A 57,671-nucleotide genomic window follows, 5' to 3' on the forward strand; every position below is an offset into this window, starting at 1 on the left:
GTTAGGTGACATCTTGGATGGAGACATCATTGTGCCCAACGCAGTCGAGCCTAACAGATTTAAAGCTTTCACGAGGTTCCGTCACGTCTCGTTGGGCGGCATCCGGGCAGGTCGAAATGCGGATGGTTGATCCGCGTCGAGTCACGAGTTGGAGCGACATGAAATGTCAGTACACATCGGGTGGGTGTCACCAAGTTGCCCCGAGCGCGCGCGGAATTCGCTCCGCGTCACCAGCGACCCATTTCGGTCCGGCCGATACCCGAGTAACCGGGCGAAACGCTACAAGGAGGAAAGGGTGAACACAGATGATCGACGAGAGCTGAAGAGGAGCCCCCATGAACAGGCCGCCCACTGAATATCCTGCGGTTTCTGCGCCGACCAAGCATTAGAGACCACACCCAGGGGGCGGCCCCTGGACGAACCCGCACCCGCGGGTTCGGTACAACTTTCAGAGTGACCTCTCTCGGCGCACCCCGCAACCCCGAGCGACCGAATCGGGTCAGCGGGTGCGGCGAGAGGCGGCGAGGAACCGCGCCGCGAGACTCGGCTCCCCTGCCCAATGCACATGAAGGTAGGAAGCGTGCAGCGAACGCGTGGTGAACCCCTCCGGGCCGTGTGTGTCCCACTGCCACGCCGCGCGAACACCGTGAGCGGGCGTGACCGTCGTCCGATGGAACTCGTGACCATGGACCCGAGTCCCGGTGACGGCGACGGGAGAGTCCCCCACCGCGACCGCCGCCCGGTAGCCCAGCGTCAGCCCGGACGTCATCGTCGCGGTCGCGTCGAGCACGCCACACATGGGCACGTCGTCCAGCGAGCGGCACAGGTACAGCAGCCCCGCGCACTCCGCTGACGTGGGCAGACCGTTGCCCACCGCGTCCGCGACGGAGCGCCGCATGGGCTCGTTGGCCGACAACGCCTCAGCGTGCATCTCGGGGAACCCGCCACCGATCACGAGCCCATCGATCTCCTCGGGGAGGGCCTCGTCGCGGAGTGGGTCCACGGAGACGACCTCGGCGCCGCCCGCCCGAAGCAACTCCACCTGTTCGGTGTAGCCGAAGGTGAACGCCGCCCCGCCGGCGACCGCGACCCGCACGGGCGCGTCGTCCGCGGGGGCCCCGGGGCGAACCCGCTCCAGCTCGCTCACGGGATCCCAGGCGTCGTCATCGACCGGCGGCGCGGAGCGAGCGAGGTCCACGATGGCCTCCAGGTCGCAGGACTCGGCCACCACCCCCGCCAGGTCCGCCACCGCCTGACGTGCCGGTGTCTCACGCTCCGCCGCCGGGATCAGCCCAAGGTGCCGGGACGGTGTGGCGAGTTCCGCGCGGCGGCGGATCGCCCCGAGGACCGGTAGCCCCACGTCCTCCAGCGCCGACCGCAGCAACTCCTCGTGCCGCTCCGAACCGACCTGGTTGAGGACCACCCCACCGAGCCGAACGCGCGGGTCGAAACCGCGGAACCCGTGAACCAGCGCGGCGATGGACCGACTCGTCCGCGCCGCGTCCACGACCAGCAGGACCGGTGCCGACAACAGGGTCGCGACGTGCGCCGTCGAAGCGAAATCCCCGGGACCGTCGAACTCACGCGGCTGCGACGCGCCGTCGAACAGGCCCATGACCCCCTCGATCACCGACACGTCGGCCCCCCGCGCCCCATGCGCGAACAGCCCCGGTACACGCTGTTCCCCCACGAGCACCGGGTCGAGGTTCCTGGGAGGACGCCCGGTCGCCACGGAGTGATAGCCAGGGTCGATGTAGTCGGGCCCCACCTTGTGCCCGGACACCGTCCACCCGCGCGCCGTCAACGCCGCCATCAGTCCGGTCGCGACCGTGGTCTTGCCACTACCCGACGCCGGCGCCGCCACCACCAACCGAGGACGCTCGATCACCGCCACGGCCGCCCGTCAGGATCCACAAACCACCCGGTCTCGGTACGCACACTGCTCCAAAGAAGAACGACAACACGGGAACCCCCTCATTACAGCAGCCTCCGCCCCCCGGAATCCCGACGCCCCCACGCGGCCTCCGACCCGTGGGGTATCTACGTGATCCATCGAAGCGTCCGGAGCGGATCGTTCGCGTGGGGCGACCGCCACCACCCGCCATCCGCAGGACACTCCCCGTAGTGCGGGCCGTGCGCCCGACCGGAACACTGAGCAGAGCCCCGATCCACCGACTCCGCCGACCGGAGGGTCCCCCCGGCCCGGCAAACGCCACCGTGGGTTCGGGCACCCGCCGCGGCCCAGCGCCCCCGTTGTGCGTGGAGGCCGGACGCGGCACGCATCGCCCATTACCCGGACATCCCACGCCCACGCAACCTCCGTCGGCGAGAAACCCGGTGGGCGGGCCACGTTGGGGCAGGGGGCGGCCCGTATAGTGTGGCGGGCCGCCCCCACGGTTCGTGTCCGTGACCCCTGCCCATGGAATGTGGATGACAGACGTCGACCTGCACCACCATGGGGATGCGGAGATCGGCCCCGGCCTGGTGGACTTCGCCGTCAACGTGCGACCGGGAACACCGCCTCCCTGGCTGACCGATCGCCTCGCCGTGTCCCTCTCTGGCCTCTCCGCCTACCCCGATCCCGGACGGTCACGAGCCCGAGTCGCCGCTCGACACGGGCGCGACCCAGCGGAGCTCCTGTTGACCGCCGGCGCGGCGGAAGCGTTCGTCCTGATCGCACGTACGCTTCGTCCACGCCGCCCTGTCGTGGTGCACCCACAGTTCACCGAACCCGAGGCGGCGCTGGCCGCTGCCGGCCACACCGTGGAGCGCGTGGTCCTCGACGGCGACTTCCGGCTGGATCCGGCCCGGGTCCCCGCCGACGCGGACCTCGTCGTCGTGGGAAATCCGACCAACCCCACCTCGGTGCTGCATCCGGCCGCCACGTTGGCATCGTTGGCCAGGCCCGGTCGGGTTCTCGTCGTCGACGAGGCGTTCGCCGACTGTGTGCCCGGCGAGCCGGAGTCCCTGGCGGGAAGGGATGACCTACCCGGCCTCGTCGTGCTGCGCAGCCTGACTAAGACCTGGGGACTCGCGGGTCTGCGCGTCGGCTACCTCCTGGCGCCCCCGCCCCTGGTCGCGAGCTTCGCCCAGGCGCAACCCCTGTGGTCGGTGTCCACCCCGGCCCTGGTCGCCGCGGAGGCGTGCACCGAGCCACGCGCCCTCGCCGAGGCGGACCAGTGGGCCCGAGAACTGCGCGAGGAACGGGAGCGTTGGGAGAAAGAACTCACCGCGCTCGGTCTGGACGTCACCCCCGACGCGCGGGCATCCTTCCTGCTGCTGCGCGTACCAGCCGGGGACCAGGTTCGTGCCAGCCTCCGGGAACGCGGCATCGCCGTCCGGCGCGGGGACACGTTCCCTGGCCTGGGCCGGGACTGGCTACGGGTCGCGGTACGAGATCGAGACACCAACGCCGTGCTGACCGCGGCTCTGGCAGAGTTGGTGTGCTGAGTCCGAGCGGACGTGTCCGGAGGAAGCCGGACGCGCGATGCGGAGAGAGGCGTAATGTCCACTGCTGAAAACGGCTATCTGCGTGAGCCGAACAAGGGCCCCGACGGGGCCGGTCTCGGCGGGCGCGATGCTGCCCAGACACCTGGTGCCGCCGGAGGCTTCGGACAGGGCGGCCTTCTTGACGACCTGCCGGAGCAGGGGCGCGGGCTGGGGCCGGCCGAGGGGAAGAACGACACCGGGACGGTGATCCCCTTCCGTGGCCCGACGCAGCCCCGCCCCGCGTCGCCCGCACCGGCCAACGAAGCCCCCGGTGGTGACGCGCTCGCGCCCACACCGCCTCCCCCCGCGCCTGAGGCTCCCGCCGCCCCGGCCGCCTCCGCCCCGGCCGCCTCCGCCCAGGCACCGCCGGCGCCGGCGGCGACGCCGGTCCCGGCCACCGAGCCGACGACCACACCCCCCGCAACACCCGGGGAGCCGACCCAACAGTCGGTCGGCCGCCACGCCTACCCAGACGCCCAGCGGGACGCCGTCTACCAGGCGATCCGGGACCGACGCGACATCCGCAGCGGTTTCCGCGCGGACCCGGTCCCCGCCGAGGTCCTCACCCGCGTGTTGGAGGCCGCACACCTCGCTCCGTCCGTCGGGTTCTCACAGCCGTGGGACTTCCTGGTCCTCGACGACCCCGAGACGCGTGCGCGGATCCAGGGCCTGGCCGAGCACCAGCGCGACGACTACGCCCGTGCCCTGCCGGGAACCCGGGCGAAGGCGTTCTCCGGGCTCAAGGTCGAGGCGATCCTCGACACCCCCCTGAACATCGCCGTGACGGTCGACCCGACCCGTGGTGGACGCCACACGCTGGGGCGCCACAGTCAGCCCGAGACGGCGAGCTACTCCGCCGCGCTGGCCGTGGAGAACCTGTGGCTGGCGGCACGCGCCGAGGGGTTGGGCGTCGGCTGGGTCAGCTTCTTCGATGAGCGGGAACTCGCCGCCGAACTCAACCTGCCGGCACACCTGACCGTCGTCGCCTACCTCTGCGTGGGCTACGTGGAGGAGTTCCCGCCCGAGCCCGAACTCGCCCTCGGCGGGTGGGCGCGGCGTCGTCCCCTCGCCTGGGCGATCCACCACCAGCGCTACGGGCGTCGCGGGCTGCCTGGCCACGAGGCCACCAGTCTGCTGCGTGAGACCGTTGGTGTCGTGGAAGGTCCCGCGGCCGGAGCCGCCGATCAAGCGCGTCAACGCCTCGCACAGATGACGAAACCTCCGGGGTCGCTCGGCGTGCTGGAGGAGATCTCGGTGCAGTTGGCCGGGCTCGCCGAGGAATGCCCGCCACCTCTGCCCGAGCCCGCGGCCGTCGCGGTCTTCGCCGCCGACCACGGCGTGCACGCTCAGGGCGTCACCCCGTGGCCCCAAGCGGTCACCGCCCAGATGGTGGGCAACTTCCTCGACGGTGGCGCGGTCGTCAACGCGTTCGCAGCCCAGCTCGGCGCCGAGGTCGCGGTGGTGGACGTCGGTGTCGCCGGCGATCTCCCGCGCGTGCCGGGCCTCCTCCCACGGAAGATCGCCCACGGCACGGCCGACATCACCCAGGGCCCGGCGATGACCATCGCCCAGGCGGAGCAGGCCATCGAGACCGGGATCGAGATCGCCCGCGACCTCGTCGCCGCGGGAAACCGGTGCCTGATCACCGGCGACATGGGCATCGCGAACACCACCGCCTCGGCGGCGTTGGTGTGTGCCTTCACCGGCGCCGAGCCGGCCGCCGCGACGGGACGGGGAACCGGTATCGATGACGCGACCCACGCGCAGAAAGTGGACGTCGTGCGCCGGGCCCTCGCCCAGAACGCGGTCGACCCGGCCGACCCGGTGACCACACTGGCCGCTCTCGGCGGGTTCGAGCACGCCGCGTTGACCGGCTTCATCCTCGGTGGGGCCGCGCTGCGTGTCCCGGTGATCCTCGACGGCGTGATCGCCGGCGCCGCCGCCTTGGCGGCCAAGGCGATCGTCCCGGACATGGTGCACGCCTGCTTCGCGGGCCACCGCTCCAGCGAACCGGGCCACGACCTCGCCCTGCGCAGCCTCGGCCTCCGCCCCCTGACCGACCTGGAACTCCGCCTCGGCGAAGGAACGGGAGCCCTCCTCGGTCTCCCCATCCTCCAAGCCGCGGCGAGAGCCCTCCGCGACGTCGCCACCTTCGACTCCGCCGGAGTCACCTCCCGCAACTGACACACCACCGAGGGGCCCAGGCACTCTGTTCCTGGGCCCCTCGGCACGTCAACAGCCACGGCCGCGACTCCCCGCCACAGCGACATCGCGCCGAGACCGACCACCACCCCGCGTGTGTGCGGGGCTTACGTCCGTGTGATCGAGAACGCCGAGATTGATCTCCGGTCCATCCACGCGTGTGCGGGGCTCACATAACTCTCGCCCTCATGCACCACAAAACGCGGCGGTCCATCCCCGCGTGTGCGGGGCTCACCTGGACGCGGCGCAGGAGCAGATGGCCGCCGACAGGTCCATCCCCGCGTGTGCGGGGCTCACCGCTCGGCGACGGGGAGAGAGCAGTGACCACACGGTCCATCCCCGCGTTTGCGGGGCTTACGGGCGCGACGTGCGCTTCTGGCGCGCCGTTATCGTTCCGCGATGTTCGGGGTGCGATCCAGCGTCTCACAAGGCCCCCTCGGTAGGGGAAGTGGACGCATGACGTCCACATTGTCTGTCGGTGTTCTTGCCGGGTTGATGAATCGCGGACAGATCGTGTCCGCGATTGTTTTGGTGTTACGAGGTTATGGGCCCACGGTCCGACTCCCAGTGGGGGGCGGGTGCGATGTACCTCCGCGTGAGGGGGTCGAACTCGACCTCCTCCGCACCGATTTGTTGGGGCTCGGGCGCGCGCCGGTTTGACAGGCAAGTGGGTGCTTGCGTATACCTGGTCGCATGGATGATCATGCGGACCTCTTCAAGGCGCTTGGGGACGGGACGCGGCGGCTCATCCTGGACGGGTTGGCCGAGAAGGATGGGCAGACGCTCTTCGAGATCTGCGGTCGGCTGACGATGCGGCACAACCTGGCGTCGTCGCGGCAGGCCATCTCGCAGCACCTCGCGGTGTTGGAGCAGGCCGGGTTGGTGCGGAGTCGGCGGCAGGGCAGGTACAAGTTCCACCACATCGACACGAGTCGGCTGCGGTCGATCGTCGAGCGGTGGCCCATCGACCGAGAGGAACCGGAACTGTGATCCGGATCAACATCACCAGTGTGTACGTGGACGACCAGGCCATGGCGCTCGCGTTCTACACCGACAAATTGGGGTTCACCAAGAAGACGGACGAGCCGGCCGGTGGGGCGCGGTGGCTCACCGTGGTCTCGCCGGCCGAACCGGACGGCACCGAGCTGCTGCTGGAGCCGGAGGGGCACCCGGCCGCGCGGACGTACAAGGAGGCGTTGGTCGCCGACGGGATTCCGTTCACCCAGTTCGCCGTGGACGACGTCCACGCGGAGGTCGAGCGGCTCAAGGGGCTCGGGGTGGAGTTCACCCAGGACGCCACCGACTTCGGGCCGGTGGTCACCGCGGTCCTGGACGACACCTGCGGCAACCTCATCCAGTTGGCGACGATGAAGTAGGCGGGGGCCGTGGTGGCTGTGCGGCGGGTCGGGGTGTGGCCTCGGCCCGCCGTAGGCGTTTTCCGCCGTGATGAGACGGTGGTGTTGTTCGCATCCGCGCACGTGCTGTCGCGGGAGACGGTAGTTTGGTGATCGTATGTGGTGGTCTGCCACACCTGCGCGGAAGGGTGTCCAGTGACGTATCTGCTCGGCCTTCGCCTGGAGGGGCGCGACGTCCTCGTCGTGGGTGGGGGCCGTGTCGCCGGGCGCCGGGTCCCCGTCCTCATCGACGCGGGGGCGAACGTCACCGTGGTCAGTCCAGAGGTGACGCCCGCCCTGGAGGGTTACGCGGCGGCGGGGCGGATCACCTGGCACCGCCGCACCTACGAGGCCCAGGACGTCGCCGCGCGCCCGTGGCTGGTGCACGCCGCGACCGACTCCACCGAGACCAACGCCGCCGTCGCGGCTGACGCCGAGAACGCCCACGTGTGGTGTGTTCGTGCCGACGACCGGCACGCCTCCGCCGCGTGGACGCCCGCGAGCGGCGGGAGCGCCGGGGTGACGGTGGGAGTCGTCACCGACGGGGATCCGCGCCGGGCCGCGGGTCTGCGGGACGCCATCAGCGACGCGTTGAGTGAGGGGTCGCTCGACGCACGACGCACCCGGGACCGCCAGCGCGGGGTCGCCATCGTGGGGGGAGGCCCGGGTGACCCCGGTCTGATCACGGTGCGCGGCCGTCAGTTGCTGTCCCAGGCCGACGTGGTGGTCACCGACCGTCTCGCTCCCACCTCCTTGCTGGACTCTCTCCCCGCCGAGGTCGAGGTCATCGACGCCGCCAAGATCCCCTACGGGCGGGCTATGGCACAGTCGGAGATCAACCGGATCCTGGTGGAACGCGGAGCGGAGTCGTTCGTCGTCCGTCTCAAGGGCGGGGACCCGTTCGTGTTCGGTCGGGGCGGGGAGGAGGCCGCGGCGTGCGCGCGCGCCGGGATCCCCGTCACCATCGTGCCGGGGGTCACCAGCGCCTTGGCCGCGCCCGCCGCCGCGGGGATTCCGGCCACCCACCGGGGTACCGTGCAGGATCTCCACATCGTGACCGCCCATGTCGCTCCGGACGACCCCCGCAGTACGGTCGACTGGCGCGGGCTGGGGCGTGGGAGTGGCACCATTGTCGTGCTGATGGGTGTCGAGCGGATCGACGCCGTCACTCGGACGCTGATCGACTCCGGCCGCGCCGGCGACACCGCCGCGGCGATCATCCAGGAGGGCACGCTGCCCACCCAGCGCACCGTGGTGGCGACGCTGGAGACGGTGGCGCGGCGTGCGGCGGAGGAGGAGATCCGCCCACCGGCGGTGCTCGTCGTGGGTGACGTCGTCCGCACGGCACACGACCTTGACATCCTGCGGGCGCTGCGGTCGACTGGCCTACCGCCTGCCTCGGGCGGCGCAGCGCATGCCGGGGCGGAGCGGGCCACCACCGCTGACCGAGGCCCGTGACCGCGATGACCGAAGAGGAGGGCAGGGCCGAGATGACCCGGCCGCCGACAGTGCCGGATTCCGGTGACACCCCCGGAGAGGACGCGCCCCGCCCCCAGCAAGGGGCCGTCCATCACGCGCAGCCCTCTCCGCCTGACGTGGCTCCCGCTCGCCGTTCGGGGCCGACGTTCTACCGCGACATGTCCACCGTCAGCGAGCTGGAACGCGCGCTGGTGACCCTGCGGGAGCAGGCGCGCGGCCTGCGGTTCGCCGATGGCCTGCCCGGCGCGGAGGCCGGGGAGACGGCCCGGCTGGACGTCCTGGACCAGGTGGAGAACTACGTCCTGCCCCGCGTCCGTAACCAGGACAACCCGCTGCTGATCGCGGTCGCCGGATCTACCGGGGCGGGCAAGTCAACGCTCGTCAACAGTCTCGTCGGAGAACAGGTCACCACGACCGGGGTGCGCCGTCCCACCACCAACAGTCCGGTGTTGGCGTGCAACCCGGCCGACGTCGACTGGTTCTCCGAGGCGCACTTCCTGCCGTCGCTGCCCCGGGTACGGCAGGAAGGTCTGGCGATGCCGGGCAAGGACGGCATGCTGGTGCTCGCCGCCAGTGAGTGCATGCCGGCTGGGGTCGCGCTGCTGGACACCCCGGACGTCGACTCCGTGGTGGCCGAACACCACGAGTTCGCCGCCAAGTTCCTGGACGCCGCCGACCTCTGGCTGTTCGTGACCACCGCCGTGCGCTACGCGGACGCGCGTATCTGGGAGTTCCTCCAGGTCGCGCGGGACCGCAACACGTCGTTGGGAGTGGTGTTGTCCCGGGTCCCGCGCCGGGGTCGTGGCCAACTGATGGATCACTTCGGCGCGATGCTGGACGCCAACGGGCTGGGCGACGCCGAGCGGTTCATGATCCCCGAGACGGACCAGATCGGTGGCGGCCGGTTCACCTCCCACACCGCCGACCCGGTGCGCAACTTCCTGGTCGACGTGGCCGCGGACCTCAGACGTCGGGAGTCGGTGACGCACCGGACCTTCGCCGGGGTCCTCAACAGTTTCCGCACTCGGGTGCCGGAGCTGGCCAAGCAGGTGGAGACCCAGATCGGCGTCCGGCGTCAGCTCACCACCGCCGCCACCACCACCTACGACGAGGCCTTGGAGCGGGTCGAGGAGTCGATCCAGGACGCGTCGCTGCTTCGGGGGACCGTGCTCGCACGCTGGCACGACGTCGCCACCAGCGGCGAACTGTCCCTCTCCCTGCGGGCCCGCGCCAAGCGGCAGCGCAAACACCAGACCGACCACGCCCGGGTGCGCGCCCTGGACAAGGCGCTGCGCGACGGTATGGAGACCATGCTCGTGTCGAGTGCCCAGCGGGCCGCGGAGGCGCTGACCCGGCGGTGGGCCGAGACCGAGGGCGGGAAGGAACTCGCCGTCGCCAACGGTCTGGACCAGGTTCCCGACGACTTCGCGCGCCGGGCCCGCGCCGCGGTGGGGGAGTGGCAGCGCTACGTGGTGAGCCTGGTGGCCTCCGACGGGGTGACCAAGCGCAGTGTCGCGAAGTTCCTTGCCTATGATGAGGAAGCCTTCGGGCTCGTCCTGATCGTCGGGCTTCTCGGCTACGGAAACGCCGCGGAACCGGCCAACGGTGCCGTTCCACAGCGCTTGCTGAAGTCACTCTTCGGCGCCGAATCGCTGCGTAGTATTAGCGACCAGGCATACCAGGACCTTCGGGCGCGGTTGCGTTCCCTGTTCGGCCAGGAGCGGCAGCGTTCGGTCGACGTGCTCGCTGAGGCGCGGCTGCCGGAGGACACCGCGGCCGTTCAGCTCTACCAAGCGACATACAACATCGAGATTGCGCGATGACGACTCACCGACCTGCCGCACACCCGTTCCCGGCTCCGGAAGGACAGTCGCGGGAACCGGAGGGCGTCGAGCCGGAGTGGGGCCAGAACGACGACGGGCCACGACACGCGGCTGAGCCCTCCCCGCCCGACGACGAGCGCCCCGCCGATTCCACCGTCGAGGACGCATCGGACACCGGGGACCCGGACGATCCCGACAACCTCGCCGAGTGGGTCGACAGTCTGACCGAGGAGGAACCCTTCCCGGAGCTTCCACGCCGGGTTCCCCGCCATGCCGCGACCTCCGACGAGGACGTCGAGGAGGCCAACCCGGCGGCGGTCAGTCGCGCCGAGCTCATCCAGCGGCTGGACGCGTTGGCGACGCTGGTGCGTATCGGGGGCGACAGCGTCGAGCCCGACCTGATGAGTCGCTCCCAACGGCTGCTCGACCACGCCGGTAACCGGCTACGGCTGTCGACGGACCACACCGTGGTCGCTCTCGCGGGCGGTACCGGCAGTGGGAAGTCGTCACTGTTCAACGCCCTGTCGGGGCTGGACCTGTCCGAGGTCGGCATCACCCGTCCCGTCACCTCCATGCCACACGCGTGTGTGTGGGGCACGCGCGGAACGGCGGCACTGTTGGACTGGCTGGAGATCCCCCACCACTTCCGCCACACCCGCGCCAGCGAGCTCGACCCCGGTGAGGGGGACCTCGTGGGGCTCGTGCTCGTGGATCTCCCCGACCACGACTCGGTACGCACTGCCCACTCCGCGCACGCCGAACGTATCCTCGGCGCCGTCGACCTGATGGTGTGGGTACTGGACCCGCAGAAGTACGCCGACGCGGCCGTCCACCACCGGTATCTCGCCGACCTGGGCGGCCACGGAGCGGTGATGGTCGCCGTCGTCAACCAGGTGGACAAGCTCTCGGACCGGGAGGCCGAGGACTGTGTCTTCGACCTGGAGCGTCTCCTGGAACGGCAGGGCAACTCCTCCCCACAGATCCTGTTGACCTCGACCGTCACCGGGCAGGGGGTCGCCGAACTGCGCGACCTGCTGGCCACCACGGTGCGGGACCGCCGCGCCTCCACCGACCGTCTCGTCGCTGACCTCGACCAGGTGGTCGGGGAGTTCGGGCGCTACGCCGAGCCCGGGGAGCACGACCGCCCGAGCTGGGAGACCGTCGGTGGCGGGGTTCCCGACCACGTGCAGGAAACCCTGAGCGGCTACGTCGCCGCCGCCAGCGGGGTCACCGCGGTGGCCGCGGCGGTGGAGACCGACTACGAGCAGCGCGGCACCCAGAACGTCGCCTGGCCTGTCGGGCGCATCGTCGGCCGACTACGCCGGGACCCACTGCGGGGTATCCGCTCGGACTTCGAACACATCCGGGGCGGGGTCGAGGGTTCGGTCGGCGTTCAGTGGGCGGAGGTGGAGTCCGCCATCGACGAGGCGGCGGACAGCGCCGCCGAGGGACTGCCGGACGGGTGGCCCGCCCGGGTGCGCAACGCGGCCAAGTCCCGCTCGGCGGAGCTTCCCGAGCTGCTGGGCTCCGCGGTCGCGGCCGCCGCCACCCCGCCATCTCGACGGTCACCGAACTGGTGGGGATGGATCCGGGGGCTGCAGTACGTGTTCCTGGCCCTCGCCGTGGTGGCGCTGGTGTGGGTGGCCGGCGCGACGGTCGCGGTGCTGGGCGGTGTGGAACTGATCGCCGGGATGAGCGACCTGCGCGTCACCGCCTTCGTGCTCGTCGTCCTGGCGTCCGTCCTGCTGTTGGGCCTGTTCTTGAACCTGGGCAGCCGCAACCTGATCAGTGTGACGGCCGGGCGGCTGCGGGAGTCGGTCGAGGAACACGGGCGCCGGCAGGTGCGTGACGTGGTGCAGCAGCACGTCCTGGGGCCGCTCCACCAAGAACTGGTGGAGTACCAGCGATTCACGGTGGCGCTCAGCGCGGCGCGCGGCAACCCCCCGGCCTGACGCTCGGGCGGTTGTCCACAGGACGGCGGCTCGCGCTGGAACGGGACTGACCATTCACGCACAGTCGGGTCATGCCACGACCTCGCGCGGGAGCAACGTCCACACTTCGGCTGACCAACCCCACCGACCTCATCGCCAGCATCCCCTACCTGCTGGGCTTCCATCCGCACGACAGCCTGGTGGCCGTCGGGCTGAACGGCAAGGAGGTCGTCTTCACCGGGCGGGGCGCTCTCGCCACCCGTGACCACGGCCCCGGCGCGGTCGCCACCGACCTGCTCACCGCCTTCCGCAACTCCGGCTGCACCGGCGCGATCCTGGTGGGCTTCGGAACGGCGGACCGGGTGACCCCGTGCGTGGACGCGGCGCGGGAGCTCTTCACCATCCGATCCATCCAGGTCCGCGAGGCCCTCCGGGTGACGGACGGTCGATACTGGAGCTACGTCTGTGACAACCCCCGTTGCTGCCCACCGGAAGGGACGCCCTTCGACGGCGCCACCTCCAGCGTCCCCGCCACCCTCACCGTCGCCGGCCTCGTCGCCCAACCGGACCGCTCGGTGCTGGCGGCCTCCATGGCCCCCGTCGAGGGACCACCCCGCGTCGCCATGGCGCGGGCGACCAGCGCGGTCGAGAACCGGCTCGACCAGCGCTGGCCACACCGTCGGCGGGGCGACGTCGCCGGCGAAACGCTCGTGGGGGACCTGGCCCGCGCCGAGCCCGCGTTCACCGCGGAGGGGGTGGAGTTGGTGCGTCGGGTCGTCGCGGAGGCGGAGAAGGGCGCGGAGCCGCCAGGCGTCGACGTGATGGCGGAACTGTGCGTCGCGCTGTGCTCCGTCCGCGTCCGGGACGAGGCCTGGGCGCGCGTCGTCAGCCACTCCCTGGAGGAGCAGCTCGCCCTGTGGCTGCGGGTGATGCGCCACGCGGAGCCGTCGTATCGGGCGGCTCCCGGCAGCCTGGCCGCCTTCACCGCCTGGCGCCTGGGCCGCGGCAGCCTCGCCAACCTCGCCCTGGACCGTGTCGCCGAGGTCGCACCGGAGTACTCCATGGCCCGGATGCTCCGCGGCCTCCTCGAACGCGGAATCCCACCCAGTGAGTGGAAGGACCTCAACCCAGACCGGCTGCCGGACCCGGGAGGGGGGTAAGCAGGCATCCCCTCCCGGGTGAAGTCGCAGCGGGTCACGAGGGAGCCAGGGGAGCCGCGTGGTTTCCGATGGCGGTCACCGTCCTCGAACAGGAGCGGTCCGAGAGCAGGCGCCAGCGGTGGGCGGGACGAGGTCGTTGTCGGTGAGGTGGGGGGAAACCGAACTCGGGGGTGTTGGTCTGGCCCAGGAACACCGCTCCCGCTTCCCGCGGGGCCGCGACGAACTCCTCGTCGACTGGGGGACCGCTGGTCGGCGTACTCGCTGCGGAAGGCCCTCCGGTCGTTGTGTCCTCGGGTGGCTGAGGCGGGGGCGGGTTCGCTGGGCGGCCGCGCTTTGTACCGCGCTGACCTGTGATCACACCTGATCGGTCGTCGAACCGGCCGCCCGATCGCTCGCGGCACTCACCTTGTTCTGGACGGGTCGCCGATCTGCCTCGGAGCGGTGGTGTTTCCCGTGGTCCGCCAGGGGAGTCGAGCGGTGGCGCCACACGCTCTCGGCGGGAGGATCGGTTGGCTGTGGCGGTCTGGGCACGGTGGCGAACGTCTTAGGCTGAGGGGCATGCCCGAGTTCATCTTCACCATGCGAAACGTGCGCTTGGCGCACGGTGACAAGGTCGTTCTCGACGACGTATCAGGTTCCTTCTATCCGGGCGCCAAGATCGGTGTCCTGGGCCCGAACGGCGCCGGCAAGTCGACCTTGCTGCGCGTGTTGGCGGGTGAGCAACAAGTGTCCAACGGTGACGCGCGGCTGATGCCCGGCTTCACGGTCGGGCTGCTCGCCCAGGAGCCGCAGCTCGACCCCGCGAAGACGGTCCTGGAGAACGTCGAGGACGGGGTCGCCGAGACCAAGGCGATGTTGACGCAGTTCAACGAGATCGCCGAAAAGATGGCCACCGACTACTCCGACGAGCTGCTCGCCGAGATGGGCACGCTGCAGGAGAAGCTGGACCACCGGAACGCCTGGGATCTGGACAGTCAGCTCGAGCAGGCGATGGACGCCCTGCGGTGCCCGCCGGGGGACGCCGACGTCACCACGTTGTCCGGTGGCGAGCGGCGCCGGGTGGCGCTGTGCCGTCTGCTGCTGGAGCAGCCCGACCTGCTGCTCCTCGACGAGCCCACCAACCACCTGGACGCCGAGAGTGTGCAGTGGCTGGAGACGCACCTCGAGAAGTACCCGGGAACGGTGATCGCGATCACCCACGACCGGTACTTTCTGGACAACGTGGCGACGTGGATCCTCGAGCTGGACCGCGGCAAGCTCTACCCCTACGAGGGCAACTACACCACCTACCTCGAGACCAAGGCCGCGCGGCTGAAGGTCGAGGGGCAGAAGGACGCCAAGCGGGAGAAGCGCCTGCAGGACGAGTTGGAGTGGGTCCGCTCCAACCCGAAGGCGCGCCAGACCAAGAGCAAGGCCCGTCTGAACCGGTACGAGGAGATGGCGGCCGAGGCGGCGCAGTCCCGCAAGATGGACTTCGAGGAGATCCAGATTCCGCCGGGGCCGCGGCTGGGCAACACCGTCGTGGAGGCGGACAAGCTCACCAAGGGCTTCGGCGACCGGGTCCTGATGGAGAACCTGAGCTTCTCCCTGCCGCCCAACGGCATCGTGGGTGTCATCGGCCCCAACGGTGTCGGTAAGACCACCCTGTTCAAGATGATCGTGGGTGAGGAGAAGGCCGACTCTGGCAGCATCAACGTCGGAGACACGGTGAGCGTCTCCTACGTCGACCAGTCCCGCGAGAAGATCGACGGCAACAAGAACGTGTGGGAGACGATCTCCGACGGGGAGACCTTCATCCACGTCGGTAATGTCGAGATCCCCAGCCGCGCCTACGTCGCCGCCTTCGGTTTCAAGGGGTCAGACCAGCAGAAGCCCGCGGGCGTGCTCTCCGGTGGGGAACGAAACCGGGTGAACCTGGCGTTGACCCTGAAGCAGGGCGGAAACCTCCTCCTCCTGGACGAGCCCACGAACGACCTGGACGTGGAGACCCTGGCGTCGCTGGAGAACGCGCTTCTGGACTTCCCGGGCTGCGCCGTGATCACCAGCCACGACCGGTGGTTCCTGGACCGGGTCGCCACCCACATCCTGGCGTGGGAGGGGGGCTCGGACTGGTTCTGGTTCGAGGGCAACTTCGAGTCCTACGAGAAGAACAAGGTGGAGCGCCTCGGCCCCGAGGCCGCCCGTCCGCACGCCGTCACGCACCGTCGTCTGACGCGCGGCTAGGCAGTCGAGGTCGACCGGTCGAAGGGGAACCGATGAGCGAAGCCGAGCAGATCACCTTCTACGAGGCGGTCGGCGGTGAGGACACGTTCGTCCGTTTGGTGCGCCGCTTCTACGAGGGCGTCGCCGAGGACCCCGTGCTGCGTCCGATGTACCCGGAGGAGGACCTCGGTCCCGCCGAGGACCGCCTCCGGCTCTTCCTGATGCAGTACTGGGGTGGCCCCAAGACCTACGGCGAGCAGCGGGGGCATCCGCGTCTGCGGCTGCGCCACAACCCGTTCCGTATCGGTGAGCACGAGCGGGACCGCTGGCTCGCCCACATGCGGGTCGCCGTGGAGGAGCTGCAACTGCCCCCGGAACTCCACCAACCCCTGTGGGACTACCTCGTCTACGCGGCGAACACCATGGTCAACGTACCGACGGAGCAGCCGGCGCGCGTCGACGGGCCCACACTGCCCGTCACACCCGCCGACTAGCAGGCCAGACACGACGCAGGCGCCCGGAGACCTCATGGTCTCCGGGCGCCTGCGTCGTGTCTGGTGAGGTTCCCGGCCTCAGTCCACCGTGTGGCGGCCCAGAAGCTCGTGTTCCGCGTCGGTGAGACGCCGGATCCGCTGGGTGTCCGGGTCGAACCCCACCAGGACCGTGCGCGCCCGCAGGTACACATGGTCGTCGTCGCGCACCTCGTAGTTCAGGTCCACGCTGGCCCGGCGCAGCCGCGTCGCCCACACCTCGACCCGCACCGGTTCGGGGCGAAGCTGGAGTGGCCGCACGTACTCCGCCTCCTGGTAGCTGATCACCATCGGGCCCGCCGCCGGTGATCCCTGCGGGGAGGACCACCGCAGCAACGACAACCGGGCTTCCTCCAGGTAGGTCAGCATCCGCACGTTGTTGACGTGGTTCTGCGGATCCAGGTCGGCGTAGCGGACCTGGCACCCGTGGACGTGCCGGCGATCGCTCGGTGCCTCCGGCGAGGACGAGACCCGGGTATGGACCGCGGTCCGAGGCGCGGACGCCGTGGACTCGGCGGTGTCCTCCTCAGCGGACACGTCCAGTCCCGTGTGGTGCGCCAGGAACGCCAGACTGTCCGCCTGGAGCGCCGCGGTGCGCCCCACGGAGCGGACACTGTGGCCCACCTCGGCCTCGCGCCGCAGCAGCACCGGGCGTTGGGACACCGGGGCGGAGGTGGCGTGCTGCATCGCCGCGCACATCTTGCGGGCGTGCAGCGGGTCGACCCGACTGTCGTTGTCGAACACGGTGAACAACGTCGCCGGGTAGCGGACGCCCTCGGTGACGCGGTGGTAGGGCGAGTAGGCGTGGAGCCACTCGAACTGTTCGGGGTCGGACGCGCTACCGAACTCGCCCGTCCAGAGTCGTCCCAGTCCGAACCGTTCGTAGCGCAGCATGTCGAGGAGGGGCGCCGAGCAGACCGCGGCCGCGAACCGGTCCGGGGCCTGGGTGACCGCCGCGCCCACCAGCAGCCCACCGTTGCTCCCGCCCATGGCGGCGAGTCCGTCGGGCGCGGCCACACCGGTCGCGACGAGGTAGTTCGCGGCCTCGAGGTAGTCGTCGAAGACACGCTGCTTGTTGGCGAGCATGCCCGCGCGGTGCCACTCCTCTCCCTCCTCACCTCCACCCCGCAGGTTGGCCACGACGTAGGTGCCGCCCGCCTCCACCCAGGCCAGCGCGGTGGCGGAGAAGCTCGGGGTCAGGGAGATCTGGAATCCGCCGTAGCCGTAGAGGATGGTGGGGCGCGGCCCGGTGGCGTCAGCGGGGGAGAGCACGATCATGTGCACCGTCGCACCGTCGGACGCCGTGTAGTTGACCTGGTCGGCCCGCACCTCGGGGACACGCGGCGGTTTCGGGGGAGCGGCCCACACCTCGAGAGAGCCGTCACGCCCGTCGAAGCGGTACACCGTGGTGGGTGTGGCGTGGTCGGTGTAGGACAGCCACGCCTCGTGGCCGCCGTCGTGCGGGGAACGCAGGCCCCCGACCGACCCCGGACCCGGCAGGGTGAGGGTGTCCCGGTAGCGTCCGTCGGCGAGGTCGTGCACGGTGACCTCACTGATCGCGTGGCGCTGGCGTAGGCCCAGCAGCAGCGGGGCGTCGCCCAGCGCCGCCCCGTCCAGGACTGTGAACCCGGTGAGTACAGCGGACGTGTCCTCCGCCAACAGCGTGGTCCAGTGCTCGTACTCGGGCTGTGCGGGGTCGGCGACACAGAGCCTCGCCCTGGGCGCGTCCCGGTCGGTGAAGAGGTAGAGCCGACCGTCCCGTCCCACGTGGGGGTAAACCTCGGCGTCGACACCCTCCTGGATCGGCACCAGCTTCGGCGTGCGGGGGCCGGTGGCGTCCAGGTCCGCGATCCACGCGTCGTTGTGCGCGGCGGTGCCCGGTGCGGCCGTGAGGGTCAACCAGCGGCCGTCGTGACTCACGTGCAGGCCATAGAACTCGGTCATGTCCCGACCGAAACCGAAGATCTCGGCGTCCTCATCGGGGTCACTGCCCACGACATGCAGGTACACGCGCCGGTGGTACTGCGTCTCGTCCGCCGGGACCCGCGACGGAGGGAGACGCCGCACATAGTAGAACGCCGACCCATCCGCCAGCCACGCGATGGGGGTCGACCGACACCGGTCGACCGGCCCGTCCACCGACTCCCCGGTCGCCACGTCCATCACGTAGAGCAGGGACTCCTCGTCCCCACCGTGCGAGAGCTGGTAGGCGAGCAGTCGGCCGGCCGGGTCGGGAGTCCAGGAGTCCAGCGTGGTGGTGCCGGTGGGGTCCAAGACCATCGGATCGACGAGGACGTGTTCGGGCCCGTCCCCGTCCACCGTGAACAGCGCGGCGTGCTCCTGGCCTGGACCGCGCCGCATGAAGAACCGCCGCCGCCCCCGCCAACGCGGGGTTCCCTCGACCCCACAGTCGAGGAGGTCACGGATCCGGTCGGCGAAGGCGTCCCGGCCGGGCAGCGTGTTCATCCTGTCGGCGAACAGGGCGTCCTGTGCGGCGGACCAAGAAACTGTGTCGTCGGTGTCGGCCTCCTCGAGCCACCGGTAGGGATCGGAGACGGTGTGACCGGCCTGCGTCCAGGTCGTTCGCTGCCTGTGGGCGTGGGGATACTCGGGCATGTGCTGCACCTTATCCGCTGGTGACGGTGAGGAAATCACCACGCCGTACACAAATGGGGTGGCGATTGACGGTGTCGACCACGCACACTAAAGGCGAGACGTTGGCAACCACCGACGGGAGGTTCGCGTGGTCGACGTGTTTCGGTCGGCGCTGCCGGCCAGATGGGAGAACCCCCGCACGGGCCGATGGCCCGCGGGGGAGGCGACACCGCACGGACGGACATCATGAGCCCCGCACGCGGATCGGAGGACGGCAAAAGCAGCCGTCACGTACTTCTACTCAACGCCAGCTACGAACCCCTGACCACCCTCCCCATGCGCAGGGCCATCCTCCTTGTGCTGCGGGACAAGGCGGAGGTCGTGCACGACGACGTGGGAGGGGCGACACTCCGGTCGGCGACGGTGTCGGTGTCGGTCCCGTCGGTGATCCGACTGCGCCGCTACATCCGGGTGCCCTACCGGCGACGCATACCCCTGACCCGGGTCGCGTTGATGCGTCGGGACCGGTACCTGTGCGCGTACTGCGGCAAACGCGCGGAGACGATCGACCACGTGATTCCACGCAGCCGGGGTGGCGCCCACGTGTGGGAGAACTGTGTGGCGTCGTGCAAACCGTGCAACCACCGCAAGGCCGACCACCTGCTCGACGCCCTGGGCTGGGAGCTGAAGGTCACGCCACACGTGCCACGCGGGCTGCACTGGCGGCTGATCAACGGCGACCAGCACGGCGATCCGCAGTGGGCACCCTACATCGCGGTCATCGCTGCGTGACGCCGCCGTCCGGCGCGGCGGCGGCGTATCGTTGAGGCATGCCTCGCTACGAGTTCCGATGCCGCGCGTGCGGCGACACGTTCGAAGTCTCCCGACCGATGGCGGAGTCAGATTCCCCCGCGGACTGTCCCCACGGTCACGCCGACACGGTGAAGCTGATGTCCGTGGTGGGCGTGGGTGGGGGCGCGTCCTCCGACGCGCCGGCCGGCGGGGGAGGCTGCTGCGGCGGCGGGTGCTGTTCCTGAGCGACGTCGACTGGGTCCGACCCGACCCGGTCCACGTCGCTCACGGGTGACTCCACGCGGGCGGGGGGTGGGCGAGCCGGCCGTACCCCCCACGCCGCTACTTCTCGATCTGGCTGACGTCGCGAGCGGCGCCCGTGGACGCCGAGGTCGCCATGGCGGCGTAGGCACGCAGCGCCGCGGTGACGGGACGCTGCCGCTCCCGAGGCCGGAACGATCCCAGCTCCTTGAGGAGGCGTTCCCGTCGGGTGCTGAGCTCGTCGTCGGGGACGTCGATGTCGATCGCGCGGTTGGGGATGTCGATGGTGATGGTGTCCCCGTCCTCGATCAGGGCGATGTCACCGCCGGCCGCCGCCTCGGGTGAGGCGTGGCCGATGGACAGCCCCGAGGTGCCGCCGGAGAACCGGCCGTCGGTGACCAGCGCGCACGCCTTGCCGAGGCCACGGCCCTTGAGGAAGCTGGTGGGGTAGAGCATCTCCTGCATTCCGGGGCCGCCCTTGGGGCCCTCATAGCGGATGACGACGACGTCACCGGGTTCCACGCGTCGGCCGAGGATTCCTTCGACGGCGTCCTCCTGGCTCTCGAAAACCTTCGCCGGGCCGCTGAAGGTCCACAGCTCCTCCTCGACGCCGGCGGTCTTCACGATCGCCCCGTCCGGCGCGATATTGCCGCGCAGCACCGCGAGGCCGCCGTCGGCGGTGTAGGCGTTCTCGAACGAGCGGATGCAGCCGTTGACGCGGTCGGTGTCCAGGGTGTCCCAACGGACGTCCTGGGAGTAGGCCTTGGTGGTGCGCTTGCCACCGGGAGCTGCGTGGAACAGCTCGACGGCCCGCTCGGAGGCCGTGCCGGAGCGGATGTCCCACTCCTGGAGGAACTCCCCGATCGTGGAACCGTGCACCGTCGGCAGTGAGGTGTCCAGGAGGTCGGCGCGCGCGAGCTCGCCGAGGATGGCGGGGATACCGCCGGCCCGGTGCACGTCCTCCACGTGGTACTTGTCGGTGTTGGGCGCGACCTTGCACAGGCAGGGCACCTCGCGGGACAGGGCGTCGATCTCGTCCAGCCCGAAGTTCACCCCGCCCTCGGTCGCGGCCGCGAGCAGGTGCAGGATCGTGTTGGTCGACCCGCCCATGGCGACGTCCAGCGCCATGGCGTTGGCGAACGCGGCCTCGGTGGCGATCGATTGGGGCAGGACGGAGGCGTCGTCGTCCTCGTAGTAGCGCCGGGCGGCCTCCACGACGAGACGGCCGGCGTCCTCGTACAGGGCCTTACGGGCGACGTGCGTGGCCAGAACCGTGCCGTTGCCGGGCGGTGCCAGCCCGATGGCCTCGGTGAGGCAGTTCATGGAGTTGGCGGTGAACATGCCCGAACACGACCCGCAGGTGGGGCACGCGTTCTCCTCCATCTCGTCCAGTTCCTCCTGGGGAACCGAATCGTCGGCGGAGGCGATCATCGGGTTGATCAGGTCGAGCTTCTTCACCCGGGTGGCGGTCCCGTCGGTGACGGTGACCTTGCCTGCCTCCATCGGTCCACCGGAGACGAAGACCGTGGGGATGTTCAGCCGCATCGCGGCCAGCAGCATCCCCGGCGTGATCTTGTCGCAGTTGGACACACACACCAGGGCGTCCGCGCAGTGCGCGTTGACCATGTACTCGACCGAGTCGGCGATCAGCTCGCGGCTGGGCAGGGAGTACAGCATGCCGCCGTGCCCCATGGCGATGCCGTCGTCCACCGCGATGGAGTTGAACTCGCGGGGGACGGCACCGGCCTCCCTGACCGCTCCGGCGACGACGTCGGCGACCTCACGGAGGTGGACGTGGCCGGGCACGAACTGGGTGAAGCTGTTGGCTACCGCGACGATCGGCTTGCCGATCTCCTCGCGTTCCACGCCGGTGGCGCGCATGAGAGCGCGCGCGCCGGCCATGTTCCTGCCATGGGTGACCGTGCGTGAGCGTAGCGCGGGCATGGGGCACTCCCATCCAAAACATTTACTGCCTGTCGTTCGATGGTAGTGCCTGTTCCCGGGCCTATTCGCCGTACTTGGGGGGAAGCGCCGCGCGGGCGGCCTCGTAGATCCGGTTGATCTCCCGCTCGCTGAGCTTCTCCTTGCCCTCACGCCGCAGCCACTTACGGACGTTGTTCGCCTTGATCACGTCGATGCCGCGCATGCGGTGGATGTCCCACGGCATTCGGTCCGTAGATCACCAGGGAGGGGCGTACGAACACGTCGCTGCCCAACTGTTCGCCGATGAGGCGTTGGGCCACACGCGCCTCCTCCAGCGCCTCGTCGAGCCGCTCGTTCTTGGAGAACTTGCCGTGGTACAGCTTCTCCAACTTGTTGCGGACGGGAAGACGCTTGTCCCAGCTCTCGGAGTCGATCGCGAAGGCCCCACGTCGGCCGATCACGAAGTGGTCGATGATGCCGTTGCCACCGGGGATGGAACGCGCGTGCAGAACCCGGTAGCCGAACCAGCGCTGCATGGGCCGGAGCTGGGCCTCGGTCCGCCGCTGCGCGGCCGAACGACGACGCCAGCGCGGAATCTCCGACCGGGTCGAGGAGATGTGGAACATCCCGGCGACGAGAACCAGCCCGGCGAGGGTCGCTCCCACCCGCCCGCTGCTGGTCAGGAACCCCGCCCCGAGTCCGACGAACGCCGCGACGGCCGCACACACCAGCCACGGCCGCTGAACGCCGGATCTCAGCAGGGCTCGCAGGGAGACGTTGGATTTTTGACGTTCGACGTAGGGGGAGGTCGACGCCGGCCGCGGAGGTTGGTCCGGGCGCGACGTACTGCCCTTGACGTTTGATGCGGTGTCCACGAGAGGAGAATATCGGTGACGCAACGTAGTAGTCAGTACCGAACGCCCGCACAATAGTATTCCCCACAGAGCTGGGGATCTGGCGTGTGGGAGACCCAGAATTGGGGCAGAACTATTGGTTATGAGGTAACGTTGCGTAACGGTGGCGGGTGGTCACTCGTGGCGTTCCCAAACTCGGGTGCGTAGGGTCTCGGTGTGAGCGAGATTCATGACCTGAACGCGGAAGAGCTGGCAGGGGAAGTGCGAGCCAAGACTCTCTCCCCGGTTGACATCACCGAGCACTTCCTGAATCGGATTGACCGAATTGATGATCATCTCGGCGCGTTTATAACGGTCACTAAAGATCTGGCGCTCGAGCAGGCCCGAAACGCCGAAGCGCGGGTGATGCGCGACGCCCCGGAGGATCTTCCCGCGTTGTGCGGTATTCCGGTTCCGGTCAAGGACCTCGACATGGTCGCCGGGCAACGATGGACCTGTGGATCGCGCGTGTACGCCGACCAGCGCGCCCCAGTCGACGAGGAGTTCGTCGCGGCGCTACGCGAGGCGGGAGCGGTGTTCCTGGGCAAGACCAACACCCCCGAGTTCGGTTTTCCCTGCTACACCGAGAACGACATCGCCCCACCCACCCGAACCCCCTGGGACCTGACCCGCTCGGCGGGAGGATCCAGCGGCGGCGCGGCCGCCGCGGTCGCCACAGGCCTCGCCCCGGTCGCCCAGGGCAGTGACGGCGGCGGGTCGATCCGTATCCCGGCGAGCGCGTGCGGGGTCTTCGGCGTCAAACCCACCCGGGGACGGATCAGTGGCGCCCCGGCCAAGCCGGACATGATCGGTCTCTCCACGACCGGCCCCATCGCGCGTACCGTGCGCGACGCGGCCACCCTCCTGGACGCCATGTCGATCAGCCGTCCGGGCGACTATTACACCGCACCCCCTGTCGTGGGAACCTTCCGCGACTCCGCGGACCGGGACCCCGGACGCCTCCGGGTCGCCCGCTTCGCCACACCCGTCATCGACGGGGTGGAGATCGACGCCGAGGTGCGCACCGCCTTCGAGGAGACCTCCACGCTCCTCGCCGAGCTGGGTCACGACGTCGTGGACATCCCGGCGCCGTTCCACAGCGCCGTCTACGGGGCCTTCACCACGGCGTGGGCCGCGATGGCGACGCGCTACCCACTCTCGCCCGAGGACGAGGAACGGATCCGGCCCCTCAGCCGATGGCTGCGGGAACGGGGCCGCGCCCTCTCCGCCACCGAGTACCTGGACGCCACCGGCCAGCTCCAACAGGCGATTCGCCGGGCACTCGCCACACTCCAGGACTTCGACGCGGTGCTCACCCCGACGCTCGCCCAGGTCCCGCAGCCACTGGGCCACTTCGACGCCGACGGTGACCCCGAGATGGAGTTCCTCCGGATGGGCGCGTTCACCCCGTTCGCGGCCATGTACAACGTCTCTGGCCAGCCGGCGGTGTCGGTACCACTGCACTGGACGAACGACGGTCTGCCCATCGGCAGCATGCTCGCGGGTCGGATGGGTGGCGAACCGACCCTGATCGCCCTCGCCGCCCAACTCGAGCAGGCCCGGCCCTGGGGGGACCGAACCCCGCCACTGTGGGACGCCTAGGACTAGCGAGGACGGGCGACGGCTACCCTTCGCCCGTCCGCTGCTCGGTCGGCTCCGGCTCCGGACGCCCGGTCGACGGTGACCCGGTTTCCTCGGTCGATCGGGCGGTGGAGCGAGGCAGAAACACCGTGAACAGCGCGGCGACCACCACCATGCCGGCGCCGCCGGCCACCCCCGCGGCGACGCCGCCCCAGTCGATCAATGCCCCGGTTACCGGAGCGGCCACCGCCATCCCGGTGGAGCCGGCAGTGTTCATCCAGCCGAAGGCCTCACCGCGCCGCTCGTCGGGGGACAGCTCGCTCAACAGGCTCATGCAGGCGCCCATCGTGGGGGCGATGCCCAGCCCGGCCAGGAACAGAACAGGTGTGAGCCACCAGAGCGAGGGCAGGTCCACGATGGGTGGCATGAGCGGCACGAGCAGGAGCAGCCCCACCGCCGAGGCCGCGGCGCGAGCGCGGATACCTGGTGCGCGCGCCATGGCGCCCACGGCGAGCCCACCCGCCAGGGAGCCCAGGGCCCACACGGCGGCGAGCGCGCCGGCCCAGGCGGCGGCCCCGCTCTCGCGGGCGACAGCGACGATCGCGAGGTCGATCGCCCCGATTCCGCTGACCAACAGCAAGAAGAACCCGATCAGCAACAGCACGGGCCGCTGCGCCAGCAGGGATGTCTTCCCCTTCGAAGCATGAGGGATGGCCGGAGCCGGCGCCGGTTCGGCCATGCCGGCCGCCCGCACCGACAGCGCGAACGCGACGCCACCCGCGACGGCGATCCCCGCGAGGGTGAGTGTCGCCACGCGCGGACTCGCCACCGCGACCGTGCCCGCGGCGATCAGCGGGCCCGCGATGAACAGGATCTCCTGTACGGCGCCCTCAACGGAGTAGATGGTCTGTCGGGCGGGCCCCTGGAGGATCCGGGGCCACACTGAGCGGACGATCTGGTTGCTGGGTGGCGCGAACAGGCCCGTCGCCAACCCCAACGGAAGGCTCACCCACCACACCGAGGCCGGAAGCAGAGCCAGCGCCGTGAGCCCCGACGCGTAGGCGACCGCGCTGACCAACATCACCCGGTCGGACCGCCCCCGGTCCACCATCCTGCCCCGCACGGGCCCGGCGATCGCGGTCCCGATCGTCAGCCCGCCGACGACCGCGCCCGCCAGCCCGTAGGACCCCGTCCACCCCGCCACCAGGAACGTGACGGCGATCGGCACCCCCGCCATCGGGATTCGGGCGACCATCGAAAGGATCAGCAGGGAGGGGACATGGGGGGTGCGCAGCAACGTGCGGTAGGGATGAGCCACGGCTCGCATTATGGACGCGGCGCACGCACTCCGCTACTCGATTTCATGTTCGATTGCTGCCCACTGTCGAGTCGTAGTGTTCACCCAGCAGGGTACGCATGGCCTGACCATCGTCCTTGCCGCGTGACCAGAGGTACAGCAGTACCCCGACCGTCGCCCACGCGATCAAGATCACATACTCCCAGGGCCAGATCAGGGACAGATCGGTGTTGGGCCACAGGGCGAACACGATCACCCCGACGGCGAAGACCGCGCCGACCGCCGGAGCCGCCGACGGCCACGCTCGGAACGGCGCGGACAGGTGACGATGGGTGGAGCGGATGCGGTACAGGCACAGCACACCGATGAACCACGCGAGGCCCACGTAGACACCGCCGGTGTCCAGGAACCACACCAACGCCTCCGTGCCCATCCAGCCGAGGCACAGCACGACCACCAGAGTGAAGGTGAGGGCTCGGGTCGGTGTCCGGTGTCGCGGGTGCAGCGCGGCCAACCCGGACGGCAGCAGGCGGGCACGTGCCATCGCCAGCACGATCCGGGAGGTCGCGACGAAGAGGGCGAGGAAGCTCGTCACCAGCCCGATGACGGCGATCGCGAACGCCGACCAACCCAGCGTCGGATATCCGGCCGCGCGGAAGGCGTTGATGGTGCCCTCCTCCAGGGCGGCCGTCTCCTGCCACGGGATGACCCAGGCCGTCGCCAGGAGCACCAGGCAGTAGAAGCCGCCCGCGATACCGACCGTCATCAGTACGGCACGGCCGAGACGACGCGGGGTCACCTTGGCGTCCTCCGCGAGCGTCGTCACCAGCGCGAAACCCGTCAAGAACGTCATGGCCGGCAGCACGAACCGCGCCGTCTGGCCCACCGACTCCCCGGTGTCGCCGGCGTAGGGCGGCCAGAAGTTCTCCGCGCTCCCGTGCAGGAAGCCGACCACCGCGATGACCAGCCCGAGCACGACCATCGCGATCAGGAACACGAGCTGGGTCCACGCACCGAACGTGATCCCCCGCCAGTTGGCGGCGAACACCGCGAGCGTGACCAGCACCCCGACCACCAGCACGGGCAGATAGACCGTCCCCTCGTTGATCGTGTAGAGGGGTATCACGGACAGTTCGGGGAAGACCCGGCTCAGTAGGAACCCCACCGACGTCACGTAGAACGCCAGCGAGCTCACGTAGGCACCGATCAGCAGCCAGCCCGCGGTGAAGGCGACCCCACGGTTGAACGCGACGTAGGCGAACACGACCTCGCCACCCGCCCGCGGGAACAGACTCGCGAGCTCCGCGTACGCCAACGCGATGAACGCCACGAACACCGTCGCGACGGCGAGCCCGATCACGACGCCACCGGCACCGTACAGCGTGAAGAACTCGCTAGCGGTGTAGATCCAACTGGAGCCGATCACCCCAGCTGCACCTAACGCGATCAGCGGAAACAAACCCAACGAACTGCGAAGCTGCGACACCCGCACCCTCCCGAGCGTGATCCGATGGCGACGATCGACCCACAAGTCTCGCCCCGCCAGATCACGAGCACCAGCCCCAGAAGGCCACGAAGGTACCCACACGCGCGCCAGGGAGGGAGAGCGGGCCACACGGTGGCGACGCACCAGGCCCGACGACGGTCCCATGCTGGGGCCGTGTCGGGCCGGGGCGGTTCACCGATCAACTCCCACGGAGGGCCACCGGTGGCGAGCGGATCGTGCGCACCGTGATCGGTCCATTCCCGCGCGGGCGGGGCTTACAGCCGCGAGGACGCGGTCACTGGCTTGGTCGCCGGTCCATCCCTGCGCGGGCGGGGCTTGCCACGGTTCGGGCCGTGTGGTCGTGGTGGTGGTGCGGCCCAGGTCCAAGTCGTCTGCCACCCCACAGGTCCAGCCCCGCGCGGGGCTTACCAAGACGACCTCGTGACCCGCGTGCAAGCCATCCGGTTCATCCCCGCGCGCCGGGGCTTACCGAATTGCGACCGCGTCGTAGCCGACCCCTGCCGGGTTCATCCCCGCGCGCGCGGGGCTTACCAGGGTGCGACCTGGGATTCTTTGGGGGTGTTATCGTTTCGCGATGTTCGGGGTGCGATTTGGTCTCTCAGGGAGCGTCCACAGACATGGATGCGGACGCGTAGCGTCCACATTGATTCTCGGGGCTATGTTCGGCCGTTGAGTTGGCGGACAGGTTGTGTCCGCGATGGCTTTGGGTGTCCCAAGTTCCCCATCCCCTGTGTGGGGGCACACGGCATCCGTCACACGGCGTGGGGTGGGACGTCGCTGTGCGACTGGGTGGGTGGTGCGGCCGACTCAGCCGCACCACCCACCCGGGGATTACTCCTGGGCGTCGCGGGCCTGGGCGCGGAGGGCGCGTTGGACTCCGGCCTTGCCTTCGATCAGGAGGCGGCGCAGGGCGGCCGGGGGGTTCTCCTGGTCGATGTAGGCGTCGGTGCGCCGTACCGTCTCCTCCTCGATGAGGAACGACGGGTAGCAGAACTCCGCGAAGGTCTGCGCGAACTCCCCGGTCCACTTCTGCCAGGCCGGGCCCACCAGGTCGAAGTAGCGGTCCCGGTAGGGCACGAGCAGGTCGCGCTGGGCGGGTTCGCCGAAGCCGAGCAGCGTGGCCCGGAACTCGGCGTTGGCCATGTCGGAGGCGGACTCGATGCGCTCCCAGGCCTCGGCCTTGGCCTCCGCCGTCGGCAGTGCCGCGCGGCAGCCGGCGGCGGCGCGCTGGCCCGACGCGGTGGCGTCCCGCTCGACCTCCGCCGCGATCTCCGCCTCGCCGGCCTCACCGCGCACCACCAGGCGCCGCAGCAGGGTCCAGCGCAGGTCGGTGTCGATGTCCAGTCCCTCGATAGTGATCGCGCCGTCGAGGAGGCCGCGCAGCAGGGAGAGCTGCTCGGTGGTGATGCTGGCGTCCGCGAAGCCGTGCACGTAGGCGAGCTGTAGGTCGCTTCCGGGGACGGCGCCGGTGAGCAGGTTCTGCACCTGGTCGGCGAGGGTCGCGAAACCGGCGTCGCGCAACTCGGGAGCGGCGTAGGTGTGCAGCGCGGTGACCGCCTGACGCATCAGGGTCTGCGCCACGGCGACGTCGCTCACACCACGCAGACCGGAGGACACCAGCGTGACGAAGTCCCGGGTCGCCATCTCGGCGTCCCGCGTCATGTCCCAGGCCGCTGAGAAGCACAGGGCGCGGGGAAGCGACTCCTGGATCTCGCCCACGTGGTCCACGACGGTCCGCAGTGACCGCTCGTCCAGACGGATCTTGGTGAACGTGAGGTCGTCGTCGTTCACCAGCACCAGGTCCGCCCCCTTGCGGCCGACCAGTTCCGGAACCTCGGTGCGGGGGCCGGACACGTCCAGCTCCACGCGTTCCCGCCGCACGATCCCCTCGGGCGTGCGGTCGTAGAGACCGATGGCGATGCGGTGGTCCCGCAGCGTGGGGTGCTCCTCCGGGGCGGACTGCGCCACGGAGAACGCGGTGATGGTGCCCTCGGCGTCCAGTTCGAAGTCGGCGCGCAGGGTGTTCACCCCCGCGGTCTCCAACCACTGGCGCGACCATGCCGACAGGTCACGGCCGGAGGCCCGCTCCAGCTCCCGCAGCAGGTCCGGCAGTTCGGTGTTGCCCCAGGCGTGGGCCTGGAAGTACTCCCGCACCCCGGAGAAGAAGGCGTCCACCCCGACGTAGGCGACGAGCTGCTTGAGGACCGACGCCCCCTTGGCGTAGGTGATGCCGTCGAAGTTGACCTCCACCGCCTGCATGTCGGGGATGTCGGCCGCGATCGGGTGCGTTGAGGGGAGCTGGTCCTGGCGCAGCGCCCACGCCTTCTCGACGTTGGCGAAGGTGGTCCACGCGTCGGTCCACCGCGTCGCCTTGGCCTGGCAGTAGACACTGGCGAAGGTCGCGAAGGACTCGTTCAGCCACAGGTCGTCCCACCACCGCATGGTGACGAGGTTGCCGAACCACATGTGCGCCATCTCGTGCAGCATGGTCTCGGCCCGGCGCTCGTAGCGCGCGTCGGTGACCCGGGAGCGGAAGACGTAGTCCTCCAGGTAGGTCACCGCGCCGGCGTTCTCCATCGCCCCGGCGTTGAACTCGGGAACGAAGAGCTGGTCGTACTTGCCGAACGGGTACCGGATGCCGAACAGGTGGTGGTAGAAGTCGAAGCCCTGCTTGGTGACCTCGAGGATGGCGTCGGCGTCCAGGTGGTCGGCGAGGGAGGAACGGCAGTACACGCCGAGGGGGATCCCGTCGTGCGTGTCGCGGACCGCGTGGTACGGCCCGGCGATGAGCGCGGTGATGTAGGTCGACATGGGCTCGGTGGCGGGGAAGTGCCACCGGAACGCGCCCGCGTTGGTGGTGGGCTCACGCACCACGTCCGGTGTCGTGTTGGACACCACCTCGTAGTTCTCGGGCGCGAGCACCGTCAGCTCGAAGGGCGCCTTGAGGTCCGGCTGGTCGAAGCAGGTGTACATCCGCTGCGCGTCGGACGTCTCGAACTGGGTGTAGAGGTAGGTGTTGCCGTCCACCGGGTCGATGAAGCGGTGCAGCCCCTCACCGGTGCGCATGTAGGCGGCGTCGGCGTGGACCCGGAGCTCGTTGCGCTCCGCGAGGTCGCTCAGCGTCACCCGACCCCCGTCGAAGACCTGCGCCGGGTCCAGTGCCCGCCCGTTGAGCTCCACCTCCCGTACCGACGGCGCCGCGATCTCGATGAACGTCGACGCCCCGGGACGGTGGCACGTGAAGCGGACGGTCGTGGTTGAGCTGAAGGTCGCGCCGTCGCTGGTGAGATCGAGCATGACCTCATAGCCGTCGACATCCAGCAGCTCAGCGCGCTCTCTGGCCTCGTCGCGTGTCAGGTTGCCGGCCATGGCATGCCCCCTCGTACTTCGTCGCTGACAGTGCGGATTCCAAGCTGTGCGAAACAGTGGCGTTGGCAGTCGATCCTGCCATGCGGGATCGGGGAATGCCGAACAACCGCCCACGGTTGGGTTCAGGCAGGACCCAGGACAGCCCCCGCTGTCACGACGACCCAGAACGGAGCGAGCCCGTGGCCGAGCAGCGCACACCCGTCGATTTGTGGTTTGACCCGTTGTGCCCGTGGGCGTGGATGACGAGCCGCTGGCTCCTCGAGGTCGAGCGGATCCGCCCCATCGAGATCCGCTGGCACGTGATGAGCCTCTCCGTCCTCAACGAGGGCAATGACGACCTGCCGGAGGTGTACAAGGAGCTCATGGAGAAGGGGTGGGGTCCGGTCCGGGTCGCGATCGCCGCCAAGGAGAAGTACGGGGAGGACATCCTCGGTCCGCTCTACACGGCGCTGGGCACCCGAAACCACAACGAGGGCCTCCCCCTGGACGACGCGACCATCCGGGCGGCCCTGCGCGAGGTCGACCTCCCCGAGGAGCTGGCCGAGGCGGCGGACTCCGCCGAGTTCGACGCCGAGCTGCGCCGGTCGCACGCCGACGGCATCAACCGCGTGGGCCAGGACGTCGGCACGCCGGTGATCGCCGTCTCCGACGTCGCGTTCTTCGGGCCCGTCGTCACGCCCATCCCGCGCGGCGAGGCCGCCGGGAAACTGTGGGACGGCGTACTGCTGGTCGCCGGAACCGACGGGTTCTTCGAACTCAAGCGCACGCGCGACCGCGAACCGATCTTCGACTGAGACCTCGAACGCTCGGTGCGGGAGGTCCGATTCGGCACACCGTCGACGTGCGGGGTCGGACCTCCTGGCACACTGGTCGACGTGCGAATTCACCTTGGATCTGATCACGCCGGACTCGAACTGAAGAACCATCTCGCGGGATGGTTGGCCAAGCGCGGACACGACGTCGTCGACGCGGGGCCGGAGCTCTACGACGGGGAGGACGACTACCCGCCGTTCGTGCTGCGCGCCGCCGAGGGGGTCGCGCGCGAGAACGGGTCGATGGGAGTGGTGATCGGCGGTTCCGGCAACGGGGAGCAGATCGCCGCGAACAAGGTGGCGGGCGTGCGCGCCGCCCTGGTGTGGAGCGCGGAGACGGCGCGCCTCGCCCGACAGCACAACGACGCCAACGTGATCAGCCTCGGTGCCCGGATGCACTCCGAACAGGACGCCACCGACTTCGTCGAGGAGTTCCTGGCCACCCCCTACAGCGGAGCCGACCGGCACACCCGGCGGATCGAGATGATCAGCACCTACGAGACGTCCGGCGAGCTTCCCCCGCTGCCCTGATCCCCATGACCACCCGGGCGCTGGCGGTGCGGACCTTCGCACCGCCAGCGCCCACTGTCGTCCCTGGCCCCCTCGGCGGCGGTCGGGTCCATCCGCACCGCCACACCCGACCCGACTACGGACCTCCGTCGGGGCCGGCAGCCGTGGCGGTCAGAACACCAGGCCGCAGTGTCCCGGCCGTGGCCAGCCCATTCCGGTCACGAAGTCGGCGTAGGCGCCGGATCTCAGCTCCTCCACCTTTCCTGAGGCCACGGCGTAGGTGGGGGGAGTTCCCATGTAGGCCGCGCCGAGGGTGGCGACGTCCATCCGGAGGTCGGGCTCGTCCTCGGTAGCCCCGCACACCGCGCCGTTCCGGTCGGCGCGGAGCCGCCAGCGGCCGGCGTTCCAGGGGCACGTCGTGTCGGTGACCTCCAGCGCGAGGTCGATGGCGCCGCGGTAACTCCGCTGTTCCAGTGCCGCGGGAACGTCCACGAGGCGCACCCACAGGTTCGCGCCGAGGACGCTGTGCACGTGGTCGGGGTTCCGCAGGAGGCCGTAGAGGGGGATGTCAAGGGGAGCGTCGTCCATCGTCACCCGCGAGACCAGATCGCGGCCGAGCAGGTGCTCCCACAGCGCGGTGTGCGCCGCGGGAGTCAGCGCCTGAATGTCGACCACTGACACGGTCCCGTCCGGTAGCCCGGTCGGGGTGTAGCCCGACCGGACCCGGTACAGGACATATCCGGTGGTCCCCTGCGGCGTGTCCGCCACGACGCACTTCAGGGGGCTCATCCCTCGCCGTTCCGGGGGAGAGTCGTCGAGAGCGTGCGCCCACCAACGGTCGTCCCGCGCGAACTCGCCCGGACGGTCGGCGATCGCTGCCTGGAACACCGGGCCGATCGTCTCCGCCACGCCCTCGTGGACGTAGCGCACCGTCAGCGACGGGTCGCGCGGGGCGTCGCCGCGCACCGACGCCCGGGCGGCGTCCACCTGGATGTCGGCGGCCCAGGTCGCGGGACCGAATCCGAACCGGCCGTAGATCGCCCCCTCCGAGGCCCACAGCGCGGCCACCGCCTCACCCCGGTCGCGGATGTCGGCGAGCTGCCGCGTCATCACAGTGGTGAGGACCCCGCGCCGCCGGTGCGTCGGCAGGGTGGCGATCCCGGTCACGCCTCCCACCGGCATCGACCCTCCGGGAACGCCCATCGTGAAGGAGTGCGTGGCGCCGGTGCCGACGATCTCCTCCCCATCGAAGACCGCCAGCGTCCGGTCGAACTCGATGACTCCGCTGAACCGGTCGCCCGCGGTGGAAGTGTCCTGTGGGGAATTGAACGCGTCCGCGAGGACGAGCGCGTACGTGGGAAATTCGGTCTTGTCGATGGGACGCACCGGCCACGGCTCTGGCGCGGACTGAGGAGAGTGGGGTAGAGACATAGCCAACGTCACTATCAGCGGCGCGACCTTCACCGCCAGCGTTTTTCCTGACTTGTGCCGCGTCTCCCACGGGGGATTTGGATGGGGAGACGTGCTTGTGACCGCGCGAAGCGATACAGTTCGGCACCGGTCGCGCCCAAAGTCCGAAGGAGGAGGGCATATCCCTGGAGTCGCCCGGGGCTGCCTTGCCCACATGACCCGATGAGCACCACTAAAGCCAGTCCTCTCCACCGCGTGTGGCGGTCGCTGCGTTCAGCGGGCCAACGCGCGATGGCGATCGCTCGGCGCAAAGTGCTCTTCCGCTATCGGCTGGTGCTGATCACCCTGGTCGTGTTGGCCGTCGGCATCGCCCTCGGCGCCGTCTACATCGACCCCTGGTGGTTCCCTCCCAGCGCCGTCATCCTCACGGTGCTCGCCGGTGGACTCCTTCTGCGGCGCAAGAGCCTCGCCTTCCTGTTGATCGTCGTCGCCGGCGTTCTGTTGTTCCTGGCGTTTCGGATCGACGTCGCCCAGGTCGGCCCGGGGCTGCTGCTGACGATCGGGGTCACGGCGGTTCTCGCCTACCTGCTCTCCGGGGTGCGCGAACGCCTGGGGGTGCGTGGGCTGCGCGGGGAGCAGATGCTGTTGGAGCTGCGGGACCGGTTGCGTTCCCAAGGCCTGTTGCCGGAGCTACCGGGCACGTGGGGCACGAACTCGGCCCTCGAACAGGCGGGTGGCTCCTCCTTCGGCGGTGACTTCCTGGTGTCCGCGCAACGCGGCAACCGGCTCGAGCTCGCGGTGGTCGACGTCTCCGGCAAGGGGGTCGACGCCGGGACCCGCGCGCTGCTGCTCTCCGGCGCGTTCGGGGGCCTCATCGGGTCGGTACCCAGCGAAGACTTCCTCAGCCACTGCAACGACTACCTGTGGCGGACGGCGTTGGGCGAGGGGTTCGTCACCGCGGTCCACGTCAGTGTCGACCTGGACACCGGCGACTACCGGATCGCCTCGGCCGGACACCCGCCCGCGTTGCACTTCGACTCCGGTAGCGGACAGTGGACCACCACCGACGCCAAAGGCGTCGTGCTGGGCGTGATGGAGGAGACCACCTACGTCCACGCGCACGGACGCATCCGCTCGGGCGACGCGCTGATGCTCTACACCGACGGCCTGATCGAGACCCCCGGCGAGGACCTGGACGCCGGCATCGACCGCCTGCTCGGCGCCGCCGAGGGCATCGTCACCAACGGCTTCCAGGACGGCGCCCGACGTATCGTCGACACGTTGGGCAAGGAAAGCAACGACGACCGTGCCGTTGTCGTCGTCTGGCGCTCCTGAGGTCACCGACACGCCGGGACCCGTCGCGGCGCGCCACGGGAGTTCACCTCTCGGATAGTCCTGAGGGGCCGCGACCAATCACGATCGAACCGGGGAGGCGTGCGTGCCGGAGAGCGATGAGAACGGATCCCCGCGGCTCGACGATGTCGTCGACGGCGGGGACCTGACCGCGATTCGGCTCTGGTTGGCCGAACACCAGCCCTACGAGATCGCCGACGAGCTCGCCCGCATGCACAGCACTCGGGCCATCCTCCCCTTCCGGCTGCTGGACAAGGACCGGGAACTGGAGGTCTTCGAGGAGCTCGACCCGCCGCACCAACAGGAGATCCTCGCGGGGCTGCGCGACACCGCCATGCACGAGCTCCTGGAGGAGATGGAGCCCGACGACCGGGCCCGACTTCTCGGCGAGGTGCCCGCGAAGGTCGCGGCGAGCGCCCTCGCGGGCCTGAGCCCGCAGGAACGCAAGAAAACCGCCGCGCTCCTGGGCTACCCGGAGAACTCCGTCGGCCGGCACATGAGTCCCGAGGCGGTCATCCTGCACCGCGACCTCGCCGTCGGCCGCGCCCTGGAGGTCGTACGCGCCAAAGGGGGCGACGCCGAGACGATCTACACCCTCCCCGTCGTTGACGATGGCCGCCGCCTCGCCGGCACGGTCGAACTCGCGGCGCTGGTGATGGCCGAGCCGGACACGCCGATCAAGGACCTCGTGGATGTGCTGGTCCCTCGCGCCCGCGCGACGGACCCGGCCGAGAACGCGGCGCGACTCATGCAGGAGGCCAACCTGATGGCCCTGCCCGTCGTCGACTCCGAGGAACGTGTCGTGGGCCTGCTGACCTTCGACGACGCCCTGGAACTGATCGAGGCCGCCGACACCGAGGACATCGCCCGCCAGTCCGGAGCCAGCCCCATCTCCGAGCACTACGTGGCCGCCGGCGTGCTGCGCCTCGCCCGGGTGCGGGTGGTGTGGCTGCTGTTGCTCATCATCGCCTCCACACTCACCGTCAGTGTTCTCCAGGGGTTCGAGGCCACCCTCGAACAGGTCACCGCGCTCGCCCTGTTCATCCCCATGCTCACCGGCACCGGGGGCAACGTCGGCTCCCAGTCCGCCACCGCCGTGGTGCGCGCGCTCGCCGTCGGCGAGGTGCGGGTCCGCGACCTGCCCCGCGTGGCGTGGAAGGAATGCCGGGTCGGGCTGTCACTCGGCGCCGTCATGGCCCTCATCGCCCTGACGATCGGCCTGGTCGTCGTCCCCACGCCCGTCGCCCTCGCGGTCGCGCTGTCGATCGTCGTCATCTGTACCTGGGCCGCGATCATCGGAAGCTCCATGCCCCTGCTGGCGCGCCGGGTCGGAGTCGACCCCGCCGTCGTGTCCGCCCCGCTGGTCACCACCCTGGTGGACGCCACCGGCCTCGTCATCTACTTCACCGTCGCCCGCATGCTGCTCGGACTCTGAGGCCGAGCACCGTCAGAACCAGGTCGCGTCCCACCCCAAGAAAGCGGAAACAGCCGGTCAGAACCACGCAAACCCGAATAGACCGGATCCGTTCAGTCCCCGTTCACCTTCCCTGACCTGCGGAGTCACCCTCCGTGCCTAACGTGCCTGGTGGTGCCGCCCGAAAGGCGAGCGCCAGGTAACCAGTCCACCGGGAAGGACACGAGAGCTGTGAAGCTCAGGACCTATAGCCAGTTCGCGGGAGTCGTCGTTCTGGGCGCTCTCGCCCTCTCCGCCTGCGGCTCCGACCAGGCCGTCGACCAGCCCGACGCGGAGAACGGATCCGCCGGTGGCGCCGAGTGCGCCGAGGACGGCGGCACCCTCGCCGGAGCCGGTGCGAGCTCCATGGAGAACGCCATGGCTGCCTGGTCAGCGGGCTACTCCGGCCTCTGCGCCGAGACCTCCGTCGAGTACGACGCCGTCGGCTCCGGCGCCGGGCGGACCCAGTTCATCGACGGTGCCACCCAGTTCGGTGGTTCCGACGCCGCTCTCGACGATGACGAGCACGAGCAGGCCGCCGACCGTTGCGGCTCCGAGGCCGTGAACCTTCCGGCCTACATCTCACCGATCGCGGTGACCTTCAACCTCGAGGGCGTCGACCAGCTCAACCTGACGCCGGAGACGATCGCGGGCATCTTCAACCAGGACATCACCACCTGGGACGCCTCGGAGATCGCGGACGACAACCCCGACGTCGACCTCCCCGACAGCCCCATCATCCCGGTGAACCGGTCCGACGAGTCCGGAACCACCGAGAACTTCACCGCGTACCTCGACGTCGCCGCGGGCGACGCCTGGCCGCACGAGGTCAGTGGTGACTGGCCTGTCGAGCCGGTCGAGGCCGCGCAGGGCAGCTCGGGCGTCGTCTCGGCGATCGAGGGCGGGGAGGGCACCATCGGCTACGTCGACGCCTCCCACGTCGGTGACCTGGGTACCGTCGCGGTCGGGGTCGGCGACGACTTCGTCGAGTACAGCCCCGAGTCCGCCGCCGCCATCGTGGACGCCTCACCGGAGCGCGAAGGTAACGACGAGAACGACCACGCGATCGAGCTCGACTACCTCACCGAGGACTCCTCGGCCTACCCGATCGTCCTGGTCGCCTACGCTCTGGCCTGCATGGAGTACGAGGACGCCGGTGACGCCGAGCGCGTCTCCAGCTTCCTCAACTACATCATCAGCGAGGAAGGCCAGCAGGCCGCCGCGGACGAGGCGGGATCGGCTCCGTTGTCCGACGAGACGCGCGACGCCGTGCTGGAGACCGTCAACCAGATCGCCTAGGCACGCGCGCCACACGCGGGCCAACGCGCGAACGGGCCCCGGACATCTCGACCACCCAGGGGTGGCGGAGGTCCGGGGCCCGTTCGTGTTCCACGACCCACCACCACCGGTAGGTCGTGAGGTCGTACTGGCCCACGGGATCAGTCCGACAGCTCCAGGTCCGCGGTCGCCGGTTCCGAGCCCACCCGCACCTGGACTACGTTCGTGGAGCTCCCCTCCCGGCTTCCGGAGATCTCGTAGTCGCCCTCCGCCAGGCCAGTCCACTCGTAGGTCCCGTCCGCGCCGGTGAGGACCGCCTTCTCCGGGACCGGGTTGGGTGGGTCGCCCACCGAGATCGGGGTGATCAGGACGTCCGACGCCGGGTCGCCGGCGGAGTCCACGACGGTCCCCGTCACGACGCTTGACCCGTCCGGTGCCGGAGCGCCGGCCGTGGCGTCGGAGCTTTCGGCCTCCGACCTGCCACATCCCACGGCGAACAGGACGACGACGGCCAGGCCCGCGACGACAGGCCCAAGCCGACCCACGGCGGAGGCCGACGGTGGGGGAGTCCGGCGATGCGGGCACGGCATCGGTTTCCGGTCGGTGTGCGGCATCTCGCTCCAGTCAGTGGATGGCGTCGCTCATTGTCCCGGGCTGGACACCCGCGTTCGTCGTTCGACGCGCGACCACGGGCGCACGTTGCCCCACAGATCGCCCCGTGAGCCGCCGTAGCGTCCTCCCGGCGAGTGCGTAGGACGGGACGAGGGGGCGCCGTGACGGATGCCACTCGCCACGCGGGTTTCGTCGAGGCGCCCTCGTACGCCCAGGGCCCAGCGCACGCGGCGCGGCGCGGGAACGTGCCAGGCCACGGCGGTACCGGGCGCGAATACGCGACGGTGGAGCGCGCCCCAGCGCGACACCACGGGGGTGGTGGGTCCCTTCTCCGCCCCCCGTTCACCCGCCCCTCACCGACACGCCGTCCCCGCGTCCCCCTCCTCGTCATCGAGGGTTCCGGGCCGATCGGGGGTTCCCACACGATTGGTCTATACCCGCGGTCTATGCCAACTGGCCAGGTCACGAGCGATCGGCCATCATCTGGGCATAGCCCAACGGGAGGAACTGGACTGTGTCTGACCTGATCGACGCCGCGGATACCCCTGCGACCAGCAACCAGGAGCTGCTCGACTGGGTTGCCGACATCGCCGAACTCACGCAGCCCGACCGCGTGGTGTGGTGTGACGGCTCGGAGGAAGAGTGGGAGCGCCTCACCGACGACCTGGTCACCGCCGGCACGTTGCGGCGGCTGAATCCAGAACTCCGCCCGAACAGCTTCTACGCGCGCTCCGACCCCAGCGACGTGGCGCGGGTGGAGGACCGCACCTTCATCTGTTCGGAGCGTGAGCAGGACGCGGGGCCGACGAACAACTGGGTCGCGCCGGCCGACATGCGGCGTACGCTCAACGAGGTCTTCTCCGGCTGCATGCGCGGCCGCACCATGTACGTGGTCCCGTTCTGCATGGGTCCGCTGGGCGGAAGCATCTCCCAACTGGGCGTCGAGATCACCGACTCGCCCTACGTCGTGGTGTCCATGCGGATCATGACGCGCATCGGGACCCCCGCTCTGCGGCTGATCGAGGAGCGCGGATCGTTCGTCCCCGCCGTCCACTCCGTCGGCGCGCCGCTGGAGCCCGGACAGCAGGACGTCGCCTGGCCCTGCAGCAGCACCAAGTACATCACGCACTTCCCGGAGACGCGGGAGATCTGGTCCTACGGTTCCGGCTACGGCGGCAACGCCCTGTTGGGCAAGAAGTGCTACGCCCTGCGCATCGCCTCGGTGATGGCCCGCGACGAGGGCTGGATGGCCGAGCACATGCTCATCCTGAAGGTCACCCCGCCGAAGGGCGACACCCACTACGTCGCGGCCGCGTTCCCCAGCGCGTGCGGCAAGACCAACCTCGCGATGCTGCAGCCCACCATCCCGGGGTGGAAGGTCGAGACCGTCGGCGACGACATCGCCTGGATGCGCTTCGACGGCGACGGCCAACTGCGCGCCATCAACCCCGAGGCGGGGTTCTTCGGCGTCGCCCCCGGAACGGGACAGTCCACCAACGCCAACGCGGTCACCACTCTGTGGGGCAACACCATCTTCACCAACGTCGCGCTCACTGACGACGGCGACGTCTGGTGGGAGGGGCTCACCGACGAGCCCCCGGCGCACCTCACCGACTGGAAGGGCCGCGACTGGACTCCGGACGCCACCGAACCGGCGGCGCACCCCAACGCGCGCTTCACCGTGCCGGCCGCCCAGGCGCCCACCATCGCCCCCGAGTGGGAGGACCCCGCCGGCGTACCGATCTCGGCGATCCTGTTCGGAGGCCGCCGCGCGACCGCCGTCCCGCTGGCCAACGAGGCCCTCAGTTGGCAGCACGGCGTCTTCCTGGGCGCGAACGTCTCCTCGGAGAAGACCGCCGCCGCGGAAGGCAAGGTCGGTGAACTGCGCCGCGACCCGTTCGCCATGCTGCCCTTCTGCGGCTACAACATGGGCGACTACTTCAAACACTGGCTGGACATCGGCCGGGCCACCTCGGCGGAGAAGCTGCCCCGCATCTTCTACGTCAACTGGTTCCGCAAGGACGCCGACGGTCGCATCATCTGGCCGGGCTTCGGCGAGAACAGCCGGGTCCTGAAGTGGATCGTCGAGCGGCTCCAGGGTGAGGCCCAGGCACAGGCCACACCCATCGGTCACGTGCCGACGCCCGAGTCACTGGACACCGCCGGACTCGACCTGGCCGACGCCGAGCTGCGCGAGCTGCTGCGCGTCGACCCAGAGGTGTGGCGTCAGGAGGCCGACCTCATCCCCGACTTCTTCAAGACGTTCGGGGACCATCTCCCCAGCGAGCTGTGGGACGAGTACAAGGCACTCCGGGAGCGCCTGGACGCCGGTTCGGACACGGCACGGTGAGGAGCCTGAGCGTGCCGGAGTGAGGCCGGGGGCCGCCGGCGGGAGTTGGGGCACGCGTCCGTGCGTGTTCTAGCCCGCCGGCGGTACGTCCTCGGGCCGGGGGAAGGAGCTCTGCGCGCCCTCCTTGGTGACCGCCGCGGCGCCGACCCGTGCGGCGTAGGCGGCCGCCGCCGTCAGTGAGGCGCCGTCCGCCAGGCGCGCCGCCAAAGCTCCAGTGAACGCGTCGCCCGCCCCCGTGGTGTCCACGGGGGAGACGCGCGGACTGGGAACGGCCGTCACCGTGCCTGGCTCCGCCACCACGGCCCCCTCCGCGCCCAGGGTGACCACGACCGAGGCGGGCCCGCGGTCAAGCAGCGCCTTCGCGCTGTCCACCGGACTCCCGGCCGCGGCCTCGCCGAGGAGGAACGCGGCCTCGTGCTCGTTCACCACCAGCGGGTCACACAGCTCCAACAGCTCCTTGGGGACGTCACGGGCGGGGGAGAGGTTGAGAACCACCCGCCGCGCGACACGAGCGGCCGCGAGAACCGCGGGCATCGGAATCTCAAGCTGCATCGACGTGACGGCGGCGTCCCGCAGCAACGGGGCCGCGGCGGCGACCTCGTCCTCGCCGAGTTCCGCGTTCGCGCCCGGCGACACCACGATGGTGTTGTCGCCGTCGGCGCCCACCGTGATCACGGCCACACCGGTGGCGGTCGGGACCCGCCCCACATGGCCGGTGTCCACCCCGGCGCCCCGCATCGACTCCAGCAGGAAGTCCCCGTGCGCGTCGGTGCCCACCAGGCCCACGAACGCCACGTCCGCCCCCAGACGTCCCGCGGCCACGGACTGGTTCCCGCCCTTCCCGCCGGGGAACGTCGCGAGATCGGAACCCAGCACGGTCTCACCCGGTGAGGGATGGCGGTCCACCCGAACCACCAGATCCGCGTTGGCCGACCCCACCACAACAACCCTGGAGCTCACGAGTATCCCCTCTCCCGCACGGTCCGCCTCACGGTAGCGGGTCGGTCCGACGTGAGGAACGTTGACCTGGGTATGCGTCCATCACCACCGCGGTGGTGATGGACCGTGCCATGGCGACGCGTGGTGCGTCTCGCCGGGTGGAGGCAGCCTCGTCACTTCCGTCGTTCCGTCCCGCTCATGGCGGTCGCAGCGGAACGATACGGGGCCAATGTGCCGCACCATGGCACCGACGACGACCGAATCGGCGACGTCACCGGGCAGGAGGTGGAGTGGGTCGTCCCCGAGGGGCCGTGTGCAAGTGGAGTCACGGGGGCTCGGGCGGTCCAGTAAGGAGTCAGGTCGAACCCTGTCTCCTATGAGGACAAAAAAGCCTGACCTCGAGTAATTCCGAGGTCAGGCCCTTTATCGGTGGAGCGGGTGACGGGAATCGAACCCGCATAACCAGCTTGGAAGGCTGGGGCTCTACCATTGAGCTACACCCGCATGGCGCCGAGCGCCCAGAGTTTCCTCTAGACTCGGTTCGCGCCGACAGGGATAAGACTACAGTCTCTGTGGGACTGGTGCATTCGCGGCCCGCATAATGGGTCGGGAGCGGGGAGTAGCGCAGCTTGGTTAGCGCGCATGCTTTGGGAGCATGAGGCCGCGGGTTCGAATCCCGCCTCCCCGACGGATAGGTCTTGGGCCACGCCGCACTGACGTGCCTGGTGTCTGCCCTAGACTTGGCGTGACTGGCTGAAGGTCAGGTCGGAGACCCACGAGTCCATACGGCCGTGCCGCCCCCGTCGCCGGCGGCCAGAGTCTCGCGTTGCCCTAACACAGCCGGAACAAGCCAGCCGGAAACCCTAGGAGTACTGCCCCGTGAAGACCGATGTCGAGGAGCTCAGCCCGACCCGGGTCAAGCTGACCATCGAGGTTCCGTTCGAAGAGCTGGACCACGCCTTCGACGTGACCTACAAGTCGCTGGCCAAGCAGGTTCGGATCAAGGGATTCCGGCCGGGCAAGGCGCCGGCGCGGCTCATCGACCGCTTCGTGGGACGCGGTGTCGTGCTCAACGAGGCCGTGAACCACGCCGTTCCGGAGCTGTACAACCAGGCCGTCCGTGAGGAGGAGGTCGTCGCCCTCGGACAGCCCGAGGTCGAGATCACCAAGCTGGACGACGGCAGCGAGCTCGCCTTCACCGCCGAGGTGGACGTGCGGCCCAAGTTCGAGGTCACCGACTTCGAGGGCCTCGAGGTCACCGTGGACGACGCGGGCGTGACCGACGAGCGCGTCGACGAGCAGCTCAAGAACCTGCGTGAGCGGTTCTCCACGCTCACCGGTGTCGAGCGCGCGGCCGAGGACGGCGACCACGTGTCCATCGACCTCGCGGCCTCCGTCGACGGCGAGCCCCTGGAGGACGTCCAGGTCAACGGCTTCTCCTACGAGGTCGGCACCAACACCATGCTGGAGGGCCTGGACGACACCCTGCGGGGGATGTCCGCCGGCGACTCCACCACCTTCTCCACCACCCTGGTCGGTGGCGAGCACGAGGGCACCGAGGCCGACGTGGCCGTCACCGTGCACAGCGTCAAGACCAAGGAACTGCCCGAGCTGGACGACGAGTTCGCCCAGATGGCCAGTGAGTTCGACACCGTCGAGGAACTGCGCGCCGACGTCCGCAACCGCATCGAGCAGATGCGCCGGATCCAGCAGCTCACCCAGGCGCGTGACCGCGCCTTGGAGAAGCTCATCGAGACGATCGACGTGCCGCTGCCCGACTCCGTGGTCAAGGAGGAGGCCGACCGGCGTCGGGAGAACCTCACCGAGCAGCTCCAGCGCAGCGGGCTCTCCCTCGAGGACTACCTGTCGTCGCAGGAGCAGTCCCAGGAGGACTACGACACCGAGCTCGACTCCGGTGCCCGCTCCGCGGTCAAGGCCGGCTTCGTCCTGGACCAGATCGCGCAGCAGGAAGAGCTCAGCGCCGACAACCAGGAGCTCAGCCGCTACGTGACCGAGCAGGCCCAGCGGATGGGCGTCTCGCCGGAGCAGCTCGCCCGCCACCTCACCGAGTCCAACCAGATCGGTGTCGCCTACACCGAGGTGGTGCGGTCCAAGGCCCTGGACCTCCTGGTCTCCAAGGCCACGGTGACCGACGAGTCCGGCAACACCATCGAGACCGGCTCCGAGGACGAGGAGTCGGCCGAGGACGCCGCCGAGGCGGTGACCGGTGACGACACCGAGTCCGCCGCGGACACCTCCGAGGCCGCGGAGGAGAAGAACGAGACCGAGGACGCCGCGAAGTCCTGAGCAGGCGCCGCTGGTCAGACAGCGTGACGAAGACGCGGCCCCGCACCGGTTTCCGGTGCGGGGCCGCGGCCTTGTCGAGGGCGCGGGTTTCGGGGGCGAGACCTGCGCTCAAAGCGAACACCGACGATATAGGGACACCCGAGGCTCCCACGGGGGTTAGTGTCGCAACCGTGGCAACCGTTTCGAATCCGGAGCAGGGGACTACTGTGTCGCCGACTATCCAAGCGTCCACGCGGATCGACGCCCGCGCACCTGAGACGCCTTTCCCCGCCTTGCTGGAGCAGACGTCACAGCGTCTGCTGCGCCAGCGCATCATTTTCCTCGGCCAGCAGGTCGACGAGGAGATCGCGAACCGTATCGTCGGTGAGCTTCTGCTGCTGTCCGCGGAGGACCGGCAGGCCGACATCACCCTCTACATCAACTCGCCCGGCGGGTCGGTGCACGCGGGTATGGCGATCTATGACGTGATGCAGTACATCCCCAATGACGTGGTCACGGTCGGGATGGGCCTCGCGGCCTCCATGGGGCAGCTCCTGCTGTGCGCGGGTGCGCACGGCAAGCGCTACGCCCTTCCCCACACGCGGGTGCTGATGCACCAGCCGTCCGGGGGCGTTGGTGGTACCGCGAGCGACATCCTCATCCGGGCCGAGGACCTGATGTACATGAAGCGCTCGCTGTTCGAGGTGATCTCGCACCACACCGGACAGAGCACCGAGCAGATCACCGTCGACGCCGAGCGTGACCGCTGGTTCACCGCGGAAGAGGCCAAGGCCTACGGCTTCATCGACGACGTGTCGGGCAGCGCTCCTGCGGCCGCTGCCGCCACGAAGCGCAAGAAGTCCTGAGCGGCCGTACCGAGAGCGGAGACACCACTGTGAACGACTTCACCACGCACGCGGCATCGGGTGTGGGGCCGACTTCCCCGCAGTCGCGGTACATCATCCCCTCCTTCGTCGAGCGCACCGCGTACGGCGTGAAGGAGATGAACCCGTACAACAAGCTGTTCGAGGACCGGATCATCTTCGTCGGGGTGCAGATCGACGACACCTCGGCCAACGACATCATGGCCCAGCTCATCACGCTGGAGCACATGGACTCCGACCGCGACATCCAGATGTACATCAACTCCCCGGGTGGATCCTTCACCTCGTTGATGGCCATCTACGACACGATGCAGTTCGTACGGCCCGACATCCAGACCACCTGCATCGGGCAGGCCGCGTCCGCGGCGGCCGTGTTGCTGGCGGCGGGTGCCCCGGGCAAGCGGCTGTGCCTGCCCAACGCCCGGATCCTGCTGCACCAGCCGGCGACGGAGGGAATGTTCGGTCAGGCGACTGACATCGAGATCCACGCCCGCGAGATCATGCGGATCCGCGAGCAGCTCGAGACGACGCTGGCGCGACACACCGACAAGACGCAAGAAGAGATCTCGAAGGACATCGAGCGGGACAAGATTCTGACCGCGGATGAGGCCAAGGCCTACGGCATTGTCGACGACGTGCTGCCGTATCGGAAGTCAACAACGAAGAAGTAACGGTGCGCGGGGACGTATGGTGAAGGGAGGGCGAATCCTCGCCTAGGCTCGACAGGGGTACGAATCGTCTCGCCGCTCCCCAGCCAGGGGCGCGTATGCTCATCACGAGGCGGTGCACGCCTAGAGGGTCCATCCGCCCCGCGACACTGGGGTGACACTCATGTATAAGGAGTAGCTGGGTGGGACGCATCGGCGACGGTGGAGACCTGCTGAAGTGCTCGTTCTGCGGCAAGAGCCAAAAGCAGGTGAAGAAGCTCATTGCCGGACCGATAGGTGTGTACATCTGCGACGAGTGCATCGACCTGTGCAACGAGATCCTCGAGGAGGAGCTCGCCGAGACCGGTGAGGTCGAGTGGGGCAGCCTTCCCAAACCACGGGAGATCTACGAGTTCCTGGACACCTACGTGGTGGGCCAGGAGCAGGCGAAGAAGGCGCTCTCGGTAGCGGTGTACAACCACTACAAGCGGGTGCAGTCAGAGGGTGAGGGACCCCGCGACGAGAATATCGAGATCGCGAAGTCCAACATCCTGCTCCTCGGCCCGACCGGGTCGGGCAAGACTCTGCTCGCCCAGACGCTCGCGAAGATTCTCAACGTCCCGTTCGCCATCGCCGACGTCACCGCCCTCACCGAGGCCGGCTACGTGGGCGAGGACGTCGAGAACATCCTGCTGAAGCTGATTCAGGCCGCCGACTACGACGTGAAGAAGGCCGAGACCGGCATCATCTACCTGGATGAGGTCGACAAGGTCGCCCGCAAGAGCGAGAACCCCTCGATCACGCGGGACGTCTCCGGCGAGGGTGTGCAGCAGGCCCTGCTGAAGATCCTCGAGGGCACGACGGCCAGTGTGCCGCCGCAGGGCGGCCGCAAGCATCCGCACCAGGAGTTCATCCAGATCGACACCACGAACGTGTTGTTCATCTGTGGTGGGGCCTTCGCCGGGCTGGACCAGATCATCGAGTCGCGTGTGGGCCGGCAGCGGATGGGCTTCAACAACGTGCTGCACGCGCAGAAGGAGGTCAACACCAGTGACCCCTTCGCGGACGTCATGCCAGAGGACCTGCTGAAGTTCGGGATGATCCCGGAGTTCGTGGGCCGGCTGCCCGTCATCACCAGCGTGCACAACCTGGACCGTCCGGCGTTGATCAGGATCCTCACCGAGCCGCGCAACGCTCTGGTCAAGCAGTACCGCAAGCTGTTCGAACTGGACGGCGTCGACCTGGAGTTCTCCGAGGACGCCCTGGAGGCGATCGCGGACCAGGCCATCATGCGGGGGACGGGCGCGCGTGGTCTGCGGGCCATCATCGAGGAGGTCCTGCTCTCGGTGATGTACGAAGTGCCCAGCCGCGAGGACGTCGAACAGGTCATCATCACGCGTGAGGCCGTGCTGGAGCACGTCAACCCGACGATCGTTCCACGCGCGTCCTCCTCGCCGCGGCGTTCGCAGAAGACGGAGAAGAGCGCCTAACCACGTCCGCCCCCGGGCCACGTCCCAGTGGCGACGGTGTGCTCCCGGGGCGGGCGGGCAGGATCGGCGCTCACGCGCCGTCGGCGTCGGAATCGTTCTCCTCGCCGCCGTCCTCGGTGAGGATGCCCTGGAGTCGGGTGATCTCCACGGCCTGTTCCAGGGCCATCTCGCTGGCGAGGTTGTACACGACGGGGTGCTCACCGTCGCGGAGCACCTCCTCGGCCATGACGATGGCGCCCTCGTGGTGCTGGACCATGTACTCCACGAAGAGCTCGTCGAACTCCGTCCCCGAGGCGTCGGTGAGCTCGTCCATCTGTTCCGGCGTGAGCATCCCCTCCATGTCCTCGTGGGTGTGGTCGAGGGTCACGCAGTCCTCGGTGTCGTGGTGGGCGCCTTCGAGGTCCAGACCGCAGTAGTTCCGGTGGGCCGGACTGTCGCGCGCGGGAGCGTAGACGTTCAGCTCCAGCCACGCCTCCATAAGTTCGATCTCGCCCTGCTGGCCCACCGACATCCGTTCGGCGATGGTGTCGATGCTGGGGTCGTCGTGGCGGGACTCCACGAGGTCGGTCATTTCCAGCGCCTGCTCGTGGTGGGCGACCATCCGGTGCATGAAGTCGGCGTCGGTCTCGTTGTGCGCGATGTCCGTCGCGTCCTGGACGTCGGCGAGGCTGAGCTCGCTGGGTTCGTCGCCGGGTGCGCCGGGGTCCAACGGTGGGGGATCGGCGCTGTCCGCGGACCCGGAGCAGGCCACCGCGGACAGAACCACGGCGAGCGCCGCCGGCAGAGTGAACACCACGGGACGTTGGTGCGGCGTGCGTCCGCCGGAGGGGCGCGAGTCGACACGGTCGCCGCCACCTCGGTCCCCGTGCGCCGTCCCGAACGTGCTTCCACCCCGCCTGACCATGGCGTCCTCGCTCTCCTCGGGTGCACGGCGCGTCGACGTGCCGTGGTCTGTCTACTGAATTACCGTCTGAATTGTCCAGTTGACGCACTGCTGTGTCGCGACTTGCGCAAAAGAACATGATGTGTCGGAGAGGGGTTTTGCTTGACCATCTGAATTGAATTGGCGGGCATCCCCTGGCCATGGTGGGCGCCCCCTGTGTACCTTTCCGTTGATTTCGGTATGCACGTGTGAGGGAGTTCGCATGGCAGCCCAACCCCGCCCATTCTCCCGACGCCATCCACACCACCGCCCCCACTGGTTCGCGGCCGGGGTCCTGGCCACCCTAGTGGCCGTCTCGCTGTTCGCCCCGCCGGTCTCCGCCGACGCCGCCCCGGACGAGGGGCACCAGGACGTCGAGCACAGCGACAACGTGAACCATTTGGCCAATCTGCCCAAACCCGAGGCTTTCGCCGACGACCAATCGTGGAACACCGACCTCGCGTTCAGCGGTGACTACGCGGTGGCCGGAAATTACGAGGGATTCACGATCTACGACATCTCCAGTCCCGAAGAACCCGAGATCGTCAGCGTCGTCGTGTGTCCCGGCCTGCAGAATGACGTGTCCATCAGCGGCGACCTGCTCTACACCTCGACGGACGTTCCGATGGAGTCCGACGAATGCGGTGCCGAGCGCGCCGGATACGACGAAGAGTGGACGTGGGAGGGGCTCCGCGTCTTCGACATATCCGACAAGGCCAACCCCCGCTACGTGTCAGCGGTGCGGACCGCGTGCGGTTCGCACACCCACACCCTGGTCCCAGGGGACGAGGAGACGGACTACGTCTACATCTCGTCCTACATGACCTCCGGCGAGTACGTGGAGTGCGGCCCCACGCACGACAAGATCTCGGTGGTGGAGATTCCCAAGGACGACCCCGCCGCGGCGGCGGTCGCCAACGAACCGGTGATCTTCCCCGACGGAGGCAACACCGACCAGCCGGGGCTGCTCTTCCCGACCTCCGGCTGCCACGACATCACCATCTACCGCGAACTCGACATCGCCGCCGGGGCCTGTATGGGCGACGGCGTCATCATGGACATCTCCGACCCGCTGGAACCCGAGGTCCTCGACCAGGTCCAGGACGAGAACTTCGCGTTCTGGCACTCGGCGACCTTCAGCAACGACGCGAGCACCGTGGTGTTCACCGACGAGCTCGGCGGGGGAGGCGCGGCGACCTGCGACGAGGAGCACTACCCGCACCTGGGCGCGAACGCCTTCTACTCCCTGTCCGACAGGGGTGGCGAGCGAGAGCTGAGCTTCGAGAGCTACTACAAGATCCCGCGCCACCAGGAGGCCACGGAGAACTGCGTCGCCCACAACGGGTCCCTGATCCCCGTCCCGGGGCGGGACTTCATGGTGCAGGCCTGGTACCAGGGTGGGGTGTCGGTCATCGACTTCAACGATGTCGGTAACCCCAAGGAGATCGCCTACTTCGACCGCAGCACCTACTCCGACCAGTTGATGCTGGCGGGAAGCTGGTCCGCCTACTGGTACAACGGCCACATCTACTCCAGCGACATCCAGAACGGTCTGGACGTGCTGGAGGTGACCGACCCGCGTCTGCGTAGCGCGCAGGTGGTCCAGTACGAGGAGTTCAACCCGCAGAGCCAGTTCCGTTACCGCCCGAACCGGACCGGTCCCCCGGACTGATCCGTCGGCGACACGACGGGGCAGAACCGTTGAGGGCCGCACCCGCGCCGGGGCGGCCCTCACCCGTGTTCCGGGCGTCTCGCGGCGATCCCGGTGCGCCACCACGCGGACCAGCTCATAGGATCGGAAACAGTCTGTGGACGAACAGGCGAGGAGCCGTCCGGCTCCGATGACGTTGCCGACCTTCGGAACCCCGTGAGCTCATCCGACTACACCGCCGTCACCCAGGCCATCCTGGCCCGCGCCGGCGAGTCAATCATCGATCCGCGGCTGGACCGGATCCAGGCGCTGATGGACCTGCTGGGCCAACCCCAGCGAAACTATCCCGCCATCCACCTGACCGGCACCAACGGCAAAACCTCGACCGCGCGCATGATCGACGCGCTGCTCCGGCAACGCCAACTCCGGGTCGGGCGCTACACCAGCCCGCACCTGACCACCATGCGAGAACGCATCGTGATCGACGGGGAACCGGTGTCGGAGGAGGCGTTCACCGCGATATACGCCGACGTCGAACCCATGGTCGCCATGGTCGACGCCCAGAGCGACGTGCCGCTCTCCTTCTTCGAGGTCCTCACCGCGATGGCCTACGCGGCGTTCGCCGACGCCCCGGTGGACGTCGCCGTCATCGAGGTCGGACTCGGTGGGTCGTGGGACGCCACGAACGTCGTCGACGCCGATGTCGCCGTGGTGACCCCGATCTCCCTGGACCACAGCGAGTACCTTCCCGACACCGTCGAGGGGATCGCCGAGGAGAAGGCCGGCATCATCAAGCCCAACGCGATCGCGATCCTCGCCGAACAGCGGGTGTCCGTCGCCGAGGTACTGATGGAGCGCGCCGCGGAGGTCGGCGCCACCGTGGCGCGCGAGGGCCTGGAGTTCGGTGTGCTGCACCGTGACGTCGCCGTCGGCGGCCAACTGGTGACCGTCCGCGGCCTGCGCGGCGAGTACGGCGACATCCTGCTCCCACTGCACGGCGAGTACCAGGCACGCAACGCCAGCATCGCCATCGCCGCGGTGGAAGCCTTCGCCGGACCCGCCGAGGGGGACGAGCGGCTCGACCCGGAACTGGTGCGTGACGGACTCTCCGGTACCCAGTCGCCAGGCCGGTTGGAGGTCGTTCGTCGAAGCCCCACCATCCTCGTGGACGCGGCACACAACCCAGCCGGCATGGCGGCCACCGCCGCAGCGGTGGAGGAGGGATTCAGCTTCGACCGCCTCGTCGGCCTCGTCGCGGTCCTCGCCGACAAGGACGTCGAGGGCATCCTGGAACCTTTGGAGCCGCTGCTCACCGAGATCGTGGTCACCCGGAACCACTCACCCCGCAGTCTCGACCCCGAGCGCCTGGCGGCGCTGGCGGTGGAGGTGTTCGGCGAGGACCGGGTACACATCGCCGAGCGCCTGGACGACGCGATCGACCTCGCGGTCACGATCGCCGAGGACACCGGTCAGCTCAGCGGGCACGGCGTTCTGATCACCGGATCCGTGGTGACGGCGGGCGACGCCCGACACCTGCTCGGAGGAGAGGAGTAGGCGATGAGAATGCTGTGCGCCGTGGTACTGGGATTCCAAGGCATGGTCATCGCCCTCGCCATCCCCGTCGCCATCAACCTCGCCGGTATCTCGGCCGGGATCGCCTCCGGCGTCTGGGGCGGCATGGCCGTGGCGGCGTTCGTGCTCGCGGGCCTACAACGGTTCACCTGGGCACGCCACCTGGGCACCGCGCTCCAGGCACTGGTCGTCGGCAGCGGGCTGATCGTCCCCGACATGGGCGGCTTCGCGATCGTCGGCATCATCTTCGGCATCCTGTGGGCCGTGGCCCTCATCCTCGGCAGTCGATTCGACGCACCGCCCGGATCGAATTCGCCCCCACAGGCCCAGGCAGCACCCGAAGAGCGGTAGAGTTCCACCGATTCCCACGATGAAGAAAGGGCCAAGTCCGTGGAACGCACCCTAGTCCTGATCAAGCCTGACGGCGTGCGCCGCAACATCATCGGTGACGTCATCAGCCGCGTGGAACGTAAGGGGCTGCGTATCGTCGCCATGGACATGCGCACCCTCGACGAAGACACCGCGAAAACCCACTACGAAGAGCACGCCCAGCGGCCCTTCTTCCCGTCCCTCGTCGAATTCATCACCTCCGGCTCCCTCGTGGCCCTGGTCGCCGAAGGCGAGCGCGCCGTCGAAGCCTTCCGCGCCCTCGCCGGAGCGACCGACCCGGTCCAGGCCGGACCCGGCACCATCCGCGGCGACTACGCCCTGGAAGTACAGACCAACATCGTGCACGGCTCCGATTCCACCTACTCGGCCGAGCGGGAGATCAAGCTGTTCTTCCCGAATCTGGACTAGTCGTCCGGGGTCGGTGTGGCGGCGTCCCTGGTGTGGGGCGCCGTTTTTGTGTTGGGGGAGCGGGGCTCCCGGTCGATTTCGACCATCCTCGCCCCGCACGGTGTGTTTGAGTAACACTCTGTGATCGGAGCGTTACGATACAAGTGGCTCGTTCCGCATCCGTGGCGGATCGGGCGGCGCTGTCCGCAAGATCAGGACAGTGACACTTGGCGCCGAATTGGGGCGGTAATGACGACCAACCTCGCGTTTCTCGGCCGCGACATGGCAGTGGATCTCGGTACCGCGAACACGCTCGTCTACGTACGAGGACGGGGCGTTGTTCTGAACGAGCCCTCTGTCGTCGCCCTCAACACGGTGACCGGGAAGATCGTCGCCGTTGGCATCGAGGCCAAGCAGATGATCGGGCGCACCCCGGACAACATCACCGCCGTGCGCCCACTGAAGGACGGCGTGATCGCCGACTTCGAGGTCACCGAGCGGATGCTCCGCTACTTCATCCAGAAGATCCACCGCAGACGCCACTTCGCCAAACCGCGCGTCATCGTCGCGGTCCCCAGCGGTATCACCGGAGTCGAACAGCGCGCGGTGAAGGAGGCCGGATACCAGGCCGGGGCCCGCCGCGTCTACATCGTGGAAGAGCCGATGGCCGCCGCTATCGGTGCCGGGCTCCCGGTACACGAGCCGACCGGAAACATGGTGGTCGACATCGGTGGCGGGACCACGGAGGTCGCCATCATCTCGCTCGGTGGGATCGTCACCGCGCAGTCGATCCGGGTGGGCGGCGACGAGCTCGACCAGGCGATCCAGACCTTCGCCAAGAAGGAGTACTCCCTCATGCTGGGGGAGCGCACGGCCGAGCGCCTCAAGATGGGGATCGGGTCCGCGTTCCCCACCGGTGACGAGCCGAAGGCGGAGGTACGCGGGCGGGACCTCATCAGCGGTCTCCCCAAGACCGTGGTGATGACGGCCGCGGAACTACGGCGCGCGATCGAGGAACCCGTCACGGCGATCATCGACGCGCTGCGCAACACCTTGGACAAGTGCCCGCCGGAGCTCGCCGGCGACATCATGGACCGCGGCGTGGCGGTCACCGGTGGCGGCGCGCTGCTTCGCGGCCTGGACGACCGGCTCCGCCACGAGACCGGGATGCCGATCCACGTGGCGGAGAACCCACTGGACTCCGTCGCGATCGGCACCGGAACCTGCGTCGAGGACTTCGAGCGGCTGCGCCAGGTCCTGGTACCGGACCGGCGGGGCTGATCGACGTGCGCACGGACAAGCCACGTCTCCTGCTCGCCGGCCTACTCGCCGTCGGCGCCGCCGTCCTGGTCCTGGACGACCAGGGCGTCGCCGACCCCGTCACGGGCGCCGCGCGCGAAGTGGGATCGTTCGCGTTCACCCCCGTCTCCGCGGGAGTCTCGGCGGCCGCCACGCCGCTGCACTCCACCTACGACGCGCTGCGCAACGCCTCCGGCGCCAACGACCGCATCAGCGAACTGGAGGAGGAGAACGCGGACCTGCGCCAACGGGTGCGTTCGGCCGAGTACGACGAGGAACGCGCTGACCAACTCGCCGACCTGTTGCACCTCAGTGACCTGGGCGGCTACGAGGTGGTCCCCGCCCACGCGGTCACCCGCATCTCCCCGCAGGGCTCCGCGGAGTCGATCGTCCTGGACGTCGGAACCGAGGACGGCGTCGGGGAGGACATGACCGTCGTGCACGCGGACGGCCTCGTGGGACGGGTCACCAACGCGACCGCGCGACGCGCCACCGTCCTCATGCTCAACGACGCCTCCTCCGCGGTCGGATCCCGTATGGAGGACTCCTCCGAGGCCGGCGTCGTGCGCGGGCAGGCCCGATCACTCTCGGGCGACAGTCTGCTGCGACTGGAACTCCTCGACTCCACCTCCACCGTGGACCCCGGCGACCGAGTAGTCACCCTGGGCTCCCACGACAACGCTCCCTTCGTCCCCGGGGTGCCCATCGGCACCGTCGAGAACATCGCCGAGGACGAGGGCGAGATGACCCAGGCGGCGGAGGTGCGCCCCGCCGTCGACCTCAGCCAGATCGACGTCGTGGGAGTCGTCGTCGCCGGCCCCGACGGGGACCCCGGCGACGACCTCCTGCCCGACGACGCCGAGAAGGACTCCGACGAGGAGGCACAGCCGTGACCCGCAGCGCACTCGTCGCCCTCATGCTCGTCGCGGCCGTCGTCATCCAGGCCGGCCTCATCAACCGACTTCCGTTCCCCGGCGGTACCGCACCCGACCTGGTGCTTCTGGTCCTGGTGGCCGCCGCGGTCGCGGTCGGACCCACCACCGGCGTGATCGCCGGCTTCAGCACCGGCCTCGCCCTGGACCTACTCCCACCGGCCGACCACGAACTGGGCCGCTACGCCATCCTGCTGTGCCTGGTGGGCTACTTCGCCGGCCGCGCCCACTCAGCGGCCCGACGCTCACCCCTACTGCCCTTCGGAGTCGCCGCGGCCGCGGTCGTCGGAGTGGTGCTGGGCGACGCACTGATCGGCGTACTCCTGGGTGACCCCCGGGTCACCGTGTCCAGTGTCCTCGGCACACTGCCGTTCGCGTTGGGGACCACGATGCTGCTCAGCCCGTTCGTCCTCTTCGCGGTCACCTGGGTGATGCGCCGCTCGGCCGAGGACGAGTTCTCCTACTTCGGCGGAGACAGCCTGGTCCCAGGAAGGCGACGATGAGTCCGCTCCCGTCCCGCCCCAGCGCCCCGAAGACCCCGGGCGCCTGGGTGATCCTGCTCGCCCAGGCCCTCGTCGTCGTCCTCGCCGTCGTCCTCACCGGGCGCCTGTGGTTCCTCCAGGTCCCCATGGGCGACTACTACCACGAGCTCGCCGCGGAGAACCGCGTCCAGGACCTGATCGTCCCCGCGGCGCGAGGCGAGATCATCGACGCCGCGGGGCGCCGGCTCGTCGGCAACGAGTCCAACCTCGTGGTCTCCGCCGACTTCCACGCCCTCGCCGAACAGGACGACGGCGGCGTCGGCGTCCTCACCGATCTCGCCGACGTGCTCGACACCGAGGTCGAGAAACTCCAGCGCCGGACCCGGCTGTGCGGACCCGACGTCGACCGGCCATGTTGGGCCGGATCCCCCTACCAACCCATCACGCTCGCCGAGGGTGTCGAACCCGAACGGGTGCTGCGCATCCTCGAACGCCAGGAGGAGTTCCCCGGGATCAGCGCCCAACAGCTCTGGCGCCGGGACTACCCCCACGGGGAGATGGCCGCCCAAGTCCTGGGCTACCTCCAACCAGTCACCGAGGACGAACTCGAACAACGCGAACAGCTACGCACACAGTTCACCGGCGTCGACCTGGTTGGTCGCGACGGCGTGGAAGCCAGCTACGACGAACAGCTCCGTGGAAACGCCGGCCTGCGGCGCCTCGCCGTCGACGCCGGCGGCAACGTCACCGAGGTCGTGGAGGAGACGGCGGCGGAGTCGGGCCAAACCCTCGTCACCACCATCGACAGCAAGGTGCAGGGCATCGCCGAGGACGCGCTCGAGGCCGGCCTCAACCGCTCCCGCGGCCAGGGCTATCCGGCGGACTCCGGAGCGGTCGTCGTCATGGACGTCACCAACGGCGACGTGGTGGCGATGGCGAGCTCACCGAGCTACGACCCCAGCGTCTGGGACGGCGGAATCGACCAGGAGACCTACGACCGGCTCCTCTCCGAGGACGCCGGCGAACCGCTCACCTCCCGCGCGGTGCAGGGGCTGTACCCGCCGGGCTCCACGTTCAAGCCGTCCACGTTGTCCGCGGCCGTCGAGAACGGCTACGACCTGAACGGAAGCTACCCCTGCCCCAGCTCCTACCAGGTCGGCAACCGCGCGTTCAAGAACTACGAGAGCGGCTCCTACGGCACCATCAGCCTGCACCGCGCGCTCGTCGTCTCCTGCAACACCATCTTCTACAAGTTCGGCCACGAGCAGTGGCTCCAGGACGGGGGATCGGACCCCGTGGACGACCCCGTCGACGCGGAGCCGACCATGGCGCGCGGATTCGGCTTCGGTTCACCGACGGGGATCGACCTGCCGGACGAACCCACCGGACGTATCCCCGACCGCGCGTGGAAGCAGGAGTACTGGGAGCAGACGAAGGACCAGGCCTGTGAGAATGCCGAAGGCGGCTACGACGGCCAGGACAACGCGGGCTACCTGCGCCAGGCCGACCGCGAACACTGCCTTGACGGCTACGCGTGGCGCGCGGGCGACGCCGCCAACTTCGCGATCGGCCAGGGCGACGTTCTCGTCTCACCACTGCAGCTCGCCGTCGCCTACTCCGCGATCGCGAACGGGGGCACCGTGTACGAACCACGTGTCGGCAAGGGGTTCATCTCTCCGACCGGTGACGTGGAGACGATCGAACCCGAGGTCGCCGGCGAAGTGCCCGCCAGCGACGAGACCCTGAGCTACATCCGTGACGCCCTCGGGGACGTCACCCGGTCCGGCACCGCGAGCGGGGCGTTCGGCGACTTCCCACAGAACGAGGTCGCAGTTGCCGGAAAGACCGGCACCTCCACCTCCGTCGGGCGTACGGAGTCGGCGCTCTTCGCGTCCTTCGCCCCGGCCGACGACCCCCGCCTGGCCGTCGTGGTCGTCCTGTCCCAGGGTGGCACCGGCGGTACATACGCGGCCCCGGTGGCCGCCGAGGTCTACGAGGGCATCTACGGCGTCGGTGGAGCTGATGAGGCCGCGCTGCCGGACGGGGAACCACCGACAGAGATGCCCGAGATGAAACCCAACGGCGAAGTGGTCCCTCCTGAGGACGTGGAGCCGTGAGCGCGCTCCCGAGCCTCGCCCCCAGCCGCGGCTCCGTGACCCGGGTGATCCGCACCGGGCTTCCGAGGCGGGTGGACTGGGTTCTGGTCGTGAGCGTGGTCGCCCTGTCCGTTCTGGGCAGTCTGCTCGTCTGGTCGGCCACCGCCGACCCCGCGGACCCCGGCGTCACCGACATGTTCCGCCGCCACATCGCGCACGTCTCGGTGGGTGCGATCGTGTGTGTGGTCGTCGCCGCGCTCGACTACCGCGTCCCCAAGGCCTACGCCTCCATCATCTACCTCGTCGTGTGCGTCGGGCTGGTCCTCGTGCTCACACCGCTCGGCGCGACCATCAACGGCTCGCGTGGCTGGCTGGTCGCGGGGCCGCTGCAGATGCAGCCGAGCGAGCTCGCCAAGGTGGGAGTCATCCTCGTCCTCGCCATGCTGTTCGGCGAGCCCCGCGACGGCGAGAAGGCACCCACGGCGCGGGACGTCCTGCTGGGCCTCGGCGCGCTCGCCATCCCCGGCATCCTCGTCGTCACCCAACCCGACCTCGGCACCGCGCTCGTCTTCGGCGCGATCTTCCTCACCATGCTCGCGGTCTCCGGCGCGCCCCTGCTGTGGATCGGCGGGATGCTGCTCGCCGGGTTCCTCGCCGCGGGATCGGTGTTCTGGTTCGACCTGCTCGAGCCCTACCAGATGGACCGGCTCGCCACCCTCATGGAGCCCTCCGCCGACCCCCAGGGCACCGGCTACAACACCAACCAGGCCCTCATCGCCGTGGGATCCGGGGGCGTCACCGGTAAGGGGCTCTTCGACGGAGAACAGACCGCCGGTCACTTCGTCCCCGAACAACACACCGACTTCGTCTTCACCGTCGCGGGCGAGGAGTTCGGGTTCGTCGGTGCCGCTGCCGTCATCGGTCTCATCATGATCGTGCTGCTGCGCATCCTGCGCATCGCCCGCAAGTGCGAGGTGCCCTACGGCCGCCTGCTGTGTGTCGGCGTCGCCGCGTGGTTCGCCTTCCAGAGCACCGTGAACATCGGTATGTGCCTGGGCATCATGCCGGTCACCGGGATCCCGCTGCTGTTCCTCTCCTACGGCGGGACGGCGGCCGTCGCCCAGTTCGCCGCGGTGGGTCTGGTCCTCGCGGTCAACGCCCGCGATCCCGGATACGACTGACACCTGGCGGTGACCCCCGCCAGAACGGCGGCGCGGGGCCAGTATTCGGCCGGTGGCGGGCGGTGTGTGGGCTCCGCAGTGTCGGAGCGCGCAGGCGGGTAGCCTGGGAGACTCCTACCACCGATCCCTGGGGGAGTCCGCATGCCCGTTGAGTCCGTCTTCCCTCAACTGGAGGACCTGCTTCCCAGCGTGCGCAAGCCCGTGCAGTACGTGGGAGGAGAGCTCAACTCGGTCGTCAAGGACTGGGACGAGGCGGAGGTGCGCTGGGCCCTGATGTACCCCGACGCCTACGAGGTGGGGGTCCCGA

At 69.3% G+C, this 57,671-nt stretch carries 43 protein-coding genes, 2 tRNA genes and 2 pseudogenes (1 of these 47 only partly in view); 34 read left to right on the plus strand and 13 right to left on the minus strand.

Features of this window, described 5'->3' with window-relative positions:
* Positions 1 to 499 precede the first annotated feature (499 nt).
* The gene (locus J4H86_RS24725; RefSeq protein WP_449451350.1) at positions 500 to 1,888 is read right to left on the minus strand and encodes a cobyrinate a,c-diamide synthase; all 1,389 of its coding nucleotides are present in this window, start codon (positions 1,886 to 1,888) and stop codon (positions 500 to 502) included.
* A gap of 542 nt (positions 1,889 to 2,430) precedes the next feature.
* On the opposite strand from J4H86_RS24725, the gene cobC reads away from it, so the two are divergent.
* The 10 genes from cobC (at position 2,431) to J4H86_RS24775 (ending at position 16,174) form a co-directional block, all read left to right on the plus strand.
* Entirely contained in the window at positions 2,431 to 3,450 is a 1,020-nt protein-coding gene (gene cobC, locus J4H86_RS24730) for an Rv2231c family pyridoxal phosphate-dependent protein CobC (RefSeq protein ID WP_236540727.1), read from the plus strand.
* Positions 3,451 to 3,504: 54 nt separating this feature from the next.
* A complete protein-coding gene (cobT, locus tag J4H86_RS24735) occupies positions 3,505 to 5,673 on the plus strand; it encodes a nicotinate-nucleotide--dimethylbenzimidazole phosphoribosyltransferase (protein ID WP_236540728.1) in 2,169 nt (722 codons plus the stop codon).
* 711 nt (positions 5,674 to 6,384) lie between these two features.
* The gene (locus tag J4H86_RS24740) at positions 6,385 to 6,681 is read left to right on the plus strand and encodes an ArsR/SmtB family transcription factor (RefSeq protein WP_236540729.1); all 297 of its coding nucleotides are present in this window, start codon (positions 6,385 to 6,387) and stop codon (positions 6,679 to 6,681) included.
* Positions 6,681 to 7,067 (plus strand): VOC family protein, encoded by a 387-nt coding sequence (locus J4H86_RS24745; protein WP_236544161.1) that lies wholly within the window; start codon positions 6,681 to 6,683, stop codon positions 7,065 to 7,067. The genes J4H86_RS24740 and J4H86_RS24745 overlap by 1 nt, the downstream gene beginning before the upstream one ends.
* 174 nt (positions 7,068 to 7,241) lie before the next feature.
* Positions 7,242 to 8,543, plus strand: a complete 1,302-nt coding sequence (gene cobA / locus J4H86_RS24750; protein ID WP_236540730.1) for a uroporphyrinogen-III C-methyltransferase — start codon at positions 7,242 to 7,244, stop codon at positions 8,541 to 8,543.
* 32 nt (positions 8,544 to 8,575) lie between these two features.
* Positions 8,576 to 10,387 carry a dynamin family protein gene (locus J4H86_RS24755; RefSeq protein WP_394356535.1) on the plus strand — a complete coding sequence of 604 codons (1,812 nt, stop codon included), beginning with the start codon at positions 8,576 to 8,578 and terminating at the stop codon, positions 10,385 to 10,387.
* A complete protein-coding gene (locus J4H86_RS24760; RefSeq protein WP_236540731.1) occupies positions 10,384 to 12,339 on the plus strand; it encodes a YfjP family GTPase in 1,956 nt (651 codons plus the stop codon). Before J4H86_RS24755 ends, J4H86_RS24760 begins: the two co-directional genes overlap by 4 nt.
* 71 nt (positions 12,340 to 12,410) lie before the next feature.
* Positions 12,411 to 13,478, plus strand: a complete 1,068-nt coding sequence (locus J4H86_RS24765; protein WP_236540732.1) for a DUF4192 domain-containing protein — start codon at positions 12,411 to 12,413, stop codon at positions 13,476 to 13,478.
* 558 nt (positions 13,479 to 14,036) lie between these two features.
* Positions 14,037 to 15,701, plus strand: a complete 1,665-nt coding sequence (gene ettA, locus J4H86_RS24770) for an energy-dependent translational throttle protein EttA (protein ID WP_236540733.1) — start codon at positions 14,037 to 14,039, stop codon at positions 15,699 to 15,701.
* Positions 15,702 to 15,751: 50 nt separating this feature from the next.
* On the plus strand, positions 15,752 to 16,174 hold the full coding sequence (locus J4H86_RS24775; protein ID WP_330932543.1) for a globin: 423 nt from the start codon (positions 15,752 to 15,754) through the stop codon (positions 16,172 to 16,174).
* Positions 16,175 to 16,252: 78 nt separating this feature from the next.
* Here the strand turns inward: J4H86_RS24775 and J4H86_RS27700 are convergent, their stop codons facing one another.
* Together J4H86_RS27700 and J4H86_RS24780 are read right to left on the minus strand one after the other, a co-directional pair.
* Positions 16,253 to 16,747 (minus strand): acyl-CoA thioesterase, encoded by a 495-nt coding sequence (locus J4H86_RS27700; protein ID WP_394356536.1) that lies wholly within the window; start codon positions 16,745 to 16,747, stop codon positions 16,253 to 16,255.
* Positions 16,745 to 18,826 (minus strand): annotated as a pseudogene (locus tag J4H86_RS24780) (prolyl oligopeptidase family serine peptidase); the annotation flags it as partial. The pseudogene J4H86_RS24780 and the gene J4H86_RS27700, both read right to left, overlap by 3 nt.
* Before the next feature lie 225 nt (positions 18,827 to 19,051).
* Here J4H86_RS24780 and J4H86_RS24785 point away from each other — a divergent pair.
* Positions 19,052 to 19,597, plus strand: a complete 546-nt coding sequence (locus J4H86_RS24785; RefSeq protein WP_236540736.1) for an HNH endonuclease — start codon at positions 19,052 to 19,054, stop codon at positions 19,595 to 19,597.
* 38 nt (positions 19,598 to 19,635) lie between these two features.
* Positions 19,636 to 19,842, plus strand: coding sequence for an FmdB family zinc ribbon protein (locus tag J4H86_RS24790; RefSeq protein ID WP_236540737.1), 207 nt, complete (start codon positions 19,636 to 19,638; stop codon positions 19,840 to 19,842).
* Positions 19,843 to 19,939: 97 nt separating this feature from the next.
* Here the strand turns inward: J4H86_RS24790 and ilvD are convergent, their stop codons facing one another.
* Positions 19,940 to 21,802, minus strand: a complete 1,863-nt coding sequence (ilvD, locus tag J4H86_RS24795; protein WP_236540738.1) for a dihydroxy-acid dehydratase — start codon at positions 21,800 to 21,802, stop codon at positions 19,940 to 19,942.
* A 61-nt stretch (positions 21,803 to 21,863) separates the two neighbouring features.
* Positions 21,864 to 22,656 (minus strand): annotated as a pseudogene (locus J4H86_RS24800) (nuclease-related domain-containing protein).
* A 195-nt stretch (positions 22,657 to 22,851) separates the two neighbouring features.
* On the opposite strand from J4H86_RS24800, the gene J4H86_RS24805 reads away from it, so the two are divergent.
* Complete coding sequence (locus J4H86_RS24805) at positions 22,852 to 24,276, plus strand: amidase (RefSeq protein WP_236540739.1); 1,425 nt, start codon at positions 22,852 to 22,854, stop codon at positions 24,274 to 24,276.
* 22 nt (positions 24,277 to 24,298) lie between these two features.
* Here the strand turns inward: J4H86_RS24805 and J4H86_RS24810 are convergent, their stop codons facing one another.
* From J4H86_RS24810 to pepN, 3 genes are all read right to left on the minus strand, one after another.
* Positions 24,299 to 25,573 carry an MFS transporter gene (locus J4H86_RS24810; RefSeq protein ID WP_236540740.1) on the minus strand — a complete coding sequence of 425 codons (1,275 nt, stop codon included), beginning with the start codon at positions 25,571 to 25,573 and terminating at the stop codon, positions 24,299 to 24,301.
* A gap of 43 nt (positions 25,574 to 25,616) precedes the next feature.
* Positions 25,617 to 27,203, minus strand: coding sequence for an APC family permease (locus tag J4H86_RS24815; RefSeq protein WP_330932453.1), 1,587 nt, complete (start codon positions 27,201 to 27,203; stop codon positions 25,617 to 25,619).
* 687 nt (positions 27,204 to 27,890) lie between these two features.
* The gene (gene pepN, locus J4H86_RS24820; protein ID WP_236540742.1) at positions 27,891 to 30,428 is read right to left on the minus strand and encodes an aminopeptidase N; all 2,538 of its coding nucleotides are present in this window, start codon (positions 30,426 to 30,428) and stop codon (positions 27,891 to 27,893) included.
* A 179-nt stretch (positions 30,429 to 30,607) separates the two neighbouring features.
* On the opposite strand from pepN, the gene J4H86_RS24825 reads away from it, so the two are divergent.
* Together J4H86_RS24825 and J4H86_RS24830 are read left to right on the plus strand one after the other, a co-directional pair.
* Positions 30,608 to 31,222, plus strand: coding sequence for a mycothiol-dependent nitroreductase Rv2466c family protein (locus J4H86_RS24825; protein ID WP_394356415.1), 615 nt, complete (start codon positions 30,608 to 30,610; stop codon positions 31,220 to 31,222).
* 81 nt (positions 31,223 to 31,303) lie between these two features.
* Complete coding sequence (locus tag J4H86_RS24830) at positions 31,304 to 31,771, plus strand: ribose-5-phosphate isomerase (protein WP_236540743.1); 468 nt, start codon at positions 31,304 to 31,306, stop codon at positions 31,769 to 31,771.
* A 150-nt stretch (positions 31,772 to 31,921) separates the two neighbouring features.
* On the opposite strand, the gene J4H86_RS24835 is transcribed toward J4H86_RS24830, so the two are convergent.
* Positions 31,922 to 33,136 carry a GNAT family N-acetyltransferase gene (locus J4H86_RS24835; RefSeq protein WP_236540744.1) on the minus strand — a complete coding sequence of 405 codons (1,215 nt, stop codon included), beginning with the start codon at positions 33,134 to 33,136 and terminating at the stop codon, positions 31,922 to 31,924.
* A gap of 246 nt (positions 33,137 to 33,382) precedes the next feature.
* Between J4H86_RS24835 and J4H86_RS24840 the strand changes: the two genes are divergently transcribed.
* The 3 genes from J4H86_RS24840 (at position 33,383) to pstS (ending at position 37,265) form a co-directional block, all read left to right on the plus strand.
* Positions 33,383 to 34,495, plus strand: coding sequence for a PP2C family protein-serine/threonine phosphatase (locus J4H86_RS24840; RefSeq protein ID WP_236540745.1), 1,113 nt, complete (start codon positions 33,383 to 33,385; stop codon positions 34,493 to 34,495).
* A gap of 103 nt (positions 34,496 to 34,598) precedes the next feature.
* Positions 34,599 to 35,948, plus strand: coding sequence for a magnesium transporter (gene mgtE / locus J4H86_RS24845; protein ID WP_236540746.1), 1,350 nt, complete (start codon positions 34,599 to 34,601; stop codon positions 35,946 to 35,948).
* A gap of 210 nt (positions 35,949 to 36,158) precedes the next feature.
* On the plus strand, positions 36,159 to 37,265 hold the full coding sequence (gene pstS, locus J4H86_RS24850; protein WP_236540747.1) for a phosphate ABC transporter substrate-binding protein PstS: 1,107 nt from the start codon (positions 36,159 to 36,161) through the stop codon (positions 37,263 to 37,265).
* Positions 37,266 to 37,405: 140 nt separating this feature from the next.
* Here pstS and J4H86_RS24855 read toward each other — a convergent pair whose 3' ends face one another.
* On the minus strand, positions 37,406 to 37,789 hold the full coding sequence (locus J4H86_RS24855) for a carboxypeptidase-like regulatory domain-containing protein (RefSeq protein ID WP_236540748.1): 384 nt from the start codon (positions 37,787 to 37,789) through the stop codon (positions 37,406 to 37,408).
* Positions 37,790 to 38,370: 581 nt separating this feature from the next.
* Here J4H86_RS24855 and J4H86_RS24860 point away from each other — a divergent pair.
* Entirely contained in the window at positions 38,371 to 40,206 is a 1,836-nt protein-coding gene (locus J4H86_RS24860) for a phosphoenolpyruvate carboxykinase (GTP) (protein WP_236540749.1), read from the plus strand.
* A 69-nt stretch (positions 40,207 to 40,275) separates the two neighbouring features.
* Here the strand turns inward: J4H86_RS24860 and J4H86_RS24865 are convergent, their stop codons facing one another.
* Positions 40,276 to 41,166 carry a ribokinase gene (locus J4H86_RS24865; RefSeq protein WP_236540750.1) on the minus strand — a complete coding sequence of 297 codons (891 nt, stop codon included), beginning with the start codon at positions 41,164 to 41,166 and terminating at the stop codon, positions 40,276 to 40,278.
* 409 nt (positions 41,167 to 41,575) lie between these two features.
* Positions 41,576 to 41,649 (minus strand) — tRNA-Gly (locus J4H86_RS24870).
* A gap of 109 nt (positions 41,650 to 41,758) precedes the next feature.
* On the opposite strand from J4H86_RS24870, the gene J4H86_RS24875 reads away from it, so the two are divergent.
* From J4H86_RS24875 to clpX, 5 genes are all read left to right on the plus strand, one after another.
* Positions 41,759 to 41,833 (plus strand) — tRNA-Pro (locus tag J4H86_RS24875).
* Between the two features lie 191 nt (positions 41,834 to 42,024).
* Entirely contained in the window at positions 42,025 to 43,452 is a 1,428-nt protein-coding gene (tig, locus tag J4H86_RS24880) for a trigger factor (protein WP_236540751.1), read from the plus strand.
* Between the two features lie 236 nt (positions 43,453 to 43,688).
* Positions 43,689 to 44,297 carry an ATP-dependent Clp protease proteolytic subunit gene (locus J4H86_RS24885; RefSeq protein WP_269134603.1) on the plus strand — a complete coding sequence of 203 codons (609 nt, stop codon included), beginning with the start codon at positions 43,689 to 43,691 and terminating at the stop codon, positions 44,295 to 44,297.
* 29 nt (positions 44,298 to 44,326) lie between these two features.
* On the plus strand, positions 44,327 to 44,986 hold the full coding sequence (locus tag J4H86_RS24890; protein WP_236540752.1) for an ATP-dependent Clp protease proteolytic subunit: 660 nt from the start codon (positions 44,327 to 44,329) through the stop codon (positions 44,984 to 44,986).
* A gap of 179 nt (positions 44,987 to 45,165) precedes the next feature.
* Positions 45,166 to 46,452 (plus strand): ATP-dependent Clp protease ATP-binding subunit ClpX, encoded by a 1,287-nt coding sequence (gene clpX / locus J4H86_RS24895; protein WP_236540753.1) that lies wholly within the window; start codon positions 45,166 to 45,168, stop codon positions 46,450 to 46,452.
* Positions 46,453 to 46,522: 70 nt separating this feature from the next.
* Here clpX and J4H86_RS24900 read toward each other — a convergent pair whose 3' ends face one another.
* On the minus strand, positions 46,523 to 47,245 hold the full coding sequence (locus tag J4H86_RS24900; RefSeq protein WP_236540754.1) for a DUF305 domain-containing protein: 723 nt from the start codon (positions 47,243 to 47,245) through the stop codon (positions 46,523 to 46,525).
* A gap of 352 nt (positions 47,246 to 47,597) precedes the next feature.
* Here J4H86_RS24900 and J4H86_RS24905 point away from each other — a divergent pair, with 352 nt between their 5' ends.
* The 10 genes from J4H86_RS24905 to J4H86_RS24950 form a co-directional block, all read left to right on the plus strand.
* Positions 47,598 to 49,046 carry an LVIVD repeat-containing protein gene (locus J4H86_RS24905; protein ID WP_236540755.1) on the plus strand — a complete coding sequence of 483 codons (1,449 nt, stop codon included), beginning with the start codon at positions 47,598 to 47,600 and terminating at the stop codon, positions 49,044 to 49,046.
* A gap of 195 nt (positions 49,047 to 49,241) precedes the next feature.
* Positions 49,242 to 50,579 carry a bifunctional folylpolyglutamate synthase/dihydrofolate synthase gene (locus J4H86_RS24910; protein ID WP_236540756.1) on the plus strand — a complete coding sequence of 446 codons (1,338 nt, stop codon included), beginning with the start codon at positions 49,242 to 49,244 and terminating at the stop codon, positions 50,577 to 50,579.
* Between the two features lie 3 nt (positions 50,580 to 50,582).
* Positions 50,583 to 50,948: a DUF4233 domain-containing protein gene (locus tag J4H86_RS24915; RefSeq protein ID WP_236540757.1), complete on the plus strand. Its 366-nt coding sequence runs from the start codon at positions 50,583 to 50,585 to the stop codon at positions 50,946 to 50,948.
* A gap of 39 nt (positions 50,949 to 50,987) precedes the next feature.
* Positions 50,988 to 51,395 carry a nucleoside-diphosphate kinase gene (gene ndk / locus J4H86_RS24920; protein WP_236540758.1) on the plus strand — a complete coding sequence of 136 codons (408 nt, stop codon included), beginning with the start codon at positions 50,988 to 50,990 and terminating at the stop codon, positions 51,393 to 51,395.
* Positions 51,396 to 51,623: 228 nt separating this feature from the next.
* On the plus strand, positions 51,624 to 52,655 hold the full coding sequence (locus J4H86_RS24925; protein WP_236540759.1) for a rod shape-determining protein: 1,032 nt from the start codon (positions 51,624 to 51,626) through the stop codon (positions 52,653 to 52,655).
* A gap of 5 nt (positions 52,656 to 52,660) precedes the next feature.
* A complete protein-coding gene (mreC, locus tag J4H86_RS24930; protein ID WP_236540760.1) occupies positions 52,661 to 53,566 on the plus strand; it encodes a rod shape-determining protein MreC in 906 nt (301 codons plus the stop codon).
* Positions 53,563 to 54,108 (plus strand): rod shape-determining protein MreD, encoded by a 546-nt coding sequence (gene mreD / locus J4H86_RS24935; RefSeq protein ID WP_236540761.1) that lies wholly within the window; start codon positions 53,563 to 53,565, stop codon positions 54,106 to 54,108. The genes mreC and mreD overlap by 4 nt, the downstream gene beginning before the upstream one ends.
* On the plus strand, positions 54,105 to 56,204 hold the full coding sequence (gene mrdA / locus J4H86_RS24940; RefSeq protein WP_236540762.1) for a penicillin-binding protein 2: 2,100 nt from the start codon (positions 54,105 to 54,107) through the stop codon (positions 56,202 to 56,204). The genes mreD and mrdA overlap by 4 nt, the downstream gene beginning before the upstream one ends.
* Positions 56,201 to 57,364: a rod shape-determining protein RodA gene (gene rodA, locus J4H86_RS24945; protein WP_394356416.1), complete on the plus strand. Its 1,164-nt coding sequence runs from the start codon at positions 56,201 to 56,203 to the stop codon at positions 57,362 to 57,364. The genes mrdA and rodA overlap by 4 nt, the downstream gene beginning before the upstream one ends.
* 141 nt (positions 57,365 to 57,505) lie before the next feature.
* Positions 57,506 to 57,671: the start of a TIGR03960 family B12-binding radical SAM protein gene (locus tag J4H86_RS24950; protein WP_236540763.1), read on the plus strand. The gene runs 1,772 nt beyond the window's last position; the window shows 166 of its 1,938 coding nt (coding positions 1-166); its start codon is at positions 57,506 to 57,508; its stop codon lies off the right edge, out of view.

The sequence above is a fragment of the Spiractinospora alimapuensis genome (assembly GCF_018437505.1).
Taxonomy (GTDB): Bacteria; Actinomycetota; Actinomycetes; order Streptosporangiales; family Streptosporangiaceae; genus Spiractinospora; species Spiractinospora alimapuensis.

Excerpts from the sequence above, each read along its gene's own strand:
- cobC (WP_236540727.1), top strand. The coding sequence starts at position 2,431 with ATGACAGACGTCGACCTGCACCACCATGGGGATGCGGAGATCGGCCCC.
- cobT (WP_236540728.1), top strand. The coding sequence starts at position 3,505 with ATGTCCACTGCTGAAAACGGCTATCTGCGTGAGCCGAACAAGGGCCCC.
- J4H86_RS24740 (WP_236540729.1), top strand. The coding sequence starts at position 6,385 with ATGGATGATCATGCGGACCTCTTCAAGGCGCTTGGGGACGGGACGCGG.
- J4H86_RS24755 (WP_394356535.1), top strand. The coding sequence starts at position 8,576 with ATGACCCGGCCGCCGACAGTGCCGGATTCCGGTGACACCCCCGGAGAG.
- J4H86_RS24760 (WP_236540731.1), top strand. The coding sequence starts at position 10,384 with ATGACGACTCACCGACCTGCCGCACACCCGTTCCCGGCTCCGGAAGGA.
- J4H86_RS24765 (WP_236540732.1), top strand. The coding sequence starts at position 12,411 with ATGCCACGACCTCGCGCGGGAGCAACGTCCACACTTCGGCTGACCAAC.
- ettA (WP_236540733.1), top strand. The coding sequence starts at position 14,037 with ATGCCCGAGTTCATCTTCACCATGCGAAACGTGCGCTTGGCGCACGGT.
- J4H86_RS24785 (WP_236540736.1), top strand. The coding sequence starts at position 19,052 with ATGAGCCCCGCACGCGGATCGGAGGACGGCAAAAGCAGCCGTCACGTA.
- J4H86_RS24790 (WP_236540737.1), top strand. The coding sequence starts at position 19,636 with ATGCCTCGCTACGAGTTCCGATGCCGCGCGTGCGGCGACACGTTCGAA.
- ilvD (WP_236540738.1), bottom strand. The coding sequence starts at position 21,802 with ATGCCCGCGCTACGCTCACGCACGGTCACCCATGGCAGGAACATGGCC.
- J4H86_RS24815 (WP_330932453.1), bottom strand. The coding sequence starts at position 27,203 with ATGGGACCGTCGTCGGGCCTGGTGCGTCGCCACCGTGTGGCCCGCTCT.
- pepN (WP_236540742.1), bottom strand. The coding sequence starts at position 30,428 with ATGGCCGGCAACCTGACACGCGACGAGGCCAGAGAGCGCGCTGAGCTG.
- J4H86_RS24840 (WP_236540745.1), top strand. The coding sequence starts at position 33,383 with ATGAGCACCACTAAAGCCAGTCCTCTCCACCGCGTGTGGCGGTCGCTG.
- J4H86_RS24905 (WP_236540755.1), top strand. The coding sequence starts at position 47,598 with ATGGCAGCCCAACCCCGCCCATTCTCCCGACGCCATCCACACCACCGC.
- J4H86_RS24915 (WP_236540757.1), top strand. The coding sequence starts at position 50,583 with ATGAGAATGCTGTGCGCCGTGGTACTGGGATTCCAAGGCATGGTCATC.
- J4H86_RS24925 (WP_236540759.1), top strand. The coding sequence starts at position 51,624 with ATGACGACCAACCTCGCGTTTCTCGGCCGCGACATGGCAGTGGATCTC.
- mrdA (WP_236540762.1), top strand. The coding sequence starts at position 54,105 with ATGAGTCCGCTCCCGTCCCGCCCCAGCGCCCCGAAGACCCCGGGCGCC.